Here is a 57,671-nt window from a genome sequence, read left to right as displayed (position 1 = left end):
ACAATAAACGAGGCATTAAGAAGAGTGGAGCAATAAAATAAAAGAGACGATGTCTTATAAACGAGACATCGTCTTTTTGGTATGACTTTAGGACAGTTCATTGCATAGTAAATGTGAATTGATTTGAACTGGTTTACCTAGGAGCCAGCCTTTTTCCAACAGAAGGTCAGACAGTTCTCCATGCAGATGAACAGCTGCATCTAATTGATCATGCAGCGCTGTTCGAAGGTGAGGGTTTGCGGTTTCTGTTATGGCTGCAGAAAATAGTTTTATGCTGGTTCTTATTGTTAGTAAGCAATCAAGAATTGTTACAGGTATAATCAGGGCTAAGGAATTGTTCAATGGCTTCATCTCCTAATAATGTCAGGGGGACTTTATTTTTTAGATTCTCCTGCTTCGAAACTATTTACCCCTGCCATTTATATAAAATGCTATAATGAAAAACAAATTTTAATGGGGAGTGGGTTGATGAAACAGACGATTGCGATGGGCGGCGGGGGTTTTTCGATGGAGCCGGAAAATTTGTCCCTCGATCAATATATCCTCAATCAAGCGGAACGGAAGTCACCACGCATTTGTTTTTTGCCAACAGCGAGCGGTGATTCCCGAAACTATGTGCAGCGGTTTTATCAAGCATTTCAAACACTGGACTGTGTGCCGTCTCATTTATCCTTATTTAAGCCGCCATCAACAGATTTACCTTCTTTTGTAATGGAAAAGGACGTGATTTATGTCGGCGGGGGAAATACGCGGAATATGCTGGTGTTATGGAAGGAATGGGGGCTGGATCTTATTCTCAGAGAAGCGTGGAAAAATGGTGTGGTTTTAGCTGGATTAAGTGCCGGTGCGATCTGCTGGTTTGAAGAAGGAGTGACGGATTCAGCCGGGCCGTTGACAAGTATGAAAAGTTTAGGTTATTTGCAAGGAAGTTTTTGTCCTCATTATGACGGTGAAAAGGATCGTAGACCGATATACCATCAGCTGATATCTAACGGATTTTTGTGCGATGGCTATGCGGCAGATGACGGGGCGGCTCTCCATTTTGTAAATGATCAGCTGTTTCAGACTGTGAGTTCAAGACCAGCTGCAAAAGCATATCAGGTAACGATGGGAGAACAGAACATTAATGAAACCCCGCTGCCTGTCAAATATTTAGATTTAATTAACTGAATATTTTATACATTTTTCTTTTTTTTTAGTTCGTTTTATGTTAAGATGGGTGCGAAATTAATAGTTACTGGGGGTGCCCGCTTTCGGGCTGAGAGAGAAGGTAAGCTTCTTAACCCTTTGGACCTGATCTGGTTCGTACCAGCGTAGGGAAGTAGAGAAATTGTTTTTATTATTGCCGTGCTGGGTAATAATATGTTTCTTTCTGACTGTAACCGGGTTCATTCATTTGAATCCGGTTTTTTGTGCTGGTTATGGGCTTGATTTTGTCCTTTCAAACGTAGAGAGGAGAAGAGCAGTGATGAAAAACAATTCAGTGCAGCAAGCCAACATGTCGATTATGTCGAGTTTTTCGGGAAGCAAAAAAGTATATGTGGAGGGTTCTTCTGCAGACATTCGTGTTCCGATGAGGGAAATTGCCTTAAGTCCGACGACAGGGACGTTCGGCGAAGAAGAGAACGCCCCTGTGCGTGTCTATGATACAAGCGGACCTTATACGGACCATGATGTGACGATTAATATTGAAGAAGGATTAAAGCCGCTTCGGCAAAAGTGGATTACAGATCGCGGCGATATTGAAGAATATGAAGGACGGGCTGTTAAACCAGAAGATAACGGTTATAAAAAAGCGAGTCCAAACGTAAGGTATCCAGGTCTAAAGCGTAAACCGCTGAGAGCGAAAGCAGGACAAAATGTCACACAAATGCACTACGCAAAAAAGGGAATGATTACACCTGAGATGGAGTTTATCGCCATTCGTGAGCATGTACCTCCTGAATTTGTCAGAGACGAGGTAGCCAGCGGCCGGGCGATCATCCCTTCAAATATTAATCATCCTGAAAGTGAACCGATGATTATCGGTCGGAATTTTCATGTGAAGATTAATGCGAATATTGGGAATTCAGCAGTTACGTCATCTATCGAAGAAGAGGTCGAAAAAATGACGTGGGCCATCCGCTGGGGAGCGGATACGATGATGGATCTTTCTACTGGAAAAGACATTCATACGACGCGTGAGTGGATTATCCGCAATTGCCCTGTGCCTGTGGGGACTGTTCCGATTTATCAGGCGCTTGAAAAAGTAAACGGCGTAGCGGAGGATTTAACGTGGGAAATTTATCGTGACACGCTGATCGAGCAGGCAGAGCAGGGTGTGGATTATTTTACGATTCACGCGGGTGTTTTGCTGCGGTATGTGCCGTTAACTGCGAAACGGACAACGGGAATCGTATCACGCGGAGGAGCGATTATGGCTCAGTGGTGTCTGGCTCATCATCAGGAAAGCTTTTTATACACTCATTTTGAAGAAATCTGTGAAATCATGAAAACGTATGATATTGCGTTTTCTCTTGGGGATGGTCTTCGCCCCGGATCAATCGCTGATGCTAACGACGAGGCGCAGTTTGCTGAATTAGAGACGCTTGGAGAGCTGACGCAAATCGCTTGGAAGCATGACGTTCAGGTGATGATTGAGGGGCCTGGGCATGTTCCGATGCATAAAATCAAAGAGAACGTCGATAAACAAATGGACATTTGTAAAGAAGCGCCTTTTTACACATTAGGCCCGCTGACGACAGATATTGCGCCGGGTTACGACCATATTACTTCAGCGATCGGAGCAGCGATGATTGGCTGGTATGGAACAGCGATGCTTTGTTATGTCACGCCGAAGGAGCATTTGGGGCTGCCTAACCGTGATGACGTTCGTGAAGGAGTCATTACATATAAAATTGCTGCGCACGCGGCAGACCTTGCAAAAGGGCATCCCGGAGCGCAAATACGGGATGATGCGTTATCGAAAGCCCGCTTTGAATTCCGCTGGCGAGACCAGTTTCATTTATCTCTTGATCCGGAAAGAGCGCTTGAATATCATGATGAAACCCTCCCGGCTGAAGGAGCAAAAACCGCTCACTTCTGTTCAATGTGCGGTCCGAAGTTTTGCAGCATGAGAATTTCTCAGGATATACGGGATTATGCGAAGGATAAACAGCTTAGTGAATCGGATGCCATTCAAGAAGGGATGAAAGAAAAAGCCGAAGAATTTGTGAATCAAGGCAGCCAGCTGTATAAATAATAGATTGACAGGCGAAATGGATTACGTTTTAATATAGCTAACATATATTTCCGGCATTTGCTGATCGGGACACCGAAGGCTCTTATCTTTAGATAAGGGCCTTTTTTGTATAAAAAGGAGGGATTATTGATGGGATTCAAAAAAGAAAAGGGGAGAAAACGATTCAAAAAACGAAAAATCTATGAAAATCAAATTTTGCCGCTTGAGCTTCTGATAGAAAAAAACAAACGAGAGATTACAAACAGCGCTGAGCTCATGGAAGAAATTTATATGAAGATCGATGAGAAGCACACGCAATGTGTGACTAACTACAAAAAAACCCGCTAATGACAGCGGGTTTTTGCAGTTTTTTGATTAGGCTTCTTTTTTAATCGGCAATCCAAGGCCTTCTGCCACGCGTTTTCCGTATTCAGGATCTGCTTTGTAGAAATGTTCGATTTGGCGAAGTTTGATTTCTTCTTTTTCTACAGGCTTCATGGCGTTAACGATATTTTCAACAAGACGGGCACGCTCTTCCTCGCTCATTAAACGATAGAGGTCACCAGCTTGTGTGTAGTGGTCGTTATGGTCATAGCTTACGCTGTCAGCAATTCCTTGTACTGGATATGCAGCTTGTTTATCCTCAGGTGACTCTTTCGGCCCTCCAAAGCTATTAGGCTCGTAATACACAGATCCGCCGCCATTATTGTCAAAGCGCATTTGTCCGTCACGCTGATAATTGTTCACTTCGTTGCGTGCGCGGTTGATTGGCAGTGCTTGATGGTTTGCGCCGACACGGTAGCGATGCGCATCATGATAAGCAAACAGCCGACCTTGAAGCATTTTATCCGGAGAAACATCAATACCAGGCACGAGTGTTCCAGGTGAAAATGTCGCTTGTTCTACCTCTGCAAAGTAGTTTTCCGGATTTCTGTCCAGCACCATGCGTCCGACCTCGATTAACGGGTAGTCTTTTTGAGACCACACTTTTGTGACATCAAACGGATCGAAACGATACGTATTTGCATCTTCTAAAGGCATGATTTGCACATATAGTTTCCATGCAGGATAATCACCGTTTTCGATTGCGTTGAAAAGGTCTTCTGTATGGTAATCAGGGTTTTCACCGGCGATTTTTGCCGCCGTATTGACATCAAGGTTTTTCACGCCTTGTTCTGTTTTAAAGTGATATTTAATCCATACGCCTTCACCTTCGGCATTTGTCCATTTAAACGTATGGCTTCCGAAGCCGTGCATGTGGCGAAGTGTCGCAGGAATTCCACGGTCAGACATCAGGATTGTCACTTGGTGAAGCGATTCTGGTGAAAGGGACCAGAAATCCCATACAGCAGTAGGATTTTTCAAGTGTGTTTTTGGGTCTCTTTTTTGTGTATGGATGAAATCAGGGAACTTAATCGCATCGCGGATGAAAAATACCGGTGTATTGTTCCCGACGATGTCGTAGTTGCCTTCTTCAGTATAAAATTTAACAGAAAATCCGCGCGGATCGCGAACTGTGTCAGCCGAGCCAAGTTCACCGGCAACTGTTGAGAAACGGACGAACAACGGTGTGCGTTTGCCGACTTCAGATAGGAAAGCGGCTTTCGTGTATTTTGTGATATCGTTTGTCACTTCAAAATATCCGTGAGCGCCTGCGCCTTTGGCGTGAACAACACGTTCTGGAACACGTTCTCGATTGAAATGGGCTAATTTTTCAAGTAAGTGTACATCTTGAATTAAAGTTGGTCCGCGAGAACCGGCAGTCATCGAATTTTGATTATCTCCAACTGGAGCGCCCCAGCTAGTTGTCAGTTTATTTGAACTCATGTGATCACCTCTTGGAATTTATAAGAACATAATATCATCTCTAAGTAAAAAGTCAATATTATTTTATAATTATTATAAAATAGTTATCTCTATTAAGCGATACAAAGTATTAAAAATGATGATTAACCATTGATATAAAAGTATTTGAGAGAGAATGAGTTTTTTGAGAAATGACTCTTTTCTTCTCTATTTGCGAAAAAAGAAGGGTAAGTGATAAAAAAGAACAATAAAAAAACGTTTAAAAATAGTTGACATATCGGAATAATTTGAATTAACATGTTATTCAAACCAAAAAACAAATGGGCAGCTGATCGGACCGCCGAAGGCTCTCATCTCTTTAAAACAGAGATGGGGGCCTTTTTGTTTTTTTAGAAGGCGAGGTTGGCAGAAAGAGAGGGATATAAGTGGCTGTGACCATCAGCATCAAAGAAAAGGCATTTACTCAAGAAGGGCGCAAAACGACGGTCTTGGAGAACATTCAATTATCAATTGCACCAGGTGAATTTCTAACTGTTATCGGACCGAGCGGGTGCGGGAAAAGCACTCTGTTAAAGATTATTGCAGGACTTGATTCAGATTATGACGGGAGTGTTGACATTAACGGGCGCATCGTAACAGCTCCGGGTATCCAGCAAGGATTTATTTTTCAGGAGCACCGCCTCTTTCCTTGGCTGACGGTTGAGCAGAATATTGCTGCTGATTTGAACTTGAAAGATCCAAAAGTCAGACAGAAGGTAGATGAACTGATCGAGATTGTCAGATTGAAAGGATCTGAGAAAGCATATCCCCGCGAGCTGTCCGGCGGCATGTCACAAAGAGTCGCTATCGCCCGGGCCCTTATCAGGGATCCTGAAGTGCTTCTTTTAGATGAACCGTTTGGTGCGCTTGACGCTTTTACTAGAAAACACCTTCAGGACGTGTTGCTGGATATATGGCGGAGGAAAAAAACAACGATGATTCTCGTCACTCATGATATAGATGAATCTGTTTATTTAGGAAATGAGCTTGCGATCCTTAAGGCGAAACCAGGGAACATCCATAAGCTGATGCCTATTTCTTTGGCGTATCCGCGAAACAGAACGACTCCGGATTTCCAAGCGATCAGGCAGAAAGTGTTATCGGAATTCGAGAAAACAGAAGAACTAGAGTACGCTGAAGGATCAGGAATATAGAAAGGCGGAAGCAGAAATGAAAAAAAGACTCATTGTATTGATTGCCGTTTTGCTTCTGCTGGCAGGCTGCGGAGCAAATGGAGCCAGCGGTGACAACAAACCATTGAAAGAAATTCGAATCGGTATTCAGCAAAGCTTAAGCCCGCTTTTAATTGCGAAGGAGAAAGGCTGGTTTGAGGATGCATTTGAAAAAGAAGGAATCAAGGTAAAATGGGTGGAGTTTCAAAGCGGTCCGCCGCAATTTGAAGGTCTTGCGGCAGACAAACTTGATTTTTCTCAAGTCGGCAATTCACCTGTAATCGCGGGCCAGGCCGCAGGGATTGATTTTAAAGAAATCGGTTTATCCCAGGATGGGTTGAAAGCGAATGGTATCCTTGTCAATCAAAACAGCGGCATTCAGGACGTCACAGATTTAAAGGGGAAGAAAATTGCAGTAGCCAAAGGCAGCAGCGGTTTTGATTTTCTGTATAAAGCGCTTGATCAAGTGGGATTGTCAGCCCATGATGTGACGATCATTCAGCTTCAGCCTGATGAAGCGGCCTCTGCATTTGAAAATGGATCTGTTGATGCTTGGTCCATTTGGGAGCCCTACTTGTCTTTAGAAACAATCAAACACGGAGCAAAAATCCTTGTGAACGGGGAAAGCACAGATTTATATTCACCGGGTTTTACCTTAGTAAGAACAGCGTTTTCAGAAGAGCATCCAGACGAAGTGGTCCGTTTTCTGAAGGTGTTCCAGAAGGCTGTTGTGTGGCAAAAGGAACATCAGGATGAAGCGACGGACTTGTATGCAAATATGAAAGATCTCGATAAAAAGGTTGTCAAAAATGTGCTTAAGAATACTGAGCCTTTGAATAAGGTCATCAGTGACGACATTGTGAAAGCACAGCAGGAGACAGCAGATTTTCAATATCGAACGAAGGCGATAGACAAGAAGATCGATGTGAAAAAGGTTGTGGATAACACATTTATTAAAAAAGCCTTAAAGGAAAATTCCTCAGGAGGTGACCAATGATGAAAGCAGAGGCTGCAGGCACACTGCCGAAAACGAATGCAAAAGCAGTACGAAAAAAGCCCGGAAAGGTGAAATATGGCTGGATGAAAGGGCTGTTGCTGCCTGCTGTAATCATTGCTATTTGGCAGATCATTGGCGGGCTTGGAGTGGTATCCGCTACAGTGCTGCCTACGCCCGTTGCGATTTTCCTGACGTTTAAAGAGCTCATTTTGTCCGGTGAGCTATTCGGTCATCTGCAAATCAGCGTCTATCGGGCGGCGCTTGGTTTTTTGTTTGGCGCTGGCCTTGGCTTGATCATCGGGATTTTGTCTGGATTTTCCAAACGGACAGAACTGTATCTTGATCCGTCATTGCAAATGCTCAGAACCGTTCCCCATCTGGCGGTCACGCCGCTGTTTATTTTATGGTTTGGTTTTGATGAAATATCTAAAATTTTGCTGATTGCGCTCGGGGCTTTCTTTCCTGTCTACATCAATACATTTAACGGTATCCGCGGGGTTGATGCAAAGCTGTTTGAGGTCGCCCGGGTGCTTGAATTTAAATGGCATCAGCAAATCTCTAAAGTCATATTGCCGGCAGCCCTGCCAAATATATTGCTTGGCATTCGCTTATCGCTCGGCATCGCGTGGCTTGGGCTTGTTGTGGCAGAGCTGATGGGTTCAAGCTCGGGAGTCGGCTACATGATCATGGATGCGAGACAGTTTTCACAAACGAACAAAGTGTTTACCGGGATTATCATTTTCGCGGTGGTTGGAAAGCTGACAGATTCCTTTGTCAGGCTGCTTGAACGAAAGTTATTAAAGTGGAGAAATGGTTACGAAGGATAATAGACGTGAAGGGGAGATGGAATTGGACATTCTTTGGTTTATACCGACTCATGGAGACGCAAGATATTTAGGGTCTGAAAGTGATGGACGAACTGCGGATCATCTTTACTTTAAACAAGTCGCGCAGGCGGCTGACAGGCTAGGGTATACGGGTGTTCTTCTGCCGACGGGAAGATCGTGCGAGGACCCGTGGCTTACAGCATCTGCTTTGGCCAGTGAAACAAAGGATTTAAAGTTTTTAGTCGCGGTAAGACCCGGTTTAATGCAGCCTTCACTGGCAGCCAGAATGACATCGACCTTAGACCGCATTTCAGACGGTCGGCTGCTGATCAATGTTGTGGCAGGAGGCGATCCGTACGAGCTGGCAGGTGATGGCCTGTTTATCACTCATGATGAACGTTATGAAGCAACCGATGAGTTTTTAACCGTTTGGCGGAGACTTCTGCGGGGAGAAACGGTTACCTATGAAGGAAAGCATATAAAAGTGGAAAATAGCAATCTGCTTTTTCCGCCGCAGCAAACACCGCATCCGCCTATCTATTTCGGAGGATCATCACAGGCGGGAATTGAGACAGCAGCCAAGCATACAGACGTGTACTTGACGTGGGGGGAGCCGCCTGAACAAGTAAAAGAAAAGATTGAGAGAGTCAAAAAACAAGCGGAAAAAGAGGGGAGAACGGTTCGTTTCGGTATCAGGCTGCATGTTATTGCCCGGGAAACTGAGCAAGAGGCATGGGAAGCGGCTGAACGCTTAATCAGCCACTTAGATGATGACACGATTGCTAAAGCGCAGTCAGCTTTGAGACGTTACGATTCTTCAGGCCAACAGCGGATGGCTGTCCTTCATCAAGGCGATCGGACAAAGCTTGAAATCAGCCCGAATTTATGGGCGGGGATCGGCCTGGTCAGGGGCGGAGCAGGAACAGCTCTTGTCGGTGATCCGCAGACGATTGCCGACCGGATAGCGGAATACCAGGCACTCGGCATAGAATCGTTTATTTTCTCCGGCTATCCCCATTTAGAAGAAGCGTATTATTTTGCAGAGCTTGTGTTTCCGCTATTGCCATTTGAAAATGAGCGGACGAGAAAGCTTCAGAACAAAAGGGGAGAAGCTGTCGGGAACACTTATTTTGTCAAAGAGAAAAATGCGTCAGTTTAAGTAAAATACGGTCCCTGAACATGTTATAATATTCAAAAAAAGGGGGCTGTTTTTCTGAAATCATTAAGAAGTGCAGCAGTCATTTGTTTGATAGCTGTGCTGTCAGCATGCGGACATTCAAAGCAGATGGAAATCAAAGCGGCGGACATATCAGATTATGAAAAAAACAGAATGGCTGTTGCAGCTGCACAGGCATTTACTGCTGAAGTCATTAATATTAGTCAAGAGATTTCTTCAGCTGACATGTATATCGAACATTATCAAAAAGGAAAGCTTGTTGAGAAGATTGGTCCGGTAAGTGCAAATTATTCAGAGGAAAAACCTGATACATTACAATTTGTTTATTTTGAGAATGAAGAGGGAGAAGGAAAGAATAAACACTCTATCATTCATTTTGGTATTGTAGGTAAACAGGAAAATACATCGGCCAGTTCAGCGGTGAAGCGCAGCGATAGCGCAACACAGGAAATGACTGAGAATATGTCAGCAGCGGAACCAATTGCTTTTGAAAAACCGTTTTTGATCGGCAGCAGTATAAAAGGGACTGACGAGCCAATGCGTACATCTGAACATAAAAAAGAGCTCATCAAGCATCAAGATGCGCTGCTGTATTATGTGGAACTGCATCATTAGAAACAGGCGGCTTCATGCCGCCTGTTCAGCGTATCGACAAACTCTTGCATTCGTTGTCAGGACTGTGCTCCGATGCTCGCCCTTCCTGAACTCCAAGGGCTTTCAATCACGCTGAAAAGATAACAAAATCTGAACAGGCGGCATGCTTGCTTTTTACAATCGTGCATGATACATTTTAAATCGTAATTATTTTGATTTATAAAAGGAGGCTATATGTCTTGGCTAAAAAATCAAAAGTGGCAAAAGAGTTTAAACGCCAACAGTTGGTTGCGCAATACGCTGATATTAGACGCGAGTTGAAAGAAAAAGGAGATTACGAGGCATTAAGCAAGCTGCCAAGAGATTCAGCGCCGGGAAGACTCCACAATCGCTGCATGGTAACGGGGCGCCCGAGAGGATATATAAGACATTTCAGAATGTCCAGAATCGCTTTCAGGGAGCTGGCTCATAAAGGTCAGATTCCCGGTGTGAAAAAAGCGAGCTGGTAAGGAGAAACTCCGGCCGATTATAGCGCGCCGGAGTTTTTTTCGTTTTTCTTAAAAGAAATAACATAGGACAGGTGCTGGATGACCATAATGATAAACACAATTATAATCGGGAAAAACGGAATACGAGATTGAAAAAGCGGATAAAAAATAAGAAGAACCGCTGCGGCAGGCAGTGAGAAGTAGACGGCAATATATGATGCGCGGCATGCTTTTGCCGTTATCATTTGCTCTCTTTCATCCTGCTCTTCAAATTCATCAGGCAGAAGAAGCTGTTTTGCTGCAGGGCGGCTTTTTTTCTGTAGGTACAAATAAAACGCAGTCGCCGCAACAAACAGAATAAAGGGGGTGAGGTTTAATTCAAACACCATCTCGCCGCTTTTTGTACGAAAAAAAGATGCAATGCCTTCTGAAGCTTCAAAGTATCCGATCAGTGTCCAGCAAGCAAGGCCGAATAAAACAAGTTGAAATGCGGCTTTTGTTTTCATGCTCATCTTAGTTTTCCTCCTCTAACCAAAAGACTTCCTCCATTTTCATGGAGAAGGCTTTGCAGATTTTCAGTGCTAACAGAAGTGAGGGAACATAGTCGCCTTTTTCAATTGCTGCCACCGTTTGTCTTGTGACGCCGACCATTTCTCCGAGTTTTTCCTGAGAATAGCCCAAACGCGCCCTCAGTTCTTTTACTTTATTTTTCATCATGACGTCTGTCCCCTTCACATTCTCGATTGATTATATTGTATAGTATACTTAACATTATGTAAATACAACTTAACAAATTTACGGAAAGACAACTTTTTTTCGACAAAATTTTCATATCCCCTTGACGAAAAATTAATAAACGTGTAACATTAAACAAGTCAAAGCGGTACTGTTGCTGACAAATACAAATGCGGGTGTAGTTTAGTGGTAAAACCTCAGCCTTCCAAGCTGATGTCGTGAGTTCGATTCTCATCACCCGCTCCATACATACGTTATTAACGCAGTGTTTCGTTTCTCAGATAAACGAAGTATTGCGTTTTTTTATGTAAAAAAGAACACGTATACGTGTTCTTTTACGTAAGCCAATGTACTGTATGGGTGCCGCCGTGAATTTGTTCAAACATTTTCGTTAATGATGATAAAAGTTTAACAGCGCTGTTTTTTTCAATGGATGGCGGGAAAAAAATGAGCTGCAGCATGTTTCTGGTCTCGTTTGAAACGGGATAGCGAGTGACGCTGTTTTTTAAGTCGCCAAATGTGCCGTTTTCGTCAGAGAAAAGCAGTATGTTTTCTTTTTCTCCCAATGAAATGCGGACTGGCTCATGAAGACTTCCAGCATCATAAATCATAATGGGCAAAGAATATTTTAATGCGAAAAAATCAATGGTGTCGTGGGCTGAATCCTTGCTTTCCATGAATTGTTCGTTGGAAATCGGAATGAGCATGTCCTCCATTGGGGTTGTTTCTTCCTCAAAAGAAGGGTTAAGCTGTTTAAAGAGCTTCCGCCATTCCTTGACGAAGGGTTCATCGGATATTCCGCCGTCTGCGTAATCGAAAAACAGCGATTCTTGAAATAAGCGGAGCCTGCCTTTCAGCATTTGCGGAGAGGCGCCTACTTCGATATTTTCATAAATAACAGCCGCAGCATGTAAGCCGGCCGCACGTTCAGTAATAACAGAATCAAGTTTGATATTCACTAGTATTCACTCCAGTAACGGGATATCAACCTATTATATACGCTGTATCGTTTTATCACAAAGAAAGGAGGCTGTGCAAAACATGAACGTTCATCAGCTTCAAAAAGAATTAATTGAATACGCAAAAAGCATTGGCGTGGACAAGATTGGTTTTACGACTGCTGATACTTTTGACAGTTTAAAAGACCGTTTGATTCTTCAAGAATCACTCGGCTATCTCTCTGGCTTTGAAGAGCCTGATATTGAGAAAAGGGTGACGCCGCAGCTGCTTTTGCCGAAAGCGAAATCAATTGTGGCGATTGCTCTCGCGTATCCCTCCAAAATGAAGGACGCGCCAAGAAGCACGAGGACTGAGCGCAGGGGCATATTTTGCAGAGCCTCCTGGGGAAAAGACTATCACGATGTGCTGAGGAAAAAGCTTGATCTGCTTGAGGAATTTCTGAAAAGCAAACATGAGGATATTAGAACAAAGTCTATGGTTGATACTGGCGAGCTGTCTGATCGGGCCGTTGCAGAGCGGGCCGGCATCGGATTCAGTACAAAAAATTGTATGATTACAACGCCTGAGTACGGTTCTTATGTGTATTTAGCGGAAATGATCACAAATATTCCTTTTGAGCCTGATGTGCCGATTGAAGACATGTGCGGCTCCTGTACGAAATGTCTTGACGCCTGCCCGACAGGAGCCCTTGTGAACCCCGGGCAGCTGAATGCGCAGCGCTGCATCTCTTTTCTGACACAGACGAAAGGATTTTTGCCTGATGAATTCCGTACAAAGATCGGAAACCGCTTGTATGGGTGTGATACGTGCCAAACGGTGTGTCCTCTCAACAAAGGGAAGGACTTTCACTTTCATCAGGAAATGGAGCCTGATCCTGAGATAGCCAAACCGTTATTGAAGCCGCTCTTGACCATCAGCAATCGTGAATTTAAAGAGAAATTCGGACATGTCTCAGGTTCTTGGCGCGGAAAGAAACCGATTCAGCGAAACGCGATTCTCGCGCTTGCCCACTTTAAGGATGCTTCAGCATTGCCAGAATTGGCGGAACTGATGCATAAGGATCCGCGTCCTGTCATTAGAGGAACAGCTGCATGGGCGATTGGCAAAATCGGGGACCATGCATATGCGGAAGAGCTTGAAAAAGCGCTGGAAATTGAAAAAGATGAAGAGGCGAAGCTGGAAATTGAAAAAGGAATTGAGCTGCTAAAAGCTTCGGGCATGACTAAACAAGGCCTGTCCTGACATATGTATAGAACAGAAGGAAAAAACACTTGAGATGCATCCAAGTGTTTTTTCTCTATAAAAAAGTATGGCGGGTGGGGTGAACGTGAAGCACATTTTAGAACAACTGGCAGAGGAGCGGCTCAGCTTTCTGGTTAACGGGCATGCTATGAGACAGGAGTCTGACGTTGGAGACCTTGAGGTAATGGAGCGAAAGAAGAAGCTTTTGGAAAAACGAAAAGTTGACATCGTAAAAGCGAAAGCAAAGGCCGTCGTCAGTCATGTGCGGGTTGAGGATGACGGGACGACATGCCTGACATATACCATCCATTATGAGTACGTATGCAAGGAGCATCAGGACGCCAGCTTGTATATGGAAGAGCACATAGAGGAGCGGATGGCTCTCCTTTATGATCATATTTTGATTAGTGATCAGGAAATTGCCAAAAAGCAGGCTGGGTTTCATGAGGAGACTAGTATTATTGACTATTCTCAAGAGGACAGAGAAGCATTTGGCAGAGCCTTTCAATACGACCGTCTCGGCGCTGTTCAATATGCCGAGAATTATTGGAACAAGCGAAATTCGGCTTATAAAAATTTCAGCGATAATTGCACCAATTTTATTTCCCAGTGTCTTCATGCAGGCAGCGCACCGATGCGCGGCCATCCGAACAGGGGATCAGGCTGGTGGATGAAACAAAGTTCATGGAGTTACAGCTGGACGGTAGCTCATTCTATGAAAATGTATCTGGCGAATTCGAAGGCCGGCCTGCGTGCGGTTCGGGTGAAATCTGCGGAAGCGCTGATGCCTGGCGATGTGATTTGCTATGACTTTGAAGGAGACGGGCGGTTTAATCATACAACGATCGTTGTGGCGAAGGACAAAGGCAATATGCCGCTTGTCAACGCCCAGTCCTATGACAGCCGGATGAGGTATTGGTCATACGAGGATTCCACGGCATACACGCCGTCAATACGATATGCCTTTTTTCATATCGTTGATGATACGACAAAAGAGTAATTAATGATATAATGATGGGCGGATAAGAAAAACAGAGGTGAACATTGTGGCATTACATGTCGTTTTATATCAACCAGAAATTCCCGCCAATACAGGGAATATTGCACGTACTTGTGCAGCAACTAATACAACGCTCCACTTGATTCGTCCGCTCGGCTTTTCGACGGATGATAAAATGCTCAAGCGTGCCGGACTCGATTATTGGGAGTTTGTTAACGTTGTTTATCATGATTCGTTAGAAGAATTGTTTGAGGAATATCAAAAAGGCCAATTTTTCTTTATCACGAAATTCGGCCAGCAGCCTCATACATCGTTTGATTACACTAATCTTGACGAGGATTATTTCTTCGTGTTCGGAAGAGAAACAAGCGGTTTGCCAAAGGATTTAATTCAAAATAACATGGACCGCTGCCTGCGTCTTCCGATGACAGAGCACGTTAGGTCGTTAAACCTGTCCAACACTGCGGCGATCCTCGTTTATGAAGCGCTGCGCCAGCAAAATTACCGTGATTTAAAATAGTGAAAAAATCCGCTCATAATGATGGGCGGATTTTTTTGCGCTATGAAAGATGTTTTGTTCCCTATCCTGAAATGAAAACCGTTTAGGAATTTGTCCACAACCTGTAGGGCGTTCTTATCAGGAGCACTTTTTTATTCTTTCCCTGGCTTGCTTTCGTATCCTGCGGTAAAAATTGATACTAAAAAAGTGACAATGACCCCCATCATGATGATTGTTTTCACCGTCTCTCCCCCTCTTCAATTTTCCGTGTTGTCCGAATCTGGATGATTTTGTATTTTTCTTCATTATGAACGGTCGCAGTCCGCCTTGTCAACGCCGTATAGGATCTTTCTTTTTAAGAAACCAGAGCATGTATCACGAGATGGCGGCATAGATTGTAAGTAAAGCACCTTATTTGCATAGCGCATCAAACATGATGGAGGAGGTCCTTATGGATATATTGAAAAAAATTGAACAGTACAGAGAGGAAGAGCAGCGGCTGAAATGGGAAGGAACTTTCGCCGATTATTTGGAGATCATTAAAGAAAATCCGATGGTCGCGCAATCTGCTCATTCTCGTGTTTTTAATATGATAAAAGACAGCGGGATAGAGGAGATTGACGGACGGAAGAAATACAGCTTTTTTGACCGCGAGCTGTTCGGACTGGAGGAATCCCTGGAGCGTCTTGTGGAAGAGTATTTTCATCCGGCCGCGAAACGGCTTGATGTCAGAAAGCGGATTTTGTTGCTGATGGGTCCTGTCAGCGGCGGTAAATCCACATTGGTCACAATGCTCAAAAAAGGTCTTGAAGCCTACACTTTGACGGACAATGGCGCTGTATATGCGATTAAAGGCTGCCCGATGCACGAGGATCCTCTACATTTAATTCCCCATCATTTACGAGATGACTTTTACAGAGAATATGGCATAAGAATAGAGGGAAGTCTTTCTCCGTTAAATGTCATGAGGCTTGAGGAAGAATACGAAGGAAGAATTGAGGATGTAAAGGTGGAGCGCATTTTCTTTTCGGAAGATAAACGTACGGGAATTGGAACATTCAGCCCGTCTGATCCGAAATCTCAGGATATTGCCGATTTGACGGGAAGTATTGATTTCTCAACAATCGCCGAATACGGATCAGAATCTGATCCGCGTGCATACCGTTTTGATGGCGAGCTCAATAAAGCGAACCGCGGGATGATGGAATTTCAGGAGATGCTGAAATGTGATGAGAAATTTCTCTGGCATTTGCTTTCATTGACACAGGAAGGAAATTTTAAAGCGGGGCGATTTGCGTTAATTTCTGCTGATGAGCTGATCGTGGCTCACACGAATGAAACGGAGTATCGCTCATTTATTTCTAATAAAAAGAACGAAGCACTGCATTCAAGAATTATTGTGATGCCAGTTCCTTATAATGTAAAAGTGTCTGAGGAAGAGAGGATTTATGAAAAAATGATAGCGGAGAGCGATGTGTCAGATGTTCATATTGCCCCGCATACGCTGAAGGTCGCTGCGATGTTCTCAATCCTTACCCGATTAAAAGAACCGAAGCGGTCGGATATTGATCTGGTCAAGAAAATGAGACTGTATGATGGAGAAAGTGTGGAAGGGTATAATTCTGTCGACGTTGAAGATATGAAAAAAGAATTTCATGATGAAGGCATGAGCGGCATTGATCCGCGGTATGTGATCAATCGGATTTCTTCCACAATTATCAGAAAAAATATGGAATCGATTAATTCCCTTGATGTTCTCCGCTCCTTAAAAGAAGGTCTTGATCAGCATCCTTCGATTTCAAGTGAAGACAAGGAGCGGTATTTGAATTTTATTTCTGCCGCCCGCAAGGAATATGACGACATTGCGAAAAAGGAAGTTCAAAAAGCATTTGTGTATTCGTATGAAGAATCAGCTAAAACACTAATGGACAATTACCTCGATAACGTAGAGGCCTATTGCAATAAAAATAAGCTTCGTGATCCTTTGACGGGAGAAGAAATGAACCCTGATGAAAAGCTGATGAGATCAATCGAAGAGCAGATCGGCATTTCGGAAAATGCCAAAAAAGCATTCCGCGAAGAAATATTAATCCGCATTTCGGCTTATGCGAGAAAAGGTAAGCGGTTTGATTACAATTCTCATGAAAGACTGCGTGAAGCCATTCAGAAAAAGCTGTTTGCCGATCTGAAGGATGTCGTTAAAATTACGACGTCAACAAAAACGCCGGATGAACAGCAGCTGAAAAAGGTCAATGAAGTCGTGGCTCGTTTAATTGATGAACACGGCTACAACTCGACGAGCGCCAATGAGCTGCTGAAATATGTAGGCAGTCTGCTGAATCGATAAGCAACAAGACCCGTCCGAATAGGGCGGGTTATTTTGTCCCATTTTCTAAATAGTTCGTCAATTAATCTTCCTTTTGTGCATATGATGAATATAAATCTTTTCGAAAGACTTGTTTCATAATCCGGCACAAGCTGGAATACGTATGTATCACGACCACAAATGGTTAAGGAGGGGAATTCATGTCCCAAAATGACAGCGGCCATTTTTTGATTTCTGAGGAAAACTGGTCCCTCCATCGCAAAGGTTTCGATGACCAGCAGCGCCACCAAAAAAAAGTGCAGGAAGCGATTAAAAACAATCTTCCGGATCTCGTGACTGAAGAAAGCATTATTATGTCTAATGGAAAAGATGTAGTGAAGATCCCAATTCGTTCACTGGATGAGTATAAAATCCGTTATAACTATGATAAGAATAAACATGTAGGGCAAGGAGAAGGTGACAGCAAGGTTGGAGATGTTGTGGCCCGGGATGGAGCGGACAAAAAACAGGGATCCGGAAAAGGGCAGGGCGCGGGTGATCAGGCAGGCGAAGATTATTATGAAGCAGAAGTTTCATTAATGGATTTAGAAGAAGCGCTTTTTAAGGAATTAGAGCTTCCGAATCTCAAGCAAAAAGAGCGGGATCATATCATTCATACAGATATCGAGTTTAATGATATCCGTAAAACAGGGTTAACCGGTAATATTGATAAGAAAAGAACGATGATGTCAGCCTTTAAACGAAATGCCATGACAGGGAAGCCTTCATTCTATCCAATTTACCCGGAGGACCTGAAATATAAAACGTGGAACGATATAACAAAGCCTGAGTCAAAAGCTGTTGTCTTAGCAATGATGGATACAAGCGGCAGTATGGGTGTTTGGGAAAAATACATGGCGAGAAGCTTCTTTTTCTGGATGACACGTTTTTTGCGGACGAAGTATGAGACGGTAGAAATTGAATTTATTGCCCATCACACAGAAGCAAAGGTTGTGTCGGAGGAGGACTTCTTCTCAAAGGGAGAAAGCGGCGGAACCATCTGTTCTTCCGTATATCGGAAGTCGCTTGAGCTTATTGACGAAAAGTACAATCCCGCCCATTATAATATTTACCCATTTCATTTTTCTGATGGTGACAACCTGACATCTGATAACGCGCGCTGTGTGAAGCTGGTCAATGATATTATGAAGAAAGCCAATCTTTTCTGCTATGGCGAAGTTAATCAGTACAACAGGCATTCAACATTAATGTCTGCTTATAAAAATGTGAAAGACGAGAAATTTAAGTACTGTATTTTAAAACAAAAGTCTGATGTTTTTCGAGCGCTGAAGAACTTTTTCAGAAATGAAGAGTCTGGCGTAAGTCATCAATTTTCGTAAAAAAGCCTGTTTCGAGGGCTTTTTTTTATTTAATAAAAGCACGAAAACGGTTGCAAAAAAAATAAGAGAAAAAAAGATATTTTTCCTTTGACAAATCTTCTTTCATTTATTAATATTTTATCTTGTGAACTATTATTGAGGAATGAGGTGAAAGGAGTTGACTGAATCAGAACGTGCTTTGCTCACTTTTGAACAGCTCTTCGATACGTCTCGGGCGATCTACAAAAAACAGAAGAAGATATTGGAGATTGTGCTTGAGCCTTTTGATATTACAGTCCTTCAATATTTGCTGATGTTTAAAATTCATCAAAGCGGAAGCACCCCGCTTAGCAAGCTGGCGTTATCGCTTGATCTTAAGCCTGCTTCTGTGACGCGTATGACAGATATTTTGTATAAGCGCCATTTGATGAATCGATATGACAGTCCGGATGACCGCCGTATCGTTATGATTCAGTTAACCGAAGAAGGGGAAGAACTGATAGAAAAAGCCGCTGTACAGTATGCAAAAATGGGTGCGGGTCTGTATCAGAAACTTGACACATCCCAGCTGCAGTATTTGCGCAAGCTTGCCGGAAGTTTAACAAAGCTTGCTGAAGGCTGTTCAGAAAAAAGCGGTAATTAAAAACTTCCCACATATTTTCACCAAATTTCCACAAAATGATAGAGGATGAAACGAAAGGAGAAAACAAAATGAACAGAGGACGTTTAATTCTGACCAACATTATCGGTTTGATTGTTGTTCTTGCAATTATAGGCGGAGGTGCTTATTACTATTATCAAAGCACAAGCTTTGTAAAAACAGATGAAGCGAAAGTAGCTGGTGATATGGCTGCTATTACAGCTCCAGCAGCAGGTAAAGTATCTGACTGGAATCTTGAAGAAGGAAAAACAGTCAAAAAAGGCGACACAGTAGCAAAAATCAAAGGTGAACAATCTGCTGACGTAAAATCCATCATGGATGGAAAAATTGTCAAAAACGAAGTGAAAAATGGACAAACCGTACAAGCGGGTACAACACTTGCTCAAACGATTGACATGGATCACTTATACATTACAGCAAATATTAAAGAAACAGATCTTAAGGATATTGAAGTTGGAAATAGTGTAGACGTAGTAGTTGATGGAGACCCAGGTGCAACAATTGACGGTACAGTAGAAGAAATTGGCTATGCGACAAACTCTACTTTTGATATGCTTCCATCTTCTAATTCTAGCGGAAACTACACAAAAGTAACGCAAAAAGTTCCAGTGAAAATTTCAATCAAAAACCCATCTGACAAAGTGCTTCCTGGTATGAATGCAACTGTTAAAATTTCTGAGTAAAACAGGTCAGTCATCACACCATGAAAGGAGGTTGTCTTAGATGGCTACAGGCAAAGAAAATAATACAAAAAGCCCTAAGTCATTGCTGATTGTGCTAATGGCGGGTTTGTTTTTGGCAATACTAAACCAAACGCTGCTTAACGTCGCAATGCCGCACTTAATGACTGAATTTGGCGTAAGTGCAACGACGATTCAGTGGCTCACAACAGGTTACATGCTTGTTAACGGCGTTTTGATTCCGTTATCGGCCTTCCTGATTACGCGTTTTGGCCAACGGAGTCTTTTCCTCGTTGCCATGTTCTGTTTTACACTCGGTACGTTAGTCTGCGGTATCGCACCTAACTTCTCTACAATGCTGGTCGGCCGTTTGATTCAGGCTATAGGCGGAGGAATCTTGCAGCCGCTCGTTATGACAACCATTCTGTTAATCTTCCCGCCTGAAAGCAGGGGGAAAGGAATGGGGATCTTCGGACTTGCGATGATGTTTGCTCCGGCGGTCGGACCAACCCTTTCCGGATGGATCATTGAGCATTACACATGGCGCATCATGTTTTACGGACTTGTGCCGGTCGGCGCAATCGTTATTATCGTGGCTTTCTTTATCTTTAAAAATATGGTGGAGCCGCAAAAAATCAAACTCGATATGCTTGGAGCGATTCTTTCGATTGTCGGATTCGCCTCCTTATTATACGGAGTCAGTGAGGCTGGTTCTGACGGCTGGACTGATCCGATTGTCTTGTCCACAGTTGTGATAGGTGTTATTGCGATTGTTGCCTTTGTTATTCAGCAATTGCGTCATGATGATCCGATGCTTGATTTCAGAGTGTTTAAATACGACATTTTCTCACTTTCAAGTGTCATTAACATCGTTATTACTGTAGCACTATACACTGGGATGTTCCTGTTACCGATTTATCTTCAAAACCTGGTCGGATTTACGGCGCTTCAATCTGGTTTGCTTCTGCTTCCGGGTGCGATCGTCATGCTGATCATGTCACCGATCTCCGGTATTTTGTTTGATAAATTCGGTCCGAGACCGCTTGCGATTATCGGACTTCTCGTGACAGTGGTGACAACATATCAATATACGCAATTAACAATTGATACACCATATACATTGATCATGCTGATCTATTCAGTCCGTGCATTCGGTATGTCACTCTTAATGATGCCGGTTATGACAGCGGGTATGAACCAGCTTCCTGCCCGCCTGAACAGCCACGGTACGGCGATGAGCAACACGCTTCGCCAAATCAGCGGATCAATCGGTACAAGTTTAATTACGACAATTTATACAAACCGTACGACGCTCCATTATTCACAAATTGCAGATAAAACAAGTACGGCGGACCCGAACTTCCTCCATGCATTTCAAAATGCAGTTACGAATTTAATGGTGAATATGAACATGTCTTATGACACAGCGAAAACGTATGTTTTCTCTCATCTTTACAAACATGCGTCACTTGATTCAAACGTGATGGGGATTAATGATGCCTTTATGTGGGCAACTATATTCTGTGTGTTTGGCTTGATTCTGGCTCTATTCCTGCGTGATGTCAGAAAAGATAAAGCGCGTGCGGAGAAAAAGAAAAAAGAGGAGCTTTCATTGCTTCCGGCTCCTAAAGAAGTGAAGGAATCTTAATCTGTATAAGGAGGTTTCCTGCATGAAAATTTATGTAGTGTATGACAGTGAAGGTGAACATACAAAGGCTCTTGCAGAAGCGATTGCTGAGGGCGCGAGCGAAAACGAAGCGGCTGAGGTATTGATCGACCATGTCGATCAGGCAGATATCCGCAAGCTGAAAGATATGGATGCGATTATTTGGGGATGCCCAGGGCATTTCGGAACCATCAGCTCCGGTCTTAAAGCTTGGATCGACAGACTTGGCTACCTGTGGGCTGAAGGCGAGCTGATCAACAAAGTCGGCGCTGTTTTCTGCACGACGGCAACAACACACGGCGGCTTGGAAATGACAATGCACAACTTAATCACGCCAATGTTCCACCAAGGTATGATCGTTGTCGGCCTGCCTGGAAATGTGCCTGAAAACGCGCTGTACGGCTCTTACTACGGAGCGGGCGTCACTTGTCCGGTTGACAGTGATGAGTTAATGTCTGAGGAAGGTATTCAGCTTGGACGCGCCTTAGGAAGACGCGTCAGCCAAGTCACAGGAAACCTAACAGCAGGACAGTAAGGAGAGGTTGAAATGGCCATTATTATAGCAATCATTGCTGCTGTCATTGTCATTGCGGCCCTTATTACATTTAACGTCCGCAACGCTTCTCCAGAACCCGAGAAGCGAGAGCCAACCGAAAGAATCGCACCTCCAGAAGAGGAAAAAAACGAAGCGCAATACCCCGCTGAAGCAAGGGCTGCCGAGCATACGCCATCCGTCGAAAAAAACGAATCTCCAAAAGAGAAACGGGCTTCAATGGGTGATGATATTTACAGGCAGGCGCTGCAAAAGTTTACCCATACTGATGAAGATCAGCCAGAAGAAGAGGTCACAGAAGATAGTGACAAAATGCAGGACAGCGGCTATCGTAATGCGCTGCTTTCCTTGAAAAATAAGAATAAGTAATCAAAAAGGCAAATTCGTTATTCATGACGGATTTGCCTTTTTTGCTGTTTATATGGTTTTTTATCAAATAAATCCATGGGATATGTTGTATTTTGTTATGATCTAGTGTACTATGTTACTCATACACCGAGGGAGTTTCTGGGAGGCAAAGGGACATGACTTCTTTTTTAGGTTTGCTAAAAAAAGATATAAAACTTTCAAGAATATGGCTGCTGGCGTGGATATGCGGAATCGTTTTTATATTGGTGACAGGCCATATCATGGCTTCTCGCATGAATGAACCTCTTATTATTTTTGGTTTCTTTGCTGCAGTTTCTTTTTTTCTGCTTTTCTTATCTCCTGTTTTTGTGTTTTACCATCTTCGTAAAGAAGGGAAATCACAACTTTGGCTGTACAATCCAAACGGAGGTTTTTTACTCTTTACTTCTAAAGTGGCTGCAGCTTTGATCTGTCAACTTCTGATTCAATTGGCATTAACAGCTTACGGTATATGGATTTTTCATATGCTTTCTGTAAATCATCTGCTGGAGCATCAAACTGATTTAACAAGCACAGTAGTTTTGCTGAATATATATGGGATTATTTCCTCGTTATATACGTCAGTCACCGTTATTGTGCTGTGGACTGTTTTTCACTCTCTTAGGAATTGGCGCGGAATCCGATGGGGTGCGATGGGGCTGTCGGTCGCAGTGTGGTACTTTTTCGATGAATATATCATAAGCCCTTTAATGGAATCCCAAAAGCATTTCTGGCCTGTAACTGTCCATTGTGATTTTAATTTTCACTTCCGCGATGTTTGGAGATTGGAATTAAAACCGATACATCTGTCTTTGTTAGGATTTCCTATTGTCATTGTCATCACGGTTTTGCTGCTTATCATGGCTTCAAAACTGCTTGATCGTAAAGTAGAGGTGTGAATATGGACAATCGTTTCCAATCCTCAAAACCGATTTATTTGCAGATCGCCGACCAGATCTTTTATCGGCTGGTCAGGATGGAGCTGATCCCGGGAGATAAGCTTCCTTCTGTAAGAGAAATGGCGATTAAAACCAAGGTAAATCCCAATACAATTCAAAGAACATACAGTGAGATGGAAAGGCTGGGTATTGTGGAGACGAGAAGAGGGCAAGGCACATTTATTGCAGAGAAAGCAGAAATCGTAGATGAGCTAAAAGACAGGCTGACAAAGGAAGTGCTGGAAGGCTTTGTAAAGCAAATGACAGAGCTGGGGCTAACGAAAGAAGAAATGGTAGAAAGGATTAAAGCATTCACTGAAGGGAGCTAAAATGGAAATCAACTTAGAACATGTATCAAAAAAATACGGCCGACACGCCGCCGTCGACGATATGTCAATCACGTTGACATCCGGACGGATTTATGGTCTTGTCGGATCTAATGGCAGCGGCAAGTCAACGACCTTAAAAATGATGGCTGGTCTTCTCTTCCCGACTTCTGGATTTGTGAAAGCGGATGGAAAGCGGTTACGAGAGATATGGTTCGTCAAACGGCTTATCTGACAGAGCTTGATATGTTTTATCCAGATTTCAATGTAAAAGAAATGGTGGATTTTTATCAGTCGCAATTTCCTGATTTTCAAACAGAACAAGCCTATAAGCTATTAAATGAGATGCAGCTTGATCCGAAAAAAAAGATCAAAAAGCTATCAAAAGGAAATCGGGGAAGGCTGAAAATCGTCCTTGCTTTAGCAAGAAGGGCACCTGTTATCTTGCTTGATGAACCTTTCTCAGGGCTTGATCCGATGGTTAGGGATTCCATCGTAAACAGCCTGGTATCATACATAGATTTTGAACAGCAAATAGTTGTGATCGCGACACATGAGATTGATGAAATTGAAACACTGCTCGATGAGGTCATCGTAGTCGCAAATGGAAAAAAAGTTGCACAGCGTGAAGTAGAGGATATTCGTGAGCAGGAAGGCATGTCTGTTTTACAATGGTTTAAATCAAAAATGGAAGTTTGCTAGAGGAGGCATTCGATGAAAACAGTATTGGAATTGAAAAATGTAACAAAGAATATTAAAGGCCGAACGATCATTGACCATCTGAGCTTTACGATACGTGAAGGTGAAGTATTCGGTTTTTTGGGGCCGAACGGAGCGGGGAAAACGACAACCATCAGAATGATGGTCGGATTAATGAAACTATCAAAAGGTGATGTGCTCATTTGCGGCAAATCAATTACGAAAGAGCATGCCAAGGCGATTAAGCATATTGGGGCTATTGTAGAGAATCCAGAGCTGTATAAATTTTTGAGCGGATATAAAAATCTCCAGCAATATGCAAGAATGGTCAAGGGCGTCACAAAGGAAAAAATTGATGAAGTCGTTGAACTGGTCGGTTTAACAGACAAAATTCATGACAAGGTGAAAACCTATTCTCTCGGAATGAGACAGCGTCTCGGCTTGGCGCAATGCCTTCTTCACGATCCGAAGGTGCTGATACTGGATGAACCAACAAATGGCCTTGATCCTGCGGGTATTAGAGAAATCAGAGATCATTTAAAGAAACTGACGAGAGAAAAAGGAATGGCTGTCATTGTATCAAGTCATCTGTTGTCGGAAATGGAACTGATGTGTGACCGAATTGCCATTCTGCAAAAAGGAAAGCTTATCGACATTCAAAATGTAAAAGATGATGACGCTGATGGAAAAGATACATATTTCATCCGCGTTGAGCAGCCGAGTGAAGCTGCTTCTGTTCTAAAGGAATATGATTTGGTTAAAAAGACAAACGGTGTGGAAGTTAAGCTGTCTAAAGACGAAGTTCCTGCGGTCGTTGAACTGCTGGTCATGCAGCAAATCAGCATTTATGAGGTCAAAGTATTGACAAAATCATTAGAGGACCGTTTCTTGGAAATGACTGGTGAAACAAAAGAGGAGGTTCAACATGTTTAATTTGATTTATAATGAATGGATCAAAATTTTCAGCCGGGTTGGAACATGGGTGATGATCGGGATTCTAGCGTTGACTATGATTGGCTGGGCATTCTTAACAAACCATTTTTCACCCCATGAAACAAATCCGAAATGGAAAGAAACACTTCAAGCGGAAAATGCTGCATTGAAAAAAGAAATAAAAGAAGATCCTTCATTGAAAGATGGATCTGAAGAAATCATTACACTCAACAACTATCGCATTGAGCATAACATTCCTAACGACACAGGATATACTGTATGGTCTTATGTAGCGGATTCAGCAGGATTTACAATTCTAACCGGTCTGTTTACGATTATTATCGCAGCCGGAATCGTCGCAAACGAATTCAATTGGGGAACCATTAAGCTGTTAATGATTCGCCCGCTCAGCCGTTTTCAGATTTTGCTATCTAAATATATAACAGTTCTCGTGTTTGGGTTCTTATTGCTGTTCATTTTATTTGCGGGTTCTGCTTTATTAGGATTGATCTTTTTCGGAACAGGTGGTGACGCTGGCGCTAATATTCATTTATTCTATAAGGATGGCCAAGTCTTTGAGCAAAGCATGGTGGGGCATCTGGCGACAACGTATCTATCTGAATCTGTCGATGCTTTAATGGTAGCGACGATGGCGTTTATGCTGTCCGCTGTATTCAGAAACAGCTCTCTTGCAGTAGGATTTTCGATCTTTTTGCTGGTAGCTGGCACGACAGCCACTGCATTTATTGCAACGAAATTCGATTGGGCAAAGTATATTTTATTTGCTAATGTAGATTTATCTCAGTATGTGGATGGCACGCCATTAATAAACGGAATGACGATGACGTTCTCTATTGTTATGCTGGTGATTTATTTCATTGCCTTCTTATTGCTCGCTTTCGGCAGCTTCATGAAACGAGATATTGCCAACTGATAAAAAGCTGTTTTGCATAAGCAAAACAGCTTTTTTAACAAAATAAAAACTGCAGGTGCGAACCTGCAGTTTTTCATATCAATTTATGCTTACGCTTCTTTAGTAACGTTAGCAGCTTGTGGTCCGCGGTTTCCTTCAACGATTTCGAAAGAAACAGTTTGGCCTTCTTCTAAAGTTTTGAAGCCTTCGCCTTGAATAGCAGAGAAATGAACGAATACATCGTCTTGACCTTCTACTTCGATGAATCCGAAACCTTTTTCAGAGTTGAACCATTTTACTTTACCTTCTAACATGAAATTTCCTCCTAAAGCGATCATAACGCTTAAATTCACTATTCTTGCTCTTAACAAACTTCCAAGACGAAAACTCTTACAAAACTTTCTTCTTAAAGATAGTTCGAACAAAAATAATTACCTTTACTCTACCAGTAATCTTTTAAAAAAACAACAGCTAAATGAAACTTTTTCGGAAAATCCCATATTTATTTTTCAATTTGATATTTATTTATGAAAACTCATCTGTTTTCTCGATATGTGATCATACGTTTGCCTGTGATATTCCTTCTTTTTGGAAAAACAATGTCATAAGAATTGACAACCTTATTGAATATGCGTAAGGTGAAAGTTAACCAATATGTATGACAAATGACATCGTTTAAATAACGAGAGCGTATGATTTTTATGTCAGATATTCCTTGCATGCTCTAATATAAAGATAGGAGTAAGGTCACCATGAAAAAGTGGCTTACATGCAGTTTTGTTTTTGTTCTTCTCGTCTCACTTGCTGCATGCTCATCGTCAGCCGGAGTGGATTCGATAAAAATCGGAATAGCTGAGTCTGATGAGGCGATATGGAATTATATTGTTAAAAAGGCTGAAGAGACAGGGCTGGATATTCAGCTGATACCTGTTTCTGATTATGCGGAGTCTGATATCGCGCTTGCTAACAAAGAAATTGATGTCAACGCTTCTCAAACCATTTCATATTTTCAGTCGTTCACTCGAAAATACAAACTTAAGCTGGCACCGCTCGGTACAACATACATAACGCCTATGGGCATTTATTCAAAACGATATAACCGATTCCAAGATATACCGCGGGGAGCTATCGTTTCTGTTCCTGATAATGCACTCGATTTTGGCAGGGCGCTTATGGCGCTTCAGGAGGCAGGGTTGCTGACATTAAAAAATGGATTTAACGGGCCGGGTTCAGTCGATATGATAAAAGATAATCCGAGACACCTGACATTGAAAGCGGCCCGGCAACAGGATGCAGCGAGCGGCGCCGATGTGTTTGTTATGAAACCGTCTGAAACAAAAAAAGCGGGACTGCACCCGAAAAAAGATACTATAAAGAGCGGCGGACTAATGTCTAAGGAAGAGATGAATTTGATTGTTGTCAGAGCAGAAGATCAAGATCGGGAAGCGCTGCAAACCATTCTTGAGCTCTTTCAAGCTGATGATACAGCGGCATTTATAGAAAAAGAATATCAGGGAGATCTCGTCCCGGCTTTTCTGCCTTTGAAACGTATTTCACATTAGAGGAATGGATTCGAACATTGAATTCATTCTTTTTTTTGTGAAAAAATACTTTGTTTCGACCTGTTTTCATCACTTTGTACAGCATTTGATCGGCAAACAAACAGCTCTTCACATTGTTTTTCTAATTGGTGCGTCACTGACAGTATTTCTGATCGTTCCGCGACGGTGGGAATCGCCGCTAACTGTGTGGCAGAATCATCATTTCAAATCAGTTCTTGAGCAGATGTGATCATCCTTATATAAGGACCTAAAGATGAAAAGAACGGATTGTATATGTTTTTTTTGTTTAAGTCGGAAGTTGAAAGAATTCGTACTTGACCTATCGGAATTAGTGTAATATAGTAAATGAGAAAATTTGAAGGGAGAGTTTACCTGCATTGGATACTTTATTAGTTGTTTTACATGTATTTATTTTATTTTTACTTATCTTAGGGCTTTTTGTTATGCAGAAAAAACATGTTTCCTTCTCTAAACGTGTATTTACTGCACTGGGGCTGGGGATTGTATTCGGATTTGCGCTTCAGCTGATTTATGGCCCGACTTCAAATATAGTTACTCAAACGGCTGACTGGTTTAATATTGCCGGGGGCGGATATGTCAAATTGCTTCAAATGGTTGTTATGCCGCTCGTCTTTATTTCCATTCTTGGCGCATTTACAAAGCTGAAGCTGACAAAAAATCTCGGGAAAATCAGCGGTTTAATTATCGGAATTTTAATAGCGACAACAGCTGTAGCGGCAGCTGTGGGTATTGCATCCGCACTTTCCTTTGACCTGCAGGCGATTCAGGTTGACCAAGGGAACACAGAGCTTTCGCGGGGACAGGAACTGCAGCAGAAATCGACAGATATGACAGCAAAAACGCTGCCGCAGCAGATTGTTGAACTGCTGCCGGGAAACCCATTTTTAGATTTTACAGGTGCTAGGCCGACTTCAACGATTGCAGTCGTTATTTTTGCCGCTTTCCTTGGAATGGCATTCCTCGGGGTAAGGAATAAACAGCCGGAGCATGCAGAGACATTTAAAAAAATGGTTGATGCCGTTTATGCCATTGTCATGCGTGTTGTCACTCTCATTTTAAGATTGACGCCATATGGGGTGCTGGCTATAATGACAAAAACAATCGCGACGAGTGACATTGACAGCATCCTAAAATTAGGAATGTTTGTGGTTGCTTCGTATGCCGCGCTGATCACAATGTTTATCATTCATTTGCTGCTGCTGACGCTCAGCGGCTTGAACCCGATTGTTTATTTGAAAAAGGCGCTGCCTGTACTTATCTTTGCATTTACGTCACGGTCAAGCGCAGGTGCTTTGCCGCTGAATATTAAAACACAGAGAAGTTTGGGTGTGCCGGAAGGAATCGCAAACTTTGCCGGTTCGTTCGGCCTTTCAATCGGCCAAAATGGATGTGCGGGCATTTATCCCGCAATGCTGGCGATGATGATTGCCCCGACGATCGGTCAAAATCCGTTTGATCCGGTATTTATCATCACAGTTATCGCAGTCGTTGCCATCAGCTCCTTCGGTGTTGCGGGCGTTGGCGGCGGAGCAACATTTGCGGCGCTTCTTGTTTTATCATCATTAAATATGCCTGTAGCGCTTGCTGGTTTATTAATCTCAATCGAACCGTTAATTGACATGGGGCGGACTGCACTGAATGTCAACGGAAGTATGACATCTGGCCTCATTACGAGTAAGGTTACGAAGGAAATAGATACAGGAACTTTCCATGACCAATCCAAAGTGATCGAAGCTGACGAGGCGTAACAGCGTGTCATTCGCCTCGTTCTGATGTTCATTTCAATAAAAGACCCATGAACCCTGTAATTGAAGGGTTCATGGGTTCTTTTTTTGCTTTTATTCTACTGACCCAAAGTGACTGGAAGTATTCCCTTTTGACCATGATCAAGAAATTCATGAAGCAGTTTTCGGCTATGATCGCCTAGGAATGAAACTATGGTAGATACATGATCCTTATTATTTTTCTTTTAACATTGAATACTTTCGATAAACTTTATAGAAACTGATGCCAAACAAAATAGCCATAAGGGCGGGAAGGAGCTTCAAAAGGGCAAATGGAGTTTCAAATATAAAAGCTTTCCAAAATAATGCTCCTTTCATACTCCACAGACCTTCATGATATATTCCCGAATCCTTGTAAGGTCTATAAGAAACAGCTAAACACAGTACCCCAAACGATAATGGATAATTCATTAATCTTTTATAATAATTACACTTTGATTGGCGATCCGAGAAGATTTCATTTTGATCATCACTTTGTTTTTGCCAATACCGTATTCCGTTAAACCAAAACCCATTTATATAGCTCCAACTGAAATCCTCATATATCCCTTTGTATTCAAGCAGCTTTTTCTTAGATAAATAATCTTGATAATCCAGTCGGATTACATATCTCTTGTCGGTTTTTTCAAAAGTGTATATTCCTAATCCGCTAATATTTGTACAACGATAGCCTTTTTGTAATTGCTCGTTCAGCCATTGCTCCTCTTTTTCAATATCAAAAAACATTTTAAATATCTTCATTTGGTTCACTTTCTTCGTACAAGGATAAAATATGCAATAACCTGTTTCGTTCCATTTCCAAAACGTCGTTTCCTTCAGCAGTTATCATATAAATTTTTCTTCGGCCTGACTCTCCAACAGGTTCAATCCAACCATGCTTATTCAAGTTTTCAATCGCTCCGTACAATGTACCAGCTGCTAAAATAACAGTACTGTTACTCATCTTTTCAATCTTTTGCATTACCGCATAGCCATGAAGTGGTTCACGCAGAGCTAATAAAATATAATGCATCGTTTCAGACAACGGTAATAGTTTGTGCTTCATATTCTCACCCTATCTTCAGTTCAGCTGTATAGTTCAACTTAATAATAATATAAGAAAGTTCAACTGAATAGTCAATATGTTTCCAAAGTGTGTAAATAAACTTAGAGTGAAATTTGAAAAGGCGCTTTCCTTATGTAATAGAAAGCGCCGCCTTTAGTGTAGTCAATGGAATCGTCCATAATTGAACGCAAGCTAAATGTCCTTTACAAAAAGCGTGGGAAACTCTTTCAACTATTAAGGCGATCATGGCAATAAGTTGCCCAGAAGTGACGCAGTTTAGAGTTGCATTCGCGTTTGAGGAGCGGGAACTCATGCTTCGGATCGAGTGACATCATCAAAAAATCCTTCAAGCGTTTTCATTAAACGAAAGAAGGATTTTATGAAAAATTCAATATCATCATTATCACGTTTTAACGGCCGGGTTCTAAGTCTTCGAGCATTTCCATCATAGTGTTGTCGTCCATGACATTCATGGCGTTTTGTTCAAATGGAATGGGTTCAGCGTAATGCGGCTGTCTTTTTTTCGTGACTGTTTCAGTTTGCCTTGATTGTGTCTGTGTATGCTGATGCTGTGTTTGCTGCTGTCCGGCATGCTGGTGCTGACGGCCGTTTTGCCGCTGGCTTTGATTATGCGACCGGTCCTGATTATCACCGCCGCCAAATGCTTGTTTGACAATGTTTCCTACATTAGAAGCATCAAACGTGTTATTTTCAGAATTCCGTCTGTTCATTTGTCCTGTGACAAATCCGCTGATTTTTTGGCGGATCTGAGGTGATAAAGCAGCAATAAGCACGGTTGATCCTATAATCAATGCTGTGGGACTGATTCCTTTTCGCTGGTTGAACAACATGATCCCTCCTTTGCAGTGTACTCATATTTTCCCCCACATTAGACAAATTAACCGTTCTATTTCCCGGGAAAGCATTTCCTTCAGATTTACATGAATAATTAAAGCCAGTTAGAAAAACCTATAGGTAAAGTGATAAAGGAGGAATTCACATGTTTGGAAAAAAACAAGCTTTTGCGTCTGTGCTTCTTATTCCATTGCTTATGACTGGCTGCAGTATGGGCGACCAAGGTGAGGGCAAACGTGATAATAATGATGTAAGAAATGTTAATTATCGAAATCCGGCCAATGATGATCTTCGCAATGTAAACAACCGGGATAATGTTGACAATAATATGAATGATAATGTCAATAACAATCATGATAACGATCGGAAACTTGCGGTTGCTGATAAAGCAGCTGATAAAGTAACTGACTTAAAAGAAGTAAAGCATGCCAATGTCATTGTAGCCGGACAGCAAGCATACGTCGCAGTGGTCTTAACAAACGGTAATAAAGGCGCAGTAGAAAACGATCTGAAGAAAAAAGTAGCGAAAAAGGTGAAATCTACTGACAAAAACATTGATAATGTGTACGTTTCAGCAAACCCTGATTTTGTAGAGCGTATGCAAGGTTATGGAAAGCGTATTCAAAATGGTGACCCGATCGCCGGATTATTTGATGAATTTACACAAACAGTACAGCGTGTATTTCCTAACGCAGAATAAATGAAAAAAGCCGCATCATTTGTGCGGCTTTTTCTGTGCGTTAATGACACACCGCAAACGCAGGTTGCATAGAGTAAGAATAAAAGATACAAGACGGACCGGCTCAGGGAGGGAGACGTTTGCGGGATGGCATAGGAAAGCGTGCGGCATCCGCTCTATTCCTGTGCGGAGTCCTTGTGATGCTTGCTGTTAGCTCGGCCATCGTATCAAGCACGATGTATATACTGTCCTTGCCAGGGCAAGCATCTGGTATAACAAAAGAACAAGTGACGAAGCACATGAAGAAAGAGTCATTCAAACAGGCCGATATTTATTACACAGCTAAGGAAAAGTCTTTATTGCCATTAACAAAAGATACACTTGAATATGCGGTCAGTATTAATCAGATTATGATTGGATATTCGAACCAAAAGCCTATTGATATTATTTTTTTTTCTAATGAAAAACAGATGGAAAGTTACTCAGGTTTACTGGATGTTGTCGGTTTTTATTCTGAGCGGGAGCAGTTGATTGGATTGTTGCCTGAAGAGAAGATGAAACTATTAGAAGGCGACGAGATAGCGGTTTATTTGTACCAGCGGTTGTTGATACATGAATACACGCACCATGCGTTTCACCAGAAATTGAAGGAACTTAAAGCAGATCCTAATGAGTTTCCATTATGGTTTCATGAAGGGTTAAGCGAGTGGATGGGGAATTATGAATTGCTCATAGATCCGATCACGTTTTCTGTCGTGCCCTTTGACCGTTTACAGACAGATCAAGATTGGCAAAAAGCCAGAATCGAATATGACACTGATGTCTATTTGCAAAGCTTTTATATGATCAATGAGCTAACGGATAAATACGGGAAAGACATTATTTTAGAAATGATAGAAGAAACAGCCAAAAAAGGGGACTTTAAAAAAGGATTTCAATCAGCAACAAATGAAAGTCTGGATCAGTTTGAAAAAGATTTTAAGAAAATATATGAAAAAAACAGTGTGGCATTGGATAGTATCTACCCAATGCCTTTTTTTATTAATGCAGTCCTTGCTGGCCCATACCGCCTTGAGTTGGAGGCATTTGCCCTTGTGCTGGGGCAAATGCATTTCTCAGTTGTCCCATATCCTGCGCATCTAGCTGAGGTACTTGGTAATAGCCGTGCTTGTTTTGGTATAGGAAAATTTCAAAGGCCATTTCAACATACTGCTGAATCTGCGCTGACAGTACGCGTCTAACGGCAGGGTTTGTCATTTCCAAAGAGGCCATCGTCAGCGCCGAAGCCTGTGCTTTTACCGCACAAAGCATTTGTCGGCTGATGATGCTGTCATCAATCTCATTCAAAGATTGAACCGGTTTTTTAGGCTGTGACGGCTGCATGCCATATACAGTCTGGTTGTCTTCCTTCATCATGTACGTTGCTGTTTTTTGTGAAGGTTCGCTTCCTGTTTTGAAGCATTCTGCAGTTAAGTTATATTGAGACGTTATGAATTGGTGCTGACGATCAAGAATGTTTAGCAATTCCTGATCCTTACAAAATTGTTTCAGCATCGTAAACTGATCAAGCACAGTCAGTGTTCCGGAAAGCACCTCATGCATATCAAACATTTCATGGCCGCCGTGGTTTTTATGCGGCTTGCCAGGGATGCCTTTGTTCATTTGTTGGGATTGCTGCTGGTGATTGAGCTGATCCAAACCGAATTCCTCCTTTTTTTCAAATCAGACTGTATTTTGTGCTAGTCTGCCGCGTTTTATGCAGAAGACTAAAAGGAATTGTATGCTGTCTGTCGAAATGGTAAACAGATAAAGTCGTTGTAATCATGCGGATCTCGGATTTGATGTCTGAGAAGCCTAGGAGGGTACGGATGAACTGCTGAGAAGCTTAAATAGCGGAGATAACAAAAAGCTACAAGCAGATAAGACGAACTGCTCGATTGTAAAATAAACCCTTTAACAGCGCCTTCTTTCCGTCATATGACAGCGGAAATATGGTTTAATCAGGGGGATTTCCCACACAGTCTGCTGCTAGAATGGCCTCGTCTACAGAGAGGCTGAAGAAAAAAGATATTAAGGCGCATATGTCAGCGATCAAAATGGGAATGAAGTGAACGAGTAAATGGTGTTGGCGATCAAAGAAAAATAGAAACTGGATGGCAGCTGTTGAGATTAGGTAAAATACCGAGTAATGAAACATGCTGAAACTGTCGGCAATCTCAGCCCAGTGCCTTGACTGCAAAAAGCAAGTCTGGCCAGCTTCGGGATACATCTGCTGCTTTTGTCCGGAACCTATCTAGATGCCAGAAGAAAAAGGAGCGCCTCCAAAACATGAAAAAGGTTATTCCACTCGTTGTTATTGCAGCCGGTCTTGTGATCACAGCTTATGGGGGCTTTACATTAATTGATACGAATATAAAAACCGAACAGACGTTAAAAGAAGCCAAACTGGCGGCTGCAAAACCGGTGAAAGCTTCTAGTACGAACCAGAGCGCAGATGAGACAAAGAAAAAAGCATCATTTAAGCCGGAAAATGGAAAAGCGAGCGGTATTTTGGAAATACCGAAAATCAATGCAGAGCTTCCTATCGTCGAGGGCACTGCTGCGGAAGATCTAGAAAAAGGGGTCGGGCATTATAAAGACAGCTATTATCCTGATGAAAACGGGCAAATTGTGCTGTCTGGCCATCGCGATACCGTGTTTCGCCGGACAGGAGAGCTTGAAAAAGGAGACCGGCTTCGGATTCTTTTGTCATATGGACTATTCACGTATGAAATTGTAAAAACAAAAATTGTCGATAAGGATGATACATCCATTATTACACTTCAGCATGAAAAGGAAGAGCTCATTCTGACGACCTGCTATCCGTTTTCATACGTCGGAAATGCTCCGAAGCGTTATATTATATATGGAAAACGAATCATTTAAAAAGCCGCAGTCAAGTCCTGCGGCTTTTCTTTATGAAAAATATATATGGCGAAGATTTTCGAAATCAGCTGGGAAAGGCGCTTCGGCAACAATCAGCTCGCCCGTTATCGGGTGAAGGGTTTGTACCTGTTTGGCGTGGAGCGCTTGTCTGTTGAGCAGCTTGCTTCCGCCTCCGTAAAGCACATCTCCTGTAAGCGGATGGCCGATGCTTGCCATATGAACACGAATTTGGTGTGTTCTGCCGGTTTCCAGCTCCAGTTCCACGAGCGACAGCCGCTCTTTTGCATTGCTTGTAATCACACTATAATGAGTGACGGCTGTTTGCCCGCCAAGTGAAACACGGCGTCTTGTCGGATGTGATCTGTCTTTGCCAATCGGTGAATCAATTGTTCCTTTCTTTGTCTTTAATTTTCCTTCAGCGATGGCGGTATATGTGCGTTTCAGCGTCTTTTTCTCTAACTGCTGATCAAGGATGGCGTGTGCCAAACGATGCTTGGCAAAAACGATTGCGCCAGATGTATCCTGGTCAAGACGATGCACGTGGCGCACTTTGCATATTTCGCCATTCACCTGATAATGGTATGCGATTAAATTAGCCAGTGTGCCGGTTTGGCCGTCTTCATTCGGATGTGTCGCTATGCCCGCAGGTTTATTAACGATAAGCATATGATTGTCCTCAAATAAAACATCAAGCTCTCCATACTCCGGTACGACGGAGGATTGTTCATTTTCCTGAAGATCAATGAATACGCGGTCGCCTTTTTTTACGATTACATTATTTATGACTGCTTCGTGATTAACCTTGATCTGATGATAGGACATCCAGTCTTGAATTACGGGTTTGGAGGCTTTAAGCACTGTTTTCAGTACAGAAAACAGCCATTGGCCTTCCTGTTTCTCATTGATGAGGAGCTCAAGCCCTCTGTCTTTTTGTTTCATGTAAATGGCTCCTTTTCCAAGCGGAAGGCTGCAGTTTCGCATAGGAAACACTTACCTTAGCTTTCATGTTTTTTTCTGTGCTATTCTTGATTAAGACTTAGAACATTCGAAGGCAAGAAAGGTGATTGACGTGAGAATTGTGAACGCAGCAACTGCAGAACAGGAGAGCTTTATTAAGGAGCTGTCATTGGAGCTGATCCATGATGTATTTCCTCTCTATTTCTCCGAACTGGACATTCAGCGCTTTAAAAAGAAAGGCGTTCTGTCTTTAAATAACCATTATTACCAAGGAACATTAAAAGAAGCATTTCAAATTATGGCTTGTCTGCAGATGATACATATTATCCTGACAAAGCCTTCCCCGCACGATGATTTGAGTGGTCAGGCGATTTTTGAAAAAAACAGCAAGATGCTGAATGATTTTGGGATTTATTTTCCGTTTGCTTTTTCAGACTTTCAAACGAAGACGAACAAAGCTTTTTTGGTCATAGAAGGCTGATATAACCAGGAAGCAGGAGCTTTTCCTTTTCAGAAAGGCTCTTTTTTGCATCTAAGAAATCATATCATAAAACCTTTCCTCTAACTTCCTTTTTAATCAGTGCGTGTCTGCACATACTAATGTTTGAAAGGGGTGCTCATAATGAGTTCAGTAAGAAATACAATGACAACGCAGGTGGCAACCGTTTCTCCGAATCAAACGATTCAGGAAGCGGCTTCTCTCATGAAACAGCATAACGTCGGGGCGATTCCCGTTGTAGAGCAAGGTGTTTTAAAAGGAATGCTGACCGACCGTGACATTGCATTAAGAACTACAGCTCAGGGCCGAGATGGCCAGACACCCGTTTCAGAAGTGATGTCAACAGAGCTCGTATCGGGAAATCCTCATATGAGTCTGGAAGACGCGTCGCAGCTGATGGCCCAGCACCAAATCCGCCGCCTTCCTATTGTAGATCAAAACAATCTAGTCGGGATCGTTGCGCTTGGAGACCTGGCAGTCAATCAGATGGCGAACGAGTCTGCGGGAGAAGCGCTGACAAACATTTCTCATCAAAACATTCATTAATATGAAAGAGCTTGCGGTGTGCAGGCTCTTTCTTCACATAAACCTTCCTTTTTGAAAGCTGACATGTTTCGGGGTATAGTGAGTGTATACATATGTTCCAATTCGGACTAAAGGAGTTGTACGCAGTGATTAAAGCGTTAATTTTTGATTTTGACGGACTGATTCTAGATACAGAAACACACGAATATGAAGTCCTTCAGGAAATATTTGAGGAGCATGGCTCAGCCCTTCCTATGTCTATTTGGGGAAAAGTGATCGGAACAGCCGCGGGCTTCCGGCCTTTTGAATATTTAGAAGAGCAGATCGGCGAAAAGTTGAACCATGAAGCACTGACAGCATTGAGAAGAGAACGCTTTGCGAAACGCATGGAAAAGGAAAAAGCAAGACCTGGTGTTGAAGCGTATTTGAATGCGGCAAAGGATTTAGGTTTAAAAGTGGGCCTTGCTTCGAGCTCCGATTATAAGTGGGTTTCGGGTCATTTGAAGCAACTCGGCCTGTTTGATCATTTTGAGGTCATCCAAACGGCAGATGATGTAGAAGAAGTGAAGCCGAATCCTGAACTTTATTTATTGGCGGCAAAAAACCTTGGGATATCGCCATCGGAATGTCTTGCATTTGAGGATTCTGTGAATGGGTCAATTGCTGCGAAAAGAGCAGGCATGAAGTGTGTGATTGTCCCGAATAAAGTGACGGGCGCCTTACTGTTTGAAGAGTATGATCACAGGCTTGAATCAATGGCAGAGATGGAGCTCGCCCTATTGCTTGATCAGCTGAACACACAACACTAGAAAGGAGCGAGTAGATTGTCTGAGAAATTAGATTTGACCCGTTTTGAAAAGAAAATGGTCATCCGCAATATCGAAGAAAAAGACATCGACAAGATTATCGATCTTCAAAAGGACTGCTTTCCGGGAATGGAGCCTTGGAAGCGGGAGCATTTAATCAGCCATTTGGAACATTTTCCTGAAGGCCAGTTTTGTGCAGAATTTGAAGGTGAAATTATCGGTTCGTGCTCAAGTCTCCTAATTAATTTTGATGAATATGATGACCGCCATACGTGGCAGGACATTACAGACGATGGCTATATCACCAACCATAATCCGGATGGTTTGAATATGTACGGAATTGAGGTCATGGTGGATCCGAAATACAGACGAATGAAGATCGGTCACCGTTTGTATGAGGCGAGAAAGGATTTGGCCAGACGCTTAAATCTGAAAAGCATCATTATAGGCGGACGAATTCCGAACTATCATAAATATGCTGAGGAAATGACGGCGCGAGCGTATGTTGAACAGGTGACACGCCACCAAATTTACGATCCGGTCCTTTCTTTTCAATTGATGAACGGCTTTACTCTGATGAGGATTAACCCGAATTATCTTCCGGATGATACAGCTTCGATCAAATATGCAACGCTGATGGAATGGAATAATGTCGATTATCTTCCGAAGCAGACAAAGCGCTATTATAAATCGGCGTTCCCTGTGAGAATTTGTGTGATTCAATATGAAATGAAGAGAATTTATTCCTTTGAGGAATTTGCAAATCAAGTAGAATACTATGTCGATGTCGCTTCTGACGCGAGATCTGACTTTGCGGTATTTCCGGAAATTTTCACAACCCAGCTCATGTCATTCCTTGAGGAGCGGTCGCCGAGCTTGGCGATACAGAGAATTACCGAGTATACAGAAGATTACATCAGCCTATTTACTGATTTGGCTGTGAAGTATAACGTCAACATTGTTGGCGGATCTCATTTCGTCGAAGAGGAAGGCAAGATTTACAATATCGCATACCTGTTCAGACGGGACGGAACAATCGAGAAGCAATATAAACTCCATATTACGCCGAATGAACGCAAATGGTGGGGAATCAGTGCCGGAGACCAAGTGCGCGTGTTTGATACGGATTGCGGGAAAATCGCAATTCAAGTCTGTTATGATATTGAATTTCCTGAGCTTGCCCGGATTGCAGCTGATAAAGGTGCAAAAATCATTTTTACACCATTTTGTACAGAAGACCGCCAAGGCTATTTGCGTGTCAGATATTGTTCTCAGGCAAGAGCGGTTGAAAATCAAATTTATACGGTTATCTCGGGAACTGTTGGAAACCTTCCGCAAACGGAAAATATGGATATCCAATACGCTCAGTCAGGCATCTTTGCACCATCTGATTTTGAGTTTGCCAGAGACGGCATTGTCGGTGAAACAAACCCAAATATCGAAATGGTCGTTATCGGCGATGTTGACCTGGAAATTCTCAGAAGACAGCGCCAAAACGGTACAGTACGTCAGCTAAAAGACAGACGGCGTGATATTTATCATATTCAATATAAAAAATAATCTCAAAACCCGCCTATATAGGCGGGTTTCTGCATGTCGACAAACCTTCGCATTCGTTGTCAGCCCTATGCGTCGGTGCTCACGAATGACGAAAAGAACATCCGCTCACTCCTTAGGCGTCCTGCCCAAACATCTCCGTCATCACATCCCGTGAAAGTCTGCTCAGATGCTTGCCCTCCCTGCTTACACCTGACAATCAGGCGGGGATTTTACACACGCGGAATAGCTTTCTGCTTTCGGAATTTTTTCAATTCGTTGCTTGGCGCGGTTTATTGACTCTCATCCTGTATGGCTTTATATTGAAGGCAGGGAAAGATCACCAAGACATCATAAGGTCTGATTCAATTATCATGAAAACGGTGGAAGATAGCGTTCAGTCGATTCCATATAAAAAGTGATTTGTTAAAGGAGCACACGATGAGTTTTCACAACCAGCCAATTTTACCTGCTATTCGCAATATGAAGCAATTTGATGAGTTTTTGAACAGTTCATTTTCCTATGGCGTTATTCTTGATATTCACCTCGGCCAGTTAAAAGGCGTGATCAGGGAGGCAAAAAAGCACGGAAAGAACATGATGGTGCACGTCGATCTCATTCAAGGGATTAAGCATGATGAATACGGAGCGGAATTTATTTGCCAAGACATCAAGCCTGCTGGGATTATTTCAACAAGATCAAGCGTCATTGCCAAAGCGAAGCAGAAGAAAGTATATGCGATTCAGCGTCTGTTTCTGCTTGATACAAGCGCGATGGAAAAAAGTATGGAGTTTGTCGGCAAGCATAAGCCTGACTTTATTGAAGTGCTGCCCGGCATCGTTCCGTCACTCATACAAGAAATAAAAGAGAAAACAGGGATTCCCATCTTTGCGGGCGGTTTCATCCGTACGGAAGAGGATGTCGAACAAGCCTTGAAAGCGGGAGCTGTTGCTGTTACTACATCAAACACCAAATTATGGAAAAAATATGAAAAATTTTTGACAGAAGATGATTGACACCGCTTTCATACACTGATACAATTGCACTAGGTTAATACATTGTGATGGAGAACTCGGAGACCACAGCAGCTCTTTACGGTAAATGTCTACACACCCGTAAAGCATTTGTTGTGGTTTTTTTATACTCTTTTTCTCTATCATACTTTTTTTATCGTGACTTTAGGGGGAATGTGCTATGACAGCATTTTGGGGGGAAGTCATCGGTACGATGCTGCTTATCATTTTTGGGGCAGGTGTTTGTGCGGGTGTCAATTTAAAGAAATCGCTTTCGTTCCAGTCCGGCTGGATTGTTATCGTATTTGGATGGGGATTGGGTGTTGCCATGGCGGCTTATGCGGTTGGCGGGATCAGCGGAGCTCATTTGAATCCAGCGCTAACGATAGCGCTTGCATTTGTAGGGGATTTTCCGTGGCAAGAGGTTCCGGTTTATATTGCGGCGCAAATGATCGGCGCGATTATAGGTGCGGTGATAATCTATCTGCATTACCTGCCGCATTGGAAGTCAACGGATGATCCCGCTGCCAAACTGGGTGTTTTCTCAACAGGTCCCAGCATTCCGCATACTTTCGCAAATGTTTTAAGTGAAGTGATCGGGACATTTGTTCTTGTGCTGGGCATCTTGGCCATTGGGGCAAATCAATTTACAGAAGGGCTTAACCCTTTAATCGTTGGTTTTCTTATCGTGGCGATCGGTATCTCTCTTGGAGGCACCACCGGCTATGCGATTAATCCGGCTCGTGATTTAGGTCCGCGGATTGCCCATGCTTTTCTTCCGATACCGGGAAAGGGATCATCAAACTGGAACTACGCATGGGTGCCAGTGGCGGGTCCCATTTTAGGAGGATCGTTTGGCGGCGTATTTTATAACGCTGCATTTAAAGGGCACATTACAAGCAGTTTCTGGATTGTAAGCGTTATATTGGTTGTGGTATTGTTAGGACTCTATGTTTATTCGAGATCACATTCAGCTAAAACATTATCAAATTCAAAATATATGTAATCAAAGGGGAGACATCTTATGGAAACATACATTTTATCCTTAGATCAGGGAACGACAAGTTCGAGAGCGATTCTGTTTAATAAAGAAGGCAAAATCGTTCACTCCGCTCAAAAGGAATTTACACAATACTTCCCGCACCCAGGTTGGGTTGAACATAATGCGAATGAAATTTGGGGATCGATCCTTGCTGTTATCGCATCAGTCATTTCTGAATCGGGAATCAGCGCTTCTCAAATTGCCGGCATCGGTATCACGAATCAGCGCGAGACGGCAGTCGTGTGGGACAAGGATACAGGAAAGCCTGTCTATCATGCGATCGTTTGGCAGTCCAGACAGACGTCCGGCATTTGTGAGGAGCTTCGTGAAAAAGGATATAATGATGTGTTCAGAGAAAAAACAGGGCTTTTAATCGATCCGTATTTCTCCGGCACGAAGGTAAAATGGATTTTAGACAATGTGGAAGGCGCGAGAGAAAAAGCGGAAAGAGGCGAGCTGCTGTTTGGAACGATTGATACATGGCTCATTTGGAAAATGTCAGGCGGAAAAGCGCATGTGACGGATTACTCCAACGCCTCCAGAACGCTGATGTTTAATATTTACGATTTAAAATGGGATGATGAGCTGCTAGACATTCTGGACATACCGAAATCCATGCTGCCTGAGGTGAAGCCATCTTCCCATGTGTACGCGGAAACGGTCGATTATCACTTCTTCGGAAAAAATATCCCGATTGCGGGAGCGGCAGGCGACCAGCAGTCCGCATTGTTCGGCCAGGCGTGCTTTGAAGAAGGCATGGGGAAAAATACGTACGGTACCGGATGTTTCATGCTGATGAATACCGGGGAAAAAGCAATTAAGTCCGAACACGGGCTTTTGACGACAATCGCCTGGGGCATTGACGGAAAAGTTGAATATGCTTTAGAAGGAAGTATTTTCGTCGCAGGTTCCGCTATCCAATGGCTTAGAGACGGATTGAGAATGTTTCAAGATTCCTCGTTAAGCGAATCTTACGCGGAGAAAGTGGATTCAACTGATGGCGTATATGTTGTTCCCGCATTTGTCGGCTTAGGAACGCCTTACTGGGACAGCGATGTGCGCGGTTCGGTTTTCGGCCTGACAAGAGGAACAACAAAAGAGCACTTTATTCGTGCGACATTGGAGTCATTGGCTTACCAGACAAAAGATGTGCTTGACGCGATGGAAGCAGATTCAAACATATCATTAAAGACCCTCCGTGTTGACGGAGGAGCTGTGAAAAATAATTTCCTGATGCAGTTCCAAGGAGATGTTCTGAATGTGCCTGTGGAGCGTCCGGAAATTAATGAAACAACTGCGCTTGGCGCGGCCTATTTGGCAGGGATTGCTGTGGAATTTTGGAAGGACCGTTCTGAAATCGCGAACCAGTGGAAGCTTGATAAACGGTTTGAACCTAAACTAGAAGAAGACAAACGAAATGAGCTGTATACAGGCTGGCAAAAGGCCGTAAAAGCAGCTATGGCTTTTAAGTAGACTGAGAGTATGATATACTAATGACAAGTTAATAAGAACGGTCCTGAGACGAGGAGAGACCACAGCACCAAAGTGTAAATATGCACTTTGGCTGTTGTGGTCTCTTTTTCTATTTACACACCGTGACAACAAGGAGGAGCCATAATGAAACATCAATTTTCAAGTCTTGAAAGAGATCGCATGCTGACAGACATGACGAAAAAAACATATGATCTATTTATTATCGGCGGAGGAATTACAGGAGCGGGAACAGCTCTTGACGCGGCATCAAGGGGAATGACGGTCGCGCTTAGCGAAATGCAGGATTTCGCGGCGGGAACATCAAGCCGATCAACAAAACTGGTTCATGGCGGCTTGCGTTATTTAAAACAATTTGAAGTGAAAATGGTCGCTGAAGTAGGGAAAGAACGGGCGATCGTTTATGAAAACGGCCCGCACGTCACGACGCCGGAATGGATGCTCCTTCCGTTTCATAAAGGCGGCACATTCGGCTCATTCTCAACCTCTATCGGTTTAAGGGTGTATGATTTCTTAGCAGGTGTAAAAAAATCAGAACGAAGAAGCATGCTTTCAGCAAAAGAAACACTGCAAAAAGAGCCATTAGTAAAAAAAGACGGCTTAAAAGGCGGCGGGTACTATGTGGAATACCGCACTGACGATGCAAGACTGACAATCGAAGTCATGAAGGAAGCAGTCAAATTCGGGGCAGAACCTGTGAATTATTCCAAAGTGAAAGAGCTCCTTTACGAAAAAGGCAAAGCAGTCGGCGTATTAATTGAAGATATGCTGACAAAGAAAGAATATAAAGTGTACGCGAAAAAAATTGTCAATGCGACAGGCCCTTGGGTTGATCAGCTCAGAGAAAAAGACCATTCGAAAAACGGAAAGCATTTGCAGCATACAAAAGGCATTCACCTTGTATTTGACCAGTCTGTCTTTCCGCTGAAACAGGCTGTATATTTTGATACACCAGACGGCCGGATGGTATTTGCGATTCCTCGTGAAGGTAAAACATACGTAGGGACAACAGACACTGTTTACAAAGAAGCGCTGGAGCATCCTCGAATGACAACTGAGGATCGTGACTACGTCGTTAATTCAATTCATTTCATGTTCCCAGAACTGAATATCACTGCAAATGATATCGAATCCAGCTGGGCTGGTCTGCGCCCGCTGATTCATGAAGAAGGCAAAGACCCTTCTGAAATTTCACGGAAAGACGAAATTTGGACATCTGACTCAGGCTTGATCACCATCGCCGGCGGGAAATTGACCGGATACAGAAAAATGGCGGAGCACATCGTCGATCTTGTGCGTGATCGCTTAAAAGAAGAAGGCGAAAAGGATTTCGGTCCATGTAAAACGAAAGACATGCCAATCTCAGGCGGGCACGTCGGCGGGTCAAAAAATCTTACGTCCTTCGTGACAGCAAAAACAAAAGAGGGGATTGCAGCAGGCTTACCAGAAAAAGATGCAAAACAGCTGGCGATCAGATACGGCTCCAATGTCGAGCGCGTCTTTAATCGCGTGGAAGCGCTGAAGGACGAGGCAGCAAAACGCAGCCTGCCAGTTCATATTCTTGCTGAGGCAGAATACAGTATAGAAGAAGAGTTGGCCGCGACACCTGCTGATTTCTTTGTTCGCAGAACGGGACGTTTATTTTTTGATATCAATTGGGTAAAAACATACAAAGATGCCGTTATTGATTTTATGAGCGAGCGATTCCAATGGGATGAGCAGACGAAAAATAAACATACAGAAAACCTCAACAAGCTTTTACACGATGCGGTTGTACCGCTCGAACAATAAATCATAGCGGGCTGTCTTTCAGCCCGTTATTTCTTTTTACATGCCGAAAGCGCCAGAGCTTAGGTTCTCAGGTGACAGAGACACCCGCTTCATATAAAATAATGGCATAAGCTGATACATAGGAGGACGAATACGAATATGACTTGGAGAAAGAGCTATGAACGCTGGAAACAGACATATTTAGATCCGGAATTGAAAGAGCGCCTCGCTGAATTAGAGGGGAATGAACAGGCGCTTGAAGACTGCTTCTATAAAGAACTTGAATTTGGCACTGGCGGAATGCGCGGAGAAATCGGCGCCGGGACAAATCGAATGAATATTTACACGGTGCGAAAAGCATCAGCCGGGTTTGCGGCATATATCGCGCAGCAAGGTGAGGAAGCGAAAAAACGGGGCGTTGTCATTGCGTATGATTCCCGCCATAAATCGCCGGAGTTCGCGATGGAAGCGGCCAAAACACTTGCGACACAAGGCATTCAAACTTATGTGTTTGATGAGCTTCGGCCGACGCCGGAGCTGTCATTCGCTGTCAGACAGCTGAACGCTTACGGGGGAATTGTGGTGACGGCAAGCCATAACCCGCCTGAATATAACGGCTACAAAGTATACGGAGATGACGGCGGCCAGCTGCCTCCAAAGGAAGCTGACATCGTCATTAATCAGGTAAACGCGATTGAAAATGAGCTGACGATCACAGTCGACGATGAAAAAGCGTTAAAAGAAAAAGGCTTAATCAAGATCATCGGTGAAGACATTGATAAAGTCTATACAGAAAAACTGACGTCTATTTCCGTTCACCCTGAATTGTCGAAAGAAGTAGATGTGAATGTTGTGTTCACGCCGCTGCATGGAACTGCGAATAAGCCGGTTAGACGCGGCCTGGAAGCACTTGGCTACAAAAAAGTAACGGTTGTCAAAGAACAGGAATTGCCAGATCCAGACTTCTCTACCGTTACCTCTCCAAACCCGGAAGAGCATGCGGCATTCGAATATGCCATTAAGCTTGGAGAAGAGCAGAATGCAGATATTCTCATCGCAACAGATCCTGATGCTGACCGCCTCGGCATCGCGGTGAAAAACGATCAAGGCAAATATACAGTGCTGACAGGAAACCAAACCGGTGCGCTCCTGCTTCATTACTTGCTTTCTGAAAAGAAAAAACAAGGCATCCTGCCTGAAAACGGCGTTGTTCTCAAAACAATTGTCACAAGCGAAATCGGGCGTGCGGTCGCTTCTTCATTCGGCCTCGATACGATTGATACGCTGACAGGCTTTAAGTTTATCGGCGAAAAGATTAAGGAATATGAGGCATCAGGCCAATATACTTTCCAATTCGGTTATGAAGAAAGCTACGGTTACTTAATCGGGGATTTTGCCCGCGACAAGGATGCCATTCAGGCGGCACTTTTGGCAGTAGAGGTTTGCGCGTTCTATAAAAAGCAGGAAATATCATTGTACGAAGCGCTCATCAATCTCTTTAAGGAATACGGCTTTTATCGTGAAGGACTGAAATCTTTGACGCTGAAAGGCAAGCAGGGAGCAGAGCAAATTGAAGCAATTCTTGCTTCCTTCAGACAAAATCCGCCGCAAAAAATGGCCGGCAAACAGGTTGTGACAGCTGAAGATTACGCTGTAAGCAAACGGACACTTCTCAAGGAAAACAAAGAAGAAGCAATCGACTTGCCAAAATCAAATGTGCTGAAATACTTCCTTGAAGACGGGTCTTGGTTCTGCCTTCGCCCTTCCGGAACTGAGCCGAAGGTCAAATTCTATTTTGCTGTAAAAGGAACCTCATTAGAAGACAGTGAAAAACGACTTGCTTCGCTTGCTGACGATGTGATGAAGACGGTAGATGACATTGTAGAGGCCACAAGAAATTAATCCGAGGATAAGCTGGATCATTGATCCGGCTTTTTTCTAAAGATAAAAATTGTAACCGCAGATGACCACCATATTGTCAGAAAAGGGCTTCGTTTTTTCTTTGCTATTATGCCCTATGGTATTGACACAGATACAATTAACACAGGAAATCCCGGCGTCTGAACGCCGGGATTTATTTATGTGAGCAGGGCTAATTGATCTTCGTATGTCAGCTCTGTGGCATGATCAATATAACGGAGAAGGGAATACAGCATCTTTTCAAGAACGGTGTAATCCTGTTCAAAATGATACGCATGCAAAAAATGTTCAATTCGCTTTGATAACAAATCATCCTCTGTACGCACCATTAAAATTAACAAATTGTCCCACTGAGAACGATGAGTATAATACAGTGCTTTATCGTAATCGGCATAGTCCATGCGACGCTTCTCCTTTCTTGTGTGAGAAGTTCATGATTAGTTTATGCCGCATTCCATGTTATTGACGGGGCAAAACTTGGCGTCTGCGGCACAACAGCGATAGCAATATGAGGGAGACATAAAATCAAAATTAACTGAATGAAGCGGTCGCTTTTGGAAAACCTATGAGAGAACAGAATCTGTGTACAGGAGACTGAAAATATGAAATCTCTGCCGTATACCATTTCGCTCCTTTTCTGCGGATTGGTCATCGTATCATTGGCTGCAAAAGGGCATTCAGCGGACACAAACGAGTTTGTACAAAAGTGGGAACAGCTCGCCTGGGACACAATTCAAGATGAATATAAAGGCGCTTCATTTTCTGATTACGCTTATATGGGGCGGACCGAGGTAAATGATGAGCAAACGAAAGATGTCTTTCGGGTGACGGTCAAACAGAAAGATGCTACCTTTTCCGTTCGGGCTGAAGTCTATTTTCATCCGGTGACAAAGCATATGATCAGCATCAACATTTTTAGGCTCTAATTAAAAAAACTGCACAGCCGTTAAGGCCATACAGTTTCTGTTTTTAGAAAAATCGTTTTGCACCGAGATAACGCTGTTTCCAGTAAGAGTTGTTCATATTCGAAATAACAACTCCGGAATCATTGGCATTAATAAATTCCCCGTTTCCAAGATAAATTCCGACGTGGGAAGGGCCGTCTTTATATGTTGTAAAGAAAACGAAATCTCCGACAGCAGGCTGGCTGACAGGTTTCATCGTGTTCCAATACCCGGCTGCCGTTAACCTTGATACAGATGTGACTTTATTCAGAGCGTAGTACATAAAACCGCTGCAGTCAAAGCCGTTCGGTGTTGTGCCTCCCCAGCGATACGGAACCCCAAGCTGCTCTTTAGCGGCTGCGATCATTAGGTTGATTTTCGCGCTAACTGAGCTGGATGTGCTTGAAGAATTGGATGAAGTAGAGCCCGAAGAAGCTTTTCCGGTAATGGTCAGCTTTTGGCCAATTTGCAAGACATCCGTTTTTAATTGGTTTTTCTCCCGAATTTGCTGAGCTGTCATATTGTACTTTTGCGCAATTACCCACAAGGAATCGCCGCTTTTCACCGTATATGTAGTCGTCGCCGTGTTGGAGCCTGCATTTGACGAAGACGACGTTGGAGTTGGAGAAATGCCTGAAGCTGCTTTTCCTGTCAGCTTTAATACTTGTCCAACGTACAGCATATCTGATTTTAAATTGTTGCTGTTTCGGATTTGCTGTACGGTCAGGTTATAGTTGTTTGCAATTTTCCAAAGAGAGTCTCCGCTTTTCACCTTGTATGTCGTTGTTGCTGAAGGTTTGTCCGAATGAGATGAAGTGTCTTTGGAAGACGTATTAGAACCAGATGATTTTGTTTTTAACACTTGGTTCACATAAATAGTGTCTGACTTTAAGTTGTTCAAAACCTTCAATTCAGCGACAGACATACTGACCTTGTTAGCAATTTTCCAAAGAGAATCTCCAAGCTGCACCTTATAAGTTCCTGCAGAAGATGAAGAACTTGAGCTCTTATTAGAACTGCTTTTTTTACTGGAACTAGGGCTAGAGCTAGTTTTTGAGGAAACTGTACCAGATACCTTTAATTTCTGCCCTGCACGAATCATGTCGCCGCTTAGTCCGTTTAGTTTTTTAAGTTCCTGAACCGTCATTTTAAACTCAGTTGCGATCAGCCAAAGGGAATCGCCGCTTTTCACTGTGTAAACAGAACTTCCGCTCTTCTTAGATGCTGAGTTTGAAGCAGATGATGTGCCGGAATTGCTGCCCGGAATCGTAAGCGTCTGGCCGACCGATAGAACTGTAGTTGAAAGATGGTTGGCAGATGTGAGAGCCGACACACTTGTGTTATAGTTTTGAGCCAGTCTCCATAAAGTATCGCCGCTTTTTACCTTAATCGTTGCTGCTTCAGCTGGTGTCACTGCTAAAGTTGTACCGACAATCGCAGATGCTGTCAGCCCTGCTGCTAATTTCTTTTTCATCTGAGCTCTCCTTTTCCCCAATGATTTAGAATACGCTGTTTCTATTTTATATCGGCAGGTTTGTCCCATCGTTTTGCTTTTTTTTTGAAAAACAGCTATATTATCCATATTATCGTAACAAAAAGGGGGGAGAAGGCATAGAAAAAGAAGGAATCTTATCTATTCCTTCATTCTTAAAAGCTTCATGATGTCTTCTTTGTTTTTGACAAGGTCGCGCAGTGTGTAATTGTCTAAAACTGCAAGATAGGCCATAAGGGCTTCATTAAGCACATGTTTTAAGCCGCATACCGGAGAAATTACGCAGAGATTTTTGTTCGCATCAAAACATTCCACAATATTAAAATCGTCCTCTGTTTTTCTGACAACCGCACCGATATTGATGTCTTCAGGCGCCATGCCTAAGCGTATACCGCCGCCTCGTCCGCGTATCGTTTCTACGTAGCCGAGCTGGCCGAGCCTGTATATCACTTTCATGAGATGATTTTTTGAAATAGAATACGTTTCGGCAATTTGTTTTATATTTGAAAGTTCTCCAGGACGTTTTGCAGCCAGAAAAATCAAAACTCTTAATGAATAATCCGTATAATTTGTTAACCTCATTATTAAACCTCGTAATAAGACATTTTCTATATCTTATCATAATTTGATTGAAAAATGAAAAAAAAGGAATTTTCCATAAAAAACGTGCGCCCAGAAGGGTGCACGTTTTTTGATTACATATTATTCGGCGGATTTTGGTTTTTGCGGTCCTTATCTATTTCAGTGTTTTGCATTTTGCGTTCAAATGAAGACAGATAACGTGATGCAAAATCCTTTCCGCCAAGGCCAAAGGATAAACCGAAAGCGAGTGCGAAGCCGCTAAGGACAATGATGAACGCGGAGTTAACGATTGTCGCAGCAACACCAAGCTGATCCAAGGCCATAAAGAAAGCAAGTGCGATAATTGTATATTTAGCAATCGCCGCTAAAGACTTGAATTCCCGACCTTTGATAATACTTGAAAGCACCTTTCGCACCAATTCACCCGCGTAAAGGCCAATGCCGAGAATAAATACAGCGACAAGGACATTCGGCAGATACGCGATGATGCCAGTCGCAATTTCTACGAGGAAGTGCAGCTGAACAATTTGCAGCGCCTCGGCTGTAAACAAGAGAATGACAATGATTTTCGCAATCATGCCGACAACTTGAGACAGGGACAGCTTGGCAGGTGTTCCTGTTTCAATGCCCATTTTGCCTAACACAGAATCAAAGCCTGCGCGATGGAGCAGTCCGGACACCATGGTGCTCACCCATTTTCCGACCCATATGCCTGCTAAAACAAGCACGATGGCAATGATGATGTTCGGAAGCATATTTAAAATGGTATTCAGCATAGAGACTGCTGGTTTTGAAATGCCGGCGACATCCAGCTGGTCAAGCGCTGAAATGACGACCGGTATTAAAATCAGCACGTAAGCGATCGTTCCGATAACTGCGGAAAGACTTGTATCCTTTAAGTAAACAGTTAAACCCATACGTGCGGCGAATCTTTCTGTGCCGATGCTTGCAAGGAAATTCGTAATGATATCACGTACAAGACGGGCAACAAGCCAGCCGATTAAAACGATAAGCGCAGCGGCAAATAGTTTCGGCAGAAAAGCGAGTACACTTTCCATCATATTTGTAAACGGACCTGAAATACCGCTGATTCTTAACGAAGATAAGACCCCTGGCAGGAAAACAAGCAGCACGAGATAAAAGACAATTTGGGAAGCAGCATTGACTGCCTGATGAATATCTTTTCCTTCAGACACCAAATTCCACTTGCGCAGCTTGTCGCTTGTGTTCAGCTTCATCCCGAATTTTTTGACTAGGAAACTCAATACAGAAGCTACAGCCCATCCTAACAGCAGTATGAGCCCAGCTTTCAGCACGCTCGGGATCGCCGATGCTATTGCGGAAAGCATGCTGACAAACGGTGATGCCACTGTTGTCAAATGCAAAATGTTAAAGAATAAAATAAAGACGATAATCAAAGCGATAAGATAAACAACCTTGCTGATGACTTTTTCCGAGGAATAGCGTGATGGCTTTTTCCCAGCAAAAATTTTATCGTCAAATTTTGTTTTTTTGAGCCCTTTGTACACTGCTTTTTCAATCATTTTAGCGATAGCCCATCCGATTAATAAGACGAGTAAAGCAATGACTAGGTTTGGTAGTCTACTGAGATAAGAAGAAAACATGTCTGCTACATTCAATTGGTATCGCTCCTTTTTTTCGTAATATGCTCTCTGTTTACCCACTGACACAATCAGCAAACATCTGAATGTGCCGGGTGGTTGAGGATATCATCTTTTGTCAGGCGGGCTCATATATTATAGATAAGTCCAAGTAGGGGGGATTCGGTTGAACGCGGAGGAGAAAAAAGGATTACAGCGGGCAATTGAGGATATTACCGAAATTGCAAAAGGATTCGGCCTTGATTTCTACCCGATGAGATATGAGATCTGCCCGGCTGAAATTGTTTATACATTTGGCGCGTACGGGATGCCGACAAGATTCAGCCACTGGAGCTTCGGCAAGCAGTTTCATAAAATGAAGCTGCATTATGATCTTGGATTAAGCAAAATTTATGAACTGGTTATTAATTCAGACCCATGCTACGCGTTTTTGCTGGACAGCAACTCACTGATCCAAAATAAATTGATTGTCGCCCACGTTCTCGCCCATTGTGATTTCTTTAAAAACAACTGCCGATTCCAAAATACGAAGCGTGATATGGTGGAAAGCATGGCGGCAACCGCCGAGCGAATTAAACATTATGAACAGGTTCACGGAATAAAGGAAGTAGAAGCTTTTTTAGACGCGATCCTTTCGATTCAGGAGCATATTGATCCGTCTTTGGTCCGTCCGAAGCTCCAATGGAGTGTGGATGATGAGGAGGAAGAGGTGGAAGAGGCAGCGACGCCGTACGATGATCTATGGTTTTTGGGTGAAAACAAACAGGAAAAACAAAGGAAAAAAACAAAAAAACACTTCCCGCCGCGTCCGGAAAAAGATATCCTGCTTTTTATCGAAGAGCACTCTCGGGAGCTGGAGCCGTGGCAGCGTGATATTTTAACAATGATGAGAGAAGAGATGCTTTATTTCTGGCCTCAGCTGGAAACAAAGATAATGAATGAAGGCTGGGCTTCCTATTGGCATCAGCGAATTATACGTGAGCTTGATTTAACCTCTGATGAAGCGATAGAGTTTGCCAAGCTGAATGCAGGTGTTGTCCAGCCGTCCAAAACAGGCATCAATCCATATTATTTAGGGCTGAAAATATTTGAAGACATTGAGGAGCGGTACAATAAACCGACGGAAAACATGAAAAAAATGGGTGTGCAGCCTGACTCAGGCCGAGAGAAGATGTTTGAGGTCAGGGAAATTGAATCTGATATTTCGTTCATCCGCAATTATTTAACAAAAGACTTGGTCATGCGTGAGGATCTTTATTTGTTTCAAAAGCAGGGCAGAGATTATAAAATTGTCGATAAAGAATGGAAATCGGTGCGTGAGCAGCTCGTTAGCATGCGCGTCAACGGCGGTTTTCCATATTTGACGGTAAATGACGGCGATTATATGAAAAATAACGAGCTTTATATTAAGCATTGGTTTGAAGGCATTGAGCTGGATTGGAAGTATTTAGAGAAAGTGCTTCCTTATTTATTTCAGCTTTGGGGAAGAAGTGTGCACATTGAGTCTATGCTTGAGGATAAGGAAGTCATATTTTCGTACGACGGAAAAGGTGTTCACCGCCGATATGTATAAAAAAAGAGGATGCAGCGTGATGCATCCTCTTTATTGTCCTGTTTTCAAAACGTTAAATATGATGGTTGCCTGATCAGTATTGTTTATGAGTCCGCGGAATTTCTCTTTTCCGGGCCCGTACGCGTAAAACGGCACTTGTTCGCCGGTATGATCGGTACTCGTCCAGCCGCTGTTAGATCGTATGTTCAAAATCTTGATGATGGCTTTGTAGGCACCTTTGCTTTTATCTGCCTGTGCAGCGGCTTCAATTCTTTTGATTTCTTCTGAGGTGAATGCCAGCTTGGTATATCGAGTGAGTACATCCTTAACTGGTGTGCCTTCATTGATTTTTTCGGCCATAAATTCAGGTGTTTTTCTTGCAGCGAGAATCGGTTCAGCGTGCCAATTCTTTTCGCCGTTTGCTCCAATCGTAAAGCCTCCGGTTGTATGATCAGCAGTTGCGATCACAAGGGTATGCTTATCTTTTTTCGCAAAATCAATCGCAGCTTTATAAGCCTGTTCAAAATCTTTTATTTCGCTCATAGCTCCAACTGTATCATTGTCATGGGCGGCCCAGTCAATTTGGCTGCCCTCTACCATTAAGAAAAATCCTTTTTTATTTTGGCTCAGGCGGTTAATGGCTGAAACTGTCATGTCTTTGAGGGAGGGGGTTTTGCTGTCACGGTCGAGTGCTTTAGCAAGCCCTCTGTCTGCGAAAAGCCCGAGCACCCGCTGATCATTATTTTTCATCAAGGCTTGTTTTGTTGTTACATAGCTGTAGCCGGCTTGTTTGAATTCCTTTGTTATATTTCTGTCCTTGCGGTTGAAAAACGATCTTCCGCCGCCAAGCAAAACGTCTATTTTTTGTTCGCCTTTTATTTTGTCATCCATATAGCTGTTGGCGATTTGGTCCATGTTTTTACGGGATTTATTATGGGCTCCATATGCAGCTGGAGTGGCGTGGTTAATTTCTGACGTTGCGACAAGCCCTGTTGTCTTGCCTTGCTGCTTGGCTTCTTCGAGTACAGATTTTACTTTTTTTCCGTTTTTATCGACGCCAACTGCACTGTTGTATGTCTTAACACCTGTCGCTAATGCTGTTCCGGCAGCTGCTGAATCTGTAATATTATAGTCGGGGTCATCCGGGTGCGTCATCATCATGCCTGTCAGGTTTGGATCAAACTCAGTCAGCTTCGGGTTATTTGGTGTTTCCCCGTTGTTTTTTAAGGAACGGTAAGCGTTTATGTATGGAGTTCCCATACCGTCACCGATCATCACAATCACATTTCTGATCTCAGGTTTATCTTGAGGTTTTGCGCTTGCTGTTTCGGTTTGATGCAGTCCGGTTCCTGCAAAGATTCCAGCTGTAAGGACGGAAACAGCGGCGATTGGCAGAAGCTTAGACTTCATGTTTTGCATGCCTCCTTAATTGTATACTCTTTCTGACGTTAGGATAATGAGGGTAAATGCTGCTTTGATCAGGTAAACATTCAGAAAAGTATTGTACAGAAATGATTACAAGCTGTTTCGTTATCTTGTCTTATTTGATGGAAAGCATTCATTTTATCGGAAAAATCTTTACCTCTTTTCCCATGCATGATATGTTTGTTTAAATAAAAAAACTGCAGGTAACCTCACATTTTCTTGAATGTTCCTTACCACTCCCTCTTCCATAAGTAAGTTGACCCGGAAAAATTCCCTTTATGTTGAAAATTGCCCGTGAAACATGACAAAAGCACTCGTTTTTTGTCACCTTTGAAATGAAAATGAAATATTTAATACCCTTAAAAACTTTTTTTATAAACGAATAATTAAGAAATTTGTCTCATGAAGTCAAGACTATTTCTCTTGGGAATCTATCCTTATAATAGAAAACGATAAGATTAATTTAAAAAAAGAGACATATATAGATAGATAATATTTGGGGAGGAACATATGAAAAAGCAAATCATTACAGCAACTACAGCAGTTGTTTTAGGATCGACATTATTCGCAGGAGCAGCGTCTGCACAAAGCGTTAAGGTGAAAAAAGGCGACACGTTGTGGGAGCTTTCCAGAAAATATGACACTACGATCAATAAGATTAAATCAGAGAACAAACTTCGGTCAGATATCATTTATGCGGGACAGACTCTATCAATTAACGGTAAATCTGCTAGTTCAAAAAGCAGCAGTTCTTCATCTGCATCTACATACAAAGTAAAGAGCGGAGACAGCCTGTGGGAAATTTCAGCAAAGTACGGCATGTCAGTCAGTGAATTGAAAAAAATGAACGGCCTAAAGTCAGACTTGATTCGTATCGGACAAGTCCTGAAACTGAAAGGCTCAACAAGTTCAATCAGCTCTAGCAGCTCAAGCTCATCAAAGGTGTCATCATCTTCAACGTCCAGTTATAAAGTGAAGCGCGGGGACAGTCTGTCTAAAATCGCAAAACAATACGGAACTACAGTTAGCAAATTAAAAAGTTTAAACGGTTTAAAATCAGATGTCATCTATGTCAACCAAGTGCTGAAGGTAAAAGGAACAAGCACAAATTCAAAGCTTGTTTCTTCCAGCTCTTCATCATCTTCAAGCAGCAGAGCATCTTCAACTACATCGCTTAATGTGAGCAAGCTTGCTTCTGATGCAAAAGCGTTAATCGGGACGCCATACAAATGGGGCGGAACGACAACTTCCGGCTTTGACTGCAGTGGATTTATCTGGTACGTACTGAATAAACAAACAAGTGTGGGCAGAACAAGCACCGCGGGATACTGGAGTTCTATGAAGAGCATTTCCAGTCCGTCTGTCGGGGATTTTGTCTTCTTCACAACATATAAATCCGGTCCTTCTCACATGGGAATTTATATCGGAAACAACAGCTTTGTACATGCAGGGTCTGATGGCGTACAAATCAGCAGCCTGAACAACAGCTACTGGAAGCCGCGTTACCTCGGTGCGAAAAGATACTAAATGATAAAGGACCCGTTCATTGGAACGGGTTTTTTTATTTTTAGAGGAGCACATCTATTTTTGTTGTTCCTAAAAATGAAAATGTGAAAGAAAATCCAAAAACTTTTTTTCTTTTTTATTTTCGTAAAGCGCGATTGCATAAGCGCCTGCATAGGGCAGCTGTGCGGATTGATAAGGGATTCTGATCATCTGTTTTTCTGCCAATTCACGCTTTACTGTAGATAAGGGCAGAAATGAAACGCCAAGTCCTTCCTTAATAAACCGTTTCGTTATATGTGTTTGGGTGACTTTCATTGTTCTCACAAATGGAAATGTCACTCTGACTTGACGGAGCAAGTCGTCCCAGTAGTCAGGATGATTGTGGGTCAAAAGCAGGTATTGCTCAAGCACCTCTTTGGCATCAATTTCTTTGTCGTTTATGAAATGCTCATCGGGCGGAGCCACAAGGACAACAGGATCTTTATATAAACAATGGCAGGTTAAAGAGGAGGACTGTATCTTTAAACAGCTCAATCCGATATCTGCTTCCCCCGCTTTAATCAGCGAGGAAATTTCTGCTGATTCGAAAATCGTGACTGCCATTTCTGTTTCTGTATTTATTGCTGTGTACCGCTTCATGACAGATGGGAGCACAGTATCAGCGATAAGCGGAGAAACCGCGAGCTTTAAGGTTTGAGAGTACCCTTGTCTCACTCTGTGAAGCTCTGTCATGCTGTTTTCGTAATCATCAAGAAGCCGGAGCGCATAAGGCAAATAAGCCCTGCCTTCATCAGTCAGCTGGATCTGCCTGCCTTTTCGTTCGAACAGCTTACAGCTGATTTCTTTTTCTAATTGCTTGATATGTACGGTGACAGTCGGCTGGGATAAAAAAAGTGTTTCCGCTGTTTTTCGAAAATTTTCATATTTCGCTGCGGTCACAAAGGTGTGAAGCCATTTGAAGTCCATTTCTATTCTCCCTCTGATTAATAATTTTAATTAATACCCTTAAAAATATTCATTATATTTTAAATATTATATTTACTATAATAACAGAAAAGGATAGGGGGAATACAAATGATACATTACGGATTAAAAGGAATTACATGTGTCGAAACAGCTATCAGCCATATTGATGGCGAAAAAGGGCGTCTGATTTATAGAGGCCATCATGCAAAAGACATCGCCTTAAATCACAGCTTTGAAGAAGCAGCCCATTTGATTTTATTTGGCAAACTGCCGTCATCTGAAGAATTGCAAGCATTTGAAGATAAACTGGCTGCTGAACGTCATCTTCCGGAACATATTGAGCGCTTGATTCAGTCACTTCCAAACAACATGGACGATATGTCGGTGCTGAGAACAGTGGTTTCTGCATTAGGAGAAAATGTATACGCCTTTCATCCAAAAACAGAAGAAGCGATTCGGCTGATTGCGATCACGCCTTCCATCATAGCGTACAGAAAACGATGGACGCGCGGTGAACAAGCCATTGCGCCATCTTCCCAGTACGGACATGTCGAAAACTACTATTATATGCTTACAGGTGAACAGCCTTCAGAGGCAAAAAAGAAAGCGCTTGAAACATATATGATTCTGGCTATGGAGCACGGCATGAATGCATCCACTTTTTCAGCACGTGTCACATTATCTACAGAGAGTGACTTAGTGTCTGCCGTTACTGCTGCTCTCGGCACGATGAAAGGTCCGCTGCATGGAGGGGCTCCTTCTGCGGTAACAAAAATGCTTGAAGACATTGGAGAAAAGGAACAAGCTGAAGCGTATCTGACAGAAAAACTCCAAAAAGGAGAGCGCTTAATGGGATTCGGGCACAGAGTGTACAAAACGAAGGATCCGCGGGCGGAAGCTTTACGGCAGAAAGCAGAAGAGGTGGCCGGAAATGACCCTGATCTTGATCTTGCGC

57 protein-coding genes, 1 tRNA gene, 3 pseudogenes and 1 riboswitch (2 of these 62 running past the window's edge) are annotated in these 57,671 nt (G+C 42.8%); of the genes and pseudogenes, 44 read left to right on the top strand and 17 right to left on the bottom strand.

Annotated elements, in window-relative coordinates:
• Positions 1–36, top strand: the 3' end of a protein-coding gene (locus tag AAGG74_RS09575) for a hypothetical protein (protein ID WP_225494267.1). 168 nt of this gene lie to the left of the window's left edge; the window shows 36 of its 204 coding nt (coding positions 169–204); the start codon falls outside the window, past its left edge; its stop codon occupies positions 34–36.
• 51 nt (positions 37–87) lie between these two features.
• Here AAGG74_RS09575 and AAGG74_RS09570 read toward each other — a convergent pair whose 3' ends face one another.
• Positions 88–351, bottom strand: coding sequence for a spore coat protein (locus AAGG74_RS09570; protein WP_162102171.1), 264 nt, complete (start codon positions 349–351; stop codon positions 88–90).
• A 117-nt stretch (positions 352–468) separates the two neighbouring features.
• Between AAGG74_RS09570 and AAGG74_RS09565 the strand changes: the two genes are divergently transcribed.
• The 3 genes from AAGG74_RS09565 (at position 469) to AAGG74_RS09555 (ending at position 3,568) form a co-directional block, all read left to right on the top strand.
• Positions 469–1,170, top strand: a complete 702-nt coding sequence (locus tag AAGG74_RS09565) for a Type 1 glutamine amidotransferase-like domain-containing protein (protein WP_429675214.1) — start codon at positions 469–471, stop codon at positions 1,168–1,170.
• Positions 1,171–1,229: 59 nt separating this feature from the next.
• Positions 1,230–1,337, top strand: a riboswitch (TPP riboswitch).
• 131 nt (positions 1,338–1,468) lie between these two features.
• Positions 1,469–3,241 (top strand): phosphomethylpyrimidine synthase ThiC, encoded by a 1,773-nt coding sequence (thiC, locus tag AAGG74_RS09560; RefSeq protein ID WP_429675213.1) that lies wholly within the window; start codon positions 1,469–1,471, stop codon positions 3,239–3,241.
• A 129-nt stretch (positions 3,242–3,370) separates the two neighbouring features.
• Positions 3,371–3,568, top strand: coding sequence for an FbpB family small basic protein (locus tag AAGG74_RS09555; protein WP_429675212.1), 198 nt, complete (start codon positions 3,371–3,373; stop codon positions 3,566–3,568).
• Positions 3,569–3,595: 27 nt separating this feature from the next.
• On the opposite strand, the gene katA is transcribed toward AAGG74_RS09555, so the two are convergent.
• Positions 3,596–5,047, bottom strand: a complete 1,452-nt coding sequence (gene katA, locus AAGG74_RS09550; protein ID WP_429675211.1) for a catalase KatA — start codon at positions 5,045–5,047, stop codon at positions 3,596–3,598.
• Positions 5,048–5,451: 404 nt separating this feature from the next.
• Between katA and AAGG74_RS09545 the strand changes: the two genes are divergently transcribed.
• The 6 genes from AAGG74_RS09545 to rpsN all read left to right on the top strand — a co-directional run bounded on the left by AAGG74_RS09545 (position 5,452) and on the right by rpsN (position 10,341).
• Positions 5,452–6,219: an ABC transporter ATP-binding protein gene (locus AAGG74_RS09545; RefSeq protein ID WP_429675210.1), complete on the top strand. Its 768-nt coding sequence runs from the start codon at positions 5,452–5,454 to the stop codon at positions 6,217–6,219.
• Positions 6,220–6,235: 16 nt separating this feature from the next.
• Positions 6,236–7,234: an aliphatic sulfonate ABC transporter substrate-binding protein gene (locus AAGG74_RS09540; protein ID WP_429675209.1), complete on the top strand. Its 999-nt coding sequence runs from the start codon at positions 6,236–6,238 to the stop codon at positions 7,232–7,234.
• Entirely contained in the window at positions 7,231–8,061 is an 831-nt protein-coding gene (locus AAGG74_RS09535; RefSeq protein ID WP_429675208.1) for an ABC transporter permease, read from the top strand. The genes AAGG74_RS09540 and AAGG74_RS09535 overlap by 4 nt, the downstream gene beginning before the upstream one ends.
• 22 nt (positions 8,062–8,083) lie before the next feature.
• On the top strand, positions 8,084–9,220 hold the full coding sequence (ssuD, locus tag AAGG74_RS09530; RefSeq protein ID WP_429675207.1) for an FMNH2-dependent alkanesulfonate monooxygenase: 1,137 nt from the start codon (positions 8,084–8,086) through the stop codon (positions 9,218–9,220).
• 96 nt (positions 9,221–9,316) lie between these two features.
• Entirely contained in the window at positions 9,317–9,853 is a 537-nt protein-coding gene (locus AAGG74_RS09525) for a hypothetical protein (RefSeq protein WP_429675255.1), read from the top strand.
• A 218-nt stretch (positions 9,854–10,071) separates the two neighbouring features.
• Entirely contained in the window at positions 10,072–10,341 is a 270-nt protein-coding gene (gene rpsN, locus AAGG74_RS09520) for a 30S ribosomal protein S14 (protein ID WP_429675206.1), read from the top strand.
• A gap of 17 nt (positions 10,342–10,358) precedes the next feature.
• On the opposite strand, the gene AAGG74_RS09515 is transcribed toward rpsN, so the two are convergent.
• Positions 10,359–10,832, bottom strand: coding sequence for a hypothetical protein (locus AAGG74_RS09515; protein WP_162102161.1), 474 nt, complete (start codon positions 10,830–10,832; stop codon positions 10,359–10,361).
• A 1-nt stretch (position 10,833) separates the two neighbouring features.
• Positions 10,834–11,034 carry a helix-turn-helix transcriptional regulator gene (locus tag AAGG74_RS09510; protein WP_429675254.1) on the bottom strand — a complete coding sequence of 67 codons (201 nt, stop codon included), beginning with the start codon at positions 11,032–11,034 and terminating at the stop codon, positions 10,834–10,836.
• A gap of 193 nt (positions 11,035–11,227) precedes the next feature.
• Between AAGG74_RS09510 and AAGG74_RS09505 the strand changes: the two genes are divergently transcribed.
• Positions 11,228–11,301 (top strand) — tRNA-Gly (locus tag AAGG74_RS09505).
• A gap of 89 nt (positions 11,302–11,390) precedes the next feature.
• Here AAGG74_RS09505 and AAGG74_RS09500 read toward each other — a convergent pair.
• Positions 11,391–12,014 (bottom strand): hypothetical protein, encoded by a 624-nt coding sequence (locus tag AAGG74_RS09500; protein ID WP_429675205.1) that lies wholly within the window; start codon positions 12,012–12,014, stop codon positions 11,391–11,393.
• A gap of 82 nt (positions 12,015–12,096) precedes the next feature.
• Between AAGG74_RS09500 and queG the strand changes: the two genes are divergently transcribed.
• The 15 genes and pseudogenes from queG to AAGG74_RS09425 all read left to right on the top strand — a co-directional run bounded on the left by queG (position 12,097) and on the right by AAGG74_RS09425 (position 26,217).
• Positions 12,097–13,257, top strand: a complete 1,161-nt coding sequence (gene queG / locus AAGG74_RS09495; protein WP_429675203.1) for a tRNA epoxyqueuosine(34) reductase QueG — start codon at positions 12,097–12,099, stop codon at positions 13,255–13,257.
• Between the two features lie 67 nt (positions 13,258–13,324).
• Positions 13,325–14,257: an amidase domain-containing protein gene (locus tag AAGG74_RS09490; RefSeq protein ID WP_429675202.1), complete on the top strand. Its 933-nt coding sequence runs from the start codon at positions 13,325–13,327 to the stop codon at positions 14,255–14,257.
• A gap of 37 nt (positions 14,258–14,294) precedes the next feature.
• Entirely contained in the window at positions 14,295–14,777 is a 483-nt protein-coding gene (gene trmL, locus AAGG74_RS09485; protein WP_162102157.1) for a tRNA (uridine(34)/cytosine(34)/5-carboxymethylaminomethyluridine(34)-2'-O)-methyltransferase TrmL, read from the top strand.
• Positions 14,778–15,207: 430 nt separating this feature from the next.
• On the top strand, positions 15,208–17,103 hold the full coding sequence (gene prkA, locus AAGG74_RS09480) for a serine/threonine protein kinase PrkA (RefSeq protein WP_162102156.1): 1,896 nt from the start codon (positions 15,208–15,210) through the stop codon (positions 17,101–17,103).
• A gap of 179 nt (positions 17,104–17,282) precedes the next feature.
• Entirely contained in the window at positions 17,283–18,461 is a 1,179-nt protein-coding gene (gene yhbH / locus AAGG74_RS09475) for a sporulation protein YhbH (RefSeq protein ID WP_162102155.1), read from the top strand.
• 157 nt (positions 18,462–18,618) lie between these two features.
• Positions 18,619–19,083 carry a MarR family transcriptional regulator gene (locus AAGG74_RS09470; RefSeq protein ID WP_162102154.1) on the top strand — a complete coding sequence of 155 codons (465 nt, stop codon included), beginning with the start codon at positions 18,619–18,621 and terminating at the stop codon, positions 19,081–19,083.
• A gap of 35 nt (positions 19,084–19,118) precedes the next feature.
• Positions 19,119–19,784, top strand: a complete 666-nt coding sequence (locus AAGG74_RS09465; RefSeq protein ID WP_162102153.1) for an HlyD family secretion protein — start codon at positions 19,119–19,121, stop codon at positions 19,782–19,784.
• Between the two features lie 40 nt (positions 19,785–19,824).
• Positions 19,825–21,429 carry an MFS transporter gene (locus tag AAGG74_RS09460; protein ID WP_162102152.1) on the top strand — a complete coding sequence of 535 codons (1,605 nt, stop codon included), beginning with the start codon at positions 19,825–19,827 and terminating at the stop codon, positions 21,427–21,429.
• 22 nt (positions 21,430–21,451) lie between these two features.
• Positions 21,452–21,982 (top strand): NAD(P)H-dependent oxidoreductase, encoded by a 531-nt coding sequence (locus tag AAGG74_RS09455; protein WP_162102151.1) that lies wholly within the window; start codon positions 21,452–21,454, stop codon positions 21,980–21,982.
• Positions 21,983–21,994: 12 nt separating this feature from the next.
• Complete coding sequence (locus AAGG74_RS09450) at positions 21,995–22,369, top strand: hypothetical protein (RefSeq protein ID WP_162102150.1); 375 nt, start codon at positions 21,995–21,997, stop codon at positions 22,367–22,369.
• 155 nt (positions 22,370–22,524) lie between these two features.
• A complete protein-coding gene (locus AAGG74_RS09445; RefSeq protein ID WP_429675200.1) occupies positions 22,525–23,286 on the top strand; it encodes a hypothetical protein in 762 nt (253 codons plus the stop codon).
• Between the two features lie 2 nt (positions 23,287–23,288).
• Complete coding sequence (locus AAGG74_RS09440) at positions 23,289–23,654, top strand: GntR family transcriptional regulator (protein ID WP_429675199.1); 366 nt, start codon at positions 23,289–23,291, stop codon at positions 23,652–23,654.
• A 1-nt stretch (position 23,655) separates the two neighbouring features.
• Positions 23,656–24,353 (top strand): annotated as a pseudogene (locus tag AAGG74_RS09435) (ATP-binding cassette domain-containing protein).
• A 12-nt stretch (positions 24,354–24,365) separates the two neighbouring features.
• Positions 24,366–25,283, top strand: a complete 918-nt coding sequence (locus tag AAGG74_RS09430; protein ID WP_162102146.1) for an ABC transporter ATP-binding protein — start codon at positions 24,366–24,368, stop codon at positions 25,281–25,283.
• Positions 25,276–26,217 (top strand): ABC transporter permease, encoded by a 942-nt coding sequence (locus AAGG74_RS09425; protein WP_162102145.1) that lies wholly within the window; start codon positions 25,276–25,278, stop codon positions 26,215–26,217. The genes AAGG74_RS09430 and AAGG74_RS09425 overlap by 8 nt, the downstream gene beginning before the upstream one ends.
• 89 nt (positions 26,218–26,306) lie before the next feature.
• Here AAGG74_RS09425 and cspB read toward each other — a convergent pair whose 3' ends face one another.
• Entirely contained in the window at positions 26,307–26,510 is a 204-nt protein-coding gene (gene cspB, locus AAGG74_RS09420; RefSeq protein WP_087993721.1) for a cold shock-like protein CspB, read from the bottom strand.
• A gap of 438 nt (positions 26,511–26,948) precedes the next feature.
• On the opposite strand from cspB, the gene AAGG74_RS09415 reads away from it, so the two are divergent.
• Together AAGG74_RS09415 and tcyP are read left to right on the top strand one after the other, a co-directional pair.
• A complete protein-coding gene (locus AAGG74_RS09415) occupies positions 26,949–27,758 on the top strand; it encodes a MetQ/NlpA family ABC transporter substrate-binding protein (RefSeq protein ID WP_429675198.1) in 810 nt (269 codons plus the stop codon).
• Between the two features lie 377 nt (positions 27,759–28,135).
• Complete coding sequence (gene tcyP, locus AAGG74_RS09410; protein ID WP_162102143.1) at positions 28,136–29,527, top strand: L-cystine transporter TcyP; 1,392 nt, start codon at positions 28,136–28,138, stop codon at positions 29,525–29,527.
• A 210-nt stretch (positions 29,528–29,737) separates the two neighbouring features.
• Here the strand turns inward: tcyP and AAGG74_RS09405 are convergent, their stop codons facing one another.
• The 3 genes from AAGG74_RS09405 to AAGG74_RS09395 all read right to left on the bottom strand — a co-directional run bounded on the left by AAGG74_RS09405 (position 29,738) and on the right by AAGG74_RS09395 (position 31,459).
• Positions 29,738–30,304 (bottom strand): DUF2812 domain-containing protein, encoded by a 567-nt coding sequence (locus AAGG74_RS09405; RefSeq protein ID WP_429675197.1) that lies wholly within the window; start codon positions 30,302–30,304, stop codon positions 29,738–29,740.
• Complete coding sequence (locus AAGG74_RS09400; RefSeq protein WP_429675196.1) at positions 30,291–30,608, bottom strand: PadR family transcriptional regulator; 318 nt, start codon at positions 30,606–30,608, stop codon at positions 30,291–30,293. The genes AAGG74_RS09405 and AAGG74_RS09400 overlap by 14 nt, the downstream gene beginning before the upstream one ends.
• Before the next feature lie 410 nt (positions 30,609–31,018).
• Positions 31,019–31,459: a hypothetical protein gene (locus AAGG74_RS09395; protein WP_162102140.1), complete on the bottom strand. Its 441-nt coding sequence runs from the start codon at positions 31,457–31,459 to the stop codon at positions 31,019–31,021.
• Between the two features lie 149 nt (positions 31,460–31,608).
• On the opposite strand from AAGG74_RS09395, the gene AAGG74_RS09390 reads away from it, so the two are divergent.
• A complete protein-coding gene (locus AAGG74_RS09390; RefSeq protein WP_429675194.1) occupies positions 31,609–32,163 on the top strand; it encodes a YhcN/YlaJ family sporulation lipoprotein in 555 nt (184 codons plus the stop codon).
• Between the two features lie 119 nt (positions 32,164–32,282).
• Positions 32,283–33,285, top strand: a pseudogene (locus tag AAGG74_RS09385) (gluzincin family metallopeptidase).
• On the opposite strand, the gene AAGG74_RS09380 reads toward AAGG74_RS09385, so the two are convergent.
• Positions 33,184–33,840, bottom strand: coding sequence for a spore coat protein (locus AAGG74_RS09380; RefSeq protein WP_162102138.1), 657 nt, complete (start codon positions 33,838–33,840; stop codon positions 33,184–33,186). The pseudogene AAGG74_RS09385 and the gene AAGG74_RS09380 sit on opposite strands and share 102 nt — an antisense overlap.
• A 630-nt stretch (positions 33,841–34,470) precedes the next feature.
• On the opposite strand from AAGG74_RS09380, the gene srtA reads away from it, so the two are divergent.
• Entirely contained in the window at positions 34,471–35,067 is a 597-nt protein-coding gene (gene srtA, locus AAGG74_RS09375; RefSeq protein ID WP_429675193.1) for a sortase SrtA, read from the top strand.
• A 30-nt stretch (positions 35,068–35,097) separates the two neighbouring features.
• On the opposite strand, the gene AAGG74_RS09370 is transcribed toward srtA, so the two are convergent.
• Positions 35,098–36,006: an RluA family pseudouridine synthase gene (locus AAGG74_RS09370; RefSeq protein ID WP_429675192.1), complete on the bottom strand. Its 909-nt coding sequence runs from the start codon at positions 36,004–36,006 to the stop codon at positions 35,098–35,100.
• Positions 36,007–36,127: 121 nt separating this feature from the next.
• On the opposite strand from AAGG74_RS09370, the pseudogene AAGG74_RS09365 reads away from it, so the two are divergent.
• The 9 genes and pseudogenes from AAGG74_RS09365 to AAGG74_RS09325 all read left to right on the top strand — a co-directional run bounded on the left by AAGG74_RS09365 (position 36,128) and on the right by AAGG74_RS09325 (position 46,609).
• Positions 36,128–36,510 (top strand): annotated as a pseudogene (locus AAGG74_RS09365) (YhcU family protein).
• 136 nt (positions 36,511–36,646) lie between these two features.
• A complete protein-coding gene (locus AAGG74_RS09360) occupies positions 36,647–37,069 on the top strand; it encodes a CBS domain-containing protein (RefSeq protein ID WP_162102134.1) in 423 nt (140 codons plus the stop codon).
• 125 nt (positions 37,070–37,194) lie between these two features.
• Entirely contained in the window at positions 37,195–37,857 is a 663-nt protein-coding gene (locus AAGG74_RS09355; protein ID WP_429675191.1) for an HAD family hydrolase, read from the top strand.
• A 15-nt stretch (positions 37,858–37,872) separates the two neighbouring features.
• Positions 37,873–39,414 (top strand): GNAT family N-acetyltransferase, encoded by a 1,542-nt coding sequence (locus tag AAGG74_RS09350; RefSeq protein WP_225494238.1) that lies wholly within the window; start codon positions 37,873–37,875, stop codon positions 39,412–39,414.
• A gap of 417 nt (positions 39,415–39,831) precedes the next feature.
• Positions 39,832–40,407: a glycerol uptake operon antiterminator GlpP gene (gene glpP, locus AAGG74_RS09345; RefSeq protein WP_429675190.1), complete on the top strand. Its 576-nt coding sequence runs from the start codon at positions 39,832–39,834 to the stop codon at positions 40,405–40,407.
• Positions 40,408–40,585: 178 nt separating this feature from the next.
• The gene (gene glpF, locus AAGG74_RS09340) at positions 40,586–41,410 is read left to right on the top strand and encodes a glycerol uptake facilitator protein GlpF (RefSeq protein WP_162102130.1); all 825 of its coding nucleotides are present in this window, start codon (positions 40,586–40,588) and stop codon (positions 41,408–41,410) included.
• An 18-nt stretch (positions 41,411–41,428) separates the two neighbouring features.
• Positions 41,429–42,919, top strand: coding sequence for a glycerol kinase GlpK (gene glpK / locus AAGG74_RS09335; protein ID WP_429675189.1), 1,491 nt, complete (start codon positions 41,429–41,431; stop codon positions 42,917–42,919).
• Between the two features lie 141 nt (positions 42,920–43,060).
• The gene (glpD, locus tag AAGG74_RS09330; RefSeq protein ID WP_162102186.1) at positions 43,061–44,728 is read left to right on the top strand and encodes a glycerol-3-phosphate dehydrogenase; all 1,668 of its coding nucleotides are present in this window, start codon (positions 43,061–43,063) and stop codon (positions 44,726–44,728) included.
• Between the two features lie 138 nt (positions 44,729–44,866).
• Positions 44,867–46,609, top strand: a complete 1,743-nt coding sequence (locus AAGG74_RS09325; RefSeq protein ID WP_429675187.1) for a phospho-sugar mutase — start codon at positions 44,867–44,869, stop codon at positions 46,607–46,609.
• A 176-nt stretch (positions 46,610–46,785) separates the two neighbouring features.
• Here the strand turns inward: AAGG74_RS09325 and AAGG74_RS09320 are convergent, their stop codons facing one another.
• The gene (locus AAGG74_RS09320; RefSeq protein WP_162102127.1) at positions 46,786–47,028 is read right to left on the bottom strand and encodes a YhdB family protein; all 243 of its coding nucleotides are present in this window, start codon (positions 47,026–47,028) and stop codon (positions 46,786–46,788) included.
• Between the two features lie 201 nt (positions 47,029–47,229).
• Here AAGG74_RS09320 and AAGG74_RS09315 point away from each other — a divergent pair, with 201 nt between their 5' ends.
• A complete protein-coding gene (locus AAGG74_RS09315) occupies positions 47,230–47,553 on the top strand; it encodes a YqzG/YhdC family protein (protein ID WP_162102126.1) in 324 nt (107 codons plus the stop codon).
• A gap of 43 nt (positions 47,554–47,596) precedes the next feature.
• Here the strand turns inward: AAGG74_RS09315 and lytF are convergent, their stop codons facing one another.
• The 3 genes from lytF to AAGG74_RS09300 all read right to left on the bottom strand — a co-directional run bounded on the left by lytF (position 47,597) and on the right by AAGG74_RS09300 (position 51,285).
• On the bottom strand, positions 47,597–49,045 hold the full coding sequence (lytF, locus tag AAGG74_RS09310; RefSeq protein WP_429675186.1) for a peptidoglycan endopeptidase LytF: 1,449 nt from the start codon (positions 49,043–49,045) through the stop codon (positions 47,597–47,599).
• Between the two features lie 159 nt (positions 49,046–49,204).
• A complete protein-coding gene (gene nsrR / locus AAGG74_RS09305) occupies positions 49,205–49,645 on the bottom strand; it encodes a nitric oxide-sensing transcriptional repressor NsrR (protein WP_162102124.1) in 441 nt (146 codons plus the stop codon).
• Between the two features lie 113 nt (positions 49,646–49,758).
• Positions 49,759–51,285, bottom strand: a complete 1,527-nt coding sequence (locus AAGG74_RS09300) for a mechanosensitive ion channel (RefSeq protein ID WP_429675185.1) — start codon at positions 51,283–51,285, stop codon at positions 49,759–49,761.
• Between the two features lie 148 nt (positions 51,286–51,433).
• Here AAGG74_RS09300 and spoVR point away from each other — a divergent pair, with 148 nt between their 5' ends.
• Positions 51,434–52,840, top strand: coding sequence for a stage V sporulation protein SpoVR (gene spoVR, locus AAGG74_RS09295; RefSeq protein ID WP_429675184.1), 1,407 nt, complete (start codon positions 51,434–51,436; stop codon positions 52,838–52,840).
• A 30-nt stretch (positions 52,841–52,870) separates the two neighbouring features.
• Here spoVR and phoA read toward each other — a convergent pair whose 3' ends face one another.
• Complete coding sequence (gene phoA / locus AAGG74_RS09290; protein WP_162102121.1) at positions 52,871–54,238, bottom strand: alkaline phosphatase PhoA; 1,368 nt, start codon at positions 54,236–54,238, stop codon at positions 52,871–52,873.
• A gap of 516 nt (positions 54,239–54,754) precedes the next feature.
• On the opposite strand from phoA, the gene lytE reads away from it, so the two are divergent.
• The gene (lytE, locus tag AAGG74_RS09285; protein WP_225494235.1) at positions 54,755–55,771 is read left to right on the top strand and encodes a peptidoglycan endopeptidase LytE; all 1,017 of its coding nucleotides are present in this window, start codon (positions 54,755–54,757) and stop codon (positions 55,769–55,771) included.
• 69 nt (positions 55,772–55,840) lie between these two features.
• On the opposite strand, the gene citR is transcribed toward lytE, so the two are convergent.
• Positions 55,841–56,716 (bottom strand): transcriptional regulator CitR, encoded by an 876-nt coding sequence (gene citR, locus AAGG74_RS09280; protein WP_162102119.1) that lies wholly within the window; start codon positions 56,714–56,716, stop codon positions 55,841–55,843.
• A gap of 108 nt (positions 56,717–56,824) precedes the next feature.
• Between citR and citA the strand changes: the two genes are divergently transcribed.
• A protein-coding gene (citA, locus tag AAGG74_RS09275; RefSeq protein ID WP_162102118.1) for a citrate synthase CitA crosses the window boundary here: on the top strand, positions 56,825–57,671 show its 5' portion. The gene runs 254 nt beyond the window's last position; the window shows 847 of its 1,101 coding nt (coding positions 1–847); its start codon is at positions 56,825–56,827; its stop codon lies beyond the right edge, outside the window.

The organism is Bacillus mexicanus (assembly GCF_050445615.1).
In the GTDB taxonomy this organism is placed as follows: Bacteria; Bacillota; Bacilli; order Bacillales; family Bacillaceae; genus Bacillus; species Bacillus mexicanus.
Note: the sequence above shows the minus strand (reverse complement) of the source record. Positions and strands in the feature narration are given on the sequence as shown.

Bases quoted from the DNA above. Each gene is read 5' to 3' on its own strand.
- AAGG74_RS09395 (WP_162102140.1), bottom strand. From the start codon at position 31,459: ATGTTGTTCAACCAGCGAAAAGGAATCAGTCCCACAGCATTGATTATA.
- srtA (WP_429675193.1), top strand. From the start codon at position 34,471: ATGAAAAAGGTTATTCCACTCGTTGTTATTGCAGCCGGTCTTGTGATC.
- AAGG74_RS09325 (WP_429675187.1), top strand. From the start codon at position 44,867: ATGACTTGGAGAAAGAGCTATGAACGCTGGAAACAGACATATTTAGAT.
- AAGG74_RS09450 (WP_162102150.1), top strand. From the start codon at position 21,995: ATGGCCATTATTATAGCAATCATTGCTGCTGTCATTGTCATTGCGGCC.
- lytE (WP_225494235.1), top strand. From the start codon at position 54,755: ATGAAAAAGCAAATCATTACAGCAACTACAGCAGTTGTTTTAGGATCG.
- AAGG74_RS09320 (WP_162102127.1), bottom strand. From the start codon at position 47,028: ATGGACTATGCCGATTACGATAAAGCACTGTATTATACTCATCGTTCT.
- lytF (WP_429675186.1), bottom strand. From the start codon at position 49,045: ATGAAAAAGAAATTAGCAGCAGGGCTGACAGCATCTGCGATTGTCGGT.
- AAGG74_RS09460 (WP_162102152.1), top strand. From the start codon at position 19,825: ATGGCTACAGGCAAAGAAAATAATACAAAAAGCCCTAAGTCATTGCTG.
- AAGG74_RS09570 (WP_162102171.1), bottom strand. From the start codon at position 351: ATGAAGCCATTGAACAATTCCTTAGCCCTGATTATACCTGTAACAATT.
- AAGG74_RS09405 (WP_429675197.1), bottom strand. From the start codon at position 30,304: ATGAAGATATTTAAAATGTTTTTTGATATTGAAAAAGAGGAGCAATGG.
- katA (WP_429675211.1), bottom strand. From the start codon at position 5,047: ATGAGTTCAAATAAACTGACAACTAGCTGGGGCGCTCCAGTTGGAGAT.
- AAGG74_RS09515 (WP_162102161.1), bottom strand. From the start codon at position 10,832: ATGAGCATGAAAACAAAAGCCGCATTTCAACTTGTTTTATTCGGCCTT.
- thiC (WP_429675213.1), top strand. From the start codon at position 1,469: ATGAAAAACAATTCAGTGCAGCAAGCCAACATGTCGATTATGTCGAGT.
- AAGG74_RS09400 (WP_429675196.1), bottom strand. From the start codon at position 30,608: ATGAAGCACAAACTATTACCGTTGTCTGAAACGATGCATTATATTTTA.
- AAGG74_RS09440 (WP_429675199.1), top strand. From the start codon at position 23,289: ATGGACAATCGTTTCCAATCCTCAAAACCGATTTATTTGCAGATCGCC.
- AAGG74_RS09490 (WP_429675202.1), top strand. From the start codon at position 13,325: ATGGCGGGTGGGGTGAACGTGAAGCACATTTTAGAACAACTGGCAGAG.
- cspB (WP_087993721.1), bottom strand. From the start codon at position 26,510: ATGTTAGAAGGTAAAGTAAAATGGTTCAACTCTGAAAAAGGTTTCGGA.
- glpK (WP_429675189.1), top strand. From the start codon at position 41,429: ATGGAAACATACATTTTATCCTTAGATCAGGGAACGACAAGTTCGAGA.
- AAGG74_RS09415 (WP_429675198.1), top strand. From the start codon at position 26,949: ATGAAAAAGTGGCTTACATGCAGTTTTGTTTTTGTTCTTCTCGTCTCA.
- queG (WP_429675203.1), top strand. From the start codon at position 12,097: ATGAACGTTCATCAGCTTCAAAAAGAATTAATTGAATACGCAAAAAGC.
- AAGG74_RS09390 (WP_429675194.1), top strand. From the start codon at position 31,609: ATGTTTGGAAAAAAACAAGCTTTTGCGTCTGTGCTTCTTATTCCATTG.
- AAGG74_RS09510 (WP_429675254.1), bottom strand. From the start codon at position 11,034: ATGAAAAATAAAGTAAAAGAACTGAGGGCGCGTTTGGGCTATTCTCAG.
- citR (WP_162102119.1), bottom strand. From the start codon at position 56,716: ATGGACTTCAAATGGCTTCACACCTTTGTGACCGCAGCGAAATATGAA.
- AAGG74_RS09540 (WP_429675209.1), top strand. From the start codon at position 6,236: ATGAAAAAAAGACTCATTGTATTGATTGCCGTTTTGCTTCTGCTGGCA.
- AAGG74_RS09430 (WP_162102146.1), top strand. From the start codon at position 24,366: ATGAAAACAGTATTGGAATTGAAAAATGTAACAAAGAATATTAAAGGC.
- phoA (WP_162102121.1), bottom strand. From the start codon at position 54,238: ATGCAAAACATGAAGTCTAAGCTTCTGCCAATCGCCGCTGTTTCCGTC.
- nsrR (WP_162102124.1), bottom strand. From the start codon at position 49,645: ATGAGGTTAACAAATTATACGGATTATTCATTAAGAGTTTTGATTTTT.
- AAGG74_RS09360 (WP_162102134.1), top strand. From the start codon at position 36,647: ATGAGTTCAGTAAGAAATACAATGACAACGCAGGTGGCAACCGTTTCT.
- AAGG74_RS09555 (WP_429675212.1), top strand. From the start codon at position 3,371: ATGGGATTCAAAAAAGAAAAGGGGAGAAAACGATTCAAAAAACGAAAA.
- yhbH (WP_162102155.1), top strand. From the start codon at position 17,283: ATGTCCCAAAATGACAGCGGCCATTTTTTGATTTCTGAGGAAAACTGG.
- AAGG74_RS09535 (WP_429675208.1), top strand. From the start codon at position 7,231: ATGATGAAAGCAGAGGCTGCAGGCACACTGCCGAAAACGAATGCAAAA.
- prkA (WP_162102156.1), top strand. From the start codon at position 15,208: ATGGATATATTGAAAAAAATTGAACAGTACAGAGAGGAAGAGCAGCGG.
- AAGG74_RS09455 (WP_162102151.1), top strand. From the start codon at position 21,452: ATGAAAATTTATGTAGTGTATGACAGTGAAGGTGAACATACAAAGGCT.
- AAGG74_RS09565 (WP_429675214.1), top strand. From the start codon at position 469: ATGAAACAGACGATTGCGATGGGCGGCGGGGGTTTTTCGATGGAGCCG.
- glpP (WP_429675190.1), top strand. From the start codon at position 39,832: ATGAGTTTTCACAACCAGCCAATTTTACCTGCTATTCGCAATATGAAG.
- AAGG74_RS09465 (WP_162102153.1), top strand. From the start codon at position 19,119: ATGATAGAGGATGAAACGAAAGGAGAAAACAAAATGAACAGAGGACGT.
- AAGG74_RS09370 (WP_429675192.1), bottom strand. From the start codon at position 36,006: ATGAAACAAAAAGACAGAGGGCTTGAGCTCCTCATCAATGAGAAACAG.
- glpF (WP_162102130.1), top strand. From the start codon at position 40,586: ATGACAGCATTTTGGGGGGAAGTCATCGGTACGATGCTGCTTATCATT.
- AAGG74_RS09425 (WP_162102145.1), top strand. From the start codon at position 25,276: ATGTTTAATTTGATTTATAATGAATGGATCAAAATTTTCAGCCGGGTT.
- AAGG74_RS09315 (WP_162102126.1), top strand. From the start codon at position 47,230: ATGAAATCTCTGCCGTATACCATTTCGCTCCTTTTCTGCGGATTGGTC.
- AAGG74_RS09445 (WP_429675200.1), top strand. From the start codon at position 22,525: ATGACTTCTTTTTTAGGTTTGCTAAAAAAAGATATAAAACTTTCAAGA.